At 70.0% G+C, this 50,754-nt stretch carries 41 protein-coding genes; 22 read left to right on the forward strand and 19 right to left on the reverse strand.

Features of this window, described 5'->3' with window-relative positions; all coding sequences use genetic code 11:
• The coding region (locus tag ACFU6I_RS27845; RefSeq protein WP_384371629.1) for a hypothetical protein at window positions 1-368 on the reverse strand (368 nt) is incomplete at its 3' end.
• A gap of 375 nt (window positions 369-743) precedes the next feature.
• Between ACFU6I_RS27845 and ACFU6I_RS27850 the strand changes: the two genes are divergently transcribed.
• Complete coding sequence (locus ACFU6I_RS27850) at window positions 744-1,703, forward strand: helix-turn-helix transcriptional regulator (RefSeq protein ID WP_384371631.1); 960 nt, start codon at window positions 744-746, stop codon at window positions 1,701-1,703.
• Here the strand turns inward: ACFU6I_RS27850 and ACFU6I_RS27855 are convergent.
• Entirely contained in the window at window positions 1,669-2,151 is a 483-nt protein-coding gene (locus tag ACFU6I_RS27855; RefSeq protein WP_384371633.1) for a hypothetical protein, read from the reverse strand. The two genes, ACFU6I_RS27850 and ACFU6I_RS27855, sit on opposite strands and share 35 nt — an antisense overlap.
• A 197-nt stretch (window positions 2,152-2,348) precedes the next feature.
• Window positions 2,349-2,618 (reverse strand): hypothetical protein, encoded by a 270-nt coding sequence (locus ACFU6I_RS27860; protein WP_384371635.1) that lies wholly within the window; start codon window positions 2,616-2,618, stop codon window positions 2,349-2,351.
• A 120-nt stretch (window positions 2,619-2,738) separates the two neighbouring features.
• Here ACFU6I_RS27860 and ACFU6I_RS27865 point away from each other — a divergent pair, with 120 nt between their 5' ends.
• On the forward strand, window positions 2,739-3,098 hold the full coding sequence (locus ACFU6I_RS27865; RefSeq protein ID WP_030926242.1) for an arsenate reductase family protein: 360 nt from the start codon (window positions 2,739-2,741) through the stop codon (window positions 3,096-3,098).
• Window positions 3,099-3,110: 12 nt separating this feature from the next.
• On the opposite strand, the gene ACFU6I_RS27870 is transcribed toward ACFU6I_RS27865, so the two are convergent.
• Window positions 3,111-3,995: an alpha/beta fold hydrolase gene (locus ACFU6I_RS27870; protein ID WP_384371637.1), complete on the reverse strand. Its 885-nt coding sequence runs from the start codon at window positions 3,993-3,995 to the stop codon at window positions 3,111-3,113.
• A gap of 71 nt (window positions 3,996-4,066) precedes the next feature.
• On the opposite strand from ACFU6I_RS27870, the gene ACFU6I_RS27875 reads away from it, so the two are divergent.
• Window positions 4,067-4,516 carry a MarR family transcriptional regulator gene (locus ACFU6I_RS27875; RefSeq protein WP_384371639.1) on the forward strand — a complete coding sequence of 150 codons (450 nt, stop codon included), beginning with the start codon at window positions 4,067-4,069 and terminating at the stop codon, window positions 4,514-4,516.
• A gap of 392 nt (window positions 4,517-4,908) precedes the next feature.
• The gene (locus ACFU6I_RS27880) at window positions 4,909-5,559 is read left to right on the forward strand and encodes a hypothetical protein (RefSeq protein WP_384371641.1); all 651 of its coding nucleotides are present in this window, start codon (window positions 4,909-4,911) and stop codon (window positions 5,557-5,559) included.
• 46 nt (window positions 5,560-5,605) lie between these two features.
• Here ACFU6I_RS27880 and ACFU6I_RS27885 read toward each other — a convergent pair whose 3' ends face one another.
• A complete protein-coding gene (locus tag ACFU6I_RS27885) occupies window positions 5,606-6,532 on the reverse strand; it encodes a Gfo/Idh/MocA family protein (protein WP_384371643.1) in 927 nt (308 codons plus the stop codon).
• A gap of 235 nt (window positions 6,533-6,767) precedes the next feature.
• Here ACFU6I_RS27885 and ACFU6I_RS27890 point away from each other — a divergent pair, with 235 nt between their 5' ends.
• The 7 genes from ACFU6I_RS27890 to ACFU6I_RS27920 all read left to right on the forward strand — a co-directional run bounded on the left by ACFU6I_RS27890 (window position 6,768) and on the right by ACFU6I_RS27920 (window position 14,711).
• Complete coding sequence (locus ACFU6I_RS27890; RefSeq protein WP_384371645.1) at window positions 6,768-8,258, forward strand: hypothetical protein; 1,491 nt, start codon at window positions 6,768-6,770, stop codon at window positions 8,256-8,258.
• Window positions 8,255-9,442, forward strand: a complete 1,188-nt coding sequence (locus tag ACFU6I_RS27895; protein WP_384371647.1) for a hypothetical protein — start codon at window positions 8,255-8,257, stop codon at window positions 9,440-9,442. Before ACFU6I_RS27890 ends, ACFU6I_RS27895 begins: the two co-directional genes overlap by 4 nt.
• Window positions 9,443-9,551: 109 nt before the next feature.
• Window positions 9,552-10,586, forward strand: a complete 1,035-nt coding sequence (gene glnII, locus ACFU6I_RS27900) for a glutamine synthetase (protein ID WP_384371649.1) — start codon at window positions 9,552-9,554, stop codon at window positions 10,584-10,586.
• Between the two features lie 99 nt (window positions 10,587-10,685).
• Entirely contained in the window at window positions 10,686-11,597 is a 912-nt protein-coding gene (locus tag ACFU6I_RS27905) for a DUF6891 domain-containing protein (protein WP_384371650.1), read from the forward strand.
• A gap of 332 nt (window positions 11,598-11,929) precedes the next feature.
• Window positions 11,930-12,544 carry a winged helix-turn-helix domain-containing protein gene (locus ACFU6I_RS27910; RefSeq protein ID WP_384371652.1) on the forward strand — a complete coding sequence of 205 codons (615 nt, stop codon included), beginning with the start codon at window positions 11,930-11,932 and terminating at the stop codon, window positions 12,542-12,544.
• A 266-nt stretch (window positions 12,545-12,810) separates the two neighbouring features.
• A complete protein-coding gene (locus ACFU6I_RS27915) occupies window positions 12,811-14,079 on the forward strand; it encodes a sensor domain-containing protein (protein WP_384371654.1) in 1,269 nt (422 codons plus the stop codon).
• On the forward strand, window positions 14,064-14,711 hold the full coding sequence (locus ACFU6I_RS27920; RefSeq protein ID WP_384371656.1) for a LuxR C-terminal-related transcriptional regulator: 648 nt from the start codon (window positions 14,064-14,066) through the stop codon (window positions 14,709-14,711). The genes ACFU6I_RS27915 and ACFU6I_RS27920 overlap by 16 nt, the downstream gene beginning before the upstream one ends.
• 22 nt (window positions 14,712-14,733) lie before the next feature.
• On the opposite strand, the gene ACFU6I_RS27925 is transcribed toward ACFU6I_RS27920, so the two are convergent.
• Together ACFU6I_RS27925 and ACFU6I_RS27930 are read right to left on the reverse strand one after the other, a co-directional pair.
• Window positions 14,734-16,422 (reverse strand): alpha-L-fucosidase, encoded by a 1,689-nt coding sequence (locus ACFU6I_RS27925; RefSeq protein ID WP_384371658.1) that lies wholly within the window; start codon window positions 16,420-16,422, stop codon window positions 14,734-14,736.
• 134 nt (window positions 16,423-16,556) lie between these two features.
• Window positions 16,557-17,060, reverse strand: a complete 504-nt coding sequence (locus ACFU6I_RS27930; protein WP_384371660.1) for a MarR family winged helix-turn-helix transcriptional regulator — start codon at window positions 17,058-17,060, stop codon at window positions 16,557-16,559.
• Window positions 17,061-17,130: 70 nt separating this feature from the next.
• Between ACFU6I_RS27930 and ACFU6I_RS27935 the strand changes: the two genes are divergently transcribed.
• A complete protein-coding gene (locus ACFU6I_RS27935) occupies window positions 17,131-17,694 on the forward strand; it encodes a carboxymuconolactone decarboxylase family protein (RefSeq protein WP_384371662.1) in 564 nt (187 codons plus the stop codon).
• Window positions 17,695-17,801: 107 nt separating this feature from the next.
• On the forward strand, window positions 17,802-19,277 hold the full coding sequence (locus ACFU6I_RS27940) for a DUF1996 domain-containing protein (RefSeq protein WP_384371664.1): 1,476 nt from the start codon (window positions 17,802-17,804) through the stop codon (window positions 19,275-19,277).
• 41 nt (window positions 19,278-19,318) lie between these two features.
• Here the strand turns inward: ACFU6I_RS27940 and ACFU6I_RS27945 are convergent, their stop codons facing one another.
• Window positions 19,319-19,804: a hypothetical protein gene (locus ACFU6I_RS27945; protein ID WP_384371666.1), complete on the reverse strand. Its 486-nt coding sequence runs from the start codon at window positions 19,802-19,804 to the stop codon at window positions 19,319-19,321.
• Between the two features lie 108 nt (window positions 19,805-19,912).
• Between ACFU6I_RS27945 and ACFU6I_RS27950 the strand changes: the two genes are divergently transcribed.
• The 6 genes from ACFU6I_RS27950 to ACFU6I_RS27975 all read left to right on the forward strand — a co-directional run bounded on the left by ACFU6I_RS27950 (window position 19,913) and on the right by ACFU6I_RS27975 (window position 28,083).
• Entirely contained in the window at window positions 19,913-21,868 is a 1,956-nt protein-coding gene (locus ACFU6I_RS27950; protein WP_384371668.1) for a hypothetical protein, read from the forward strand.
• Between the two features lie 386 nt (window positions 21,869-22,254).
• On the forward strand, window positions 22,255-22,611 hold the full coding sequence (locus tag ACFU6I_RS27955; protein ID WP_384371670.1) for a hypothetical protein: 357 nt from the start codon (window positions 22,255-22,257) through the stop codon (window positions 22,609-22,611).
• A gap of 293 nt (window positions 22,612-22,904) precedes the next feature.
• The gene (locus ACFU6I_RS27960) at window positions 22,905-23,810 is read left to right on the forward strand and encodes a metal-dependent hydrolase (protein WP_384371672.1); all 906 of its coding nucleotides are present in this window, start codon (window positions 22,905-22,907) and stop codon (window positions 23,808-23,810) included.
• Between the two features lie 8 nt (window positions 23,811-23,818).
• Window positions 23,819-24,898: a PDR/VanB family oxidoreductase gene (locus ACFU6I_RS27965; RefSeq protein WP_384371698.1), complete on the forward strand. Its 1,080-nt coding sequence runs from the start codon at window positions 23,819-23,821 to the stop codon at window positions 24,896-24,898.
• Between the two features lie 329 nt (window positions 24,899-25,227).
• Window positions 25,228-27,168 carry a beta-N-acetylglucosaminidase domain-containing protein gene (locus tag ACFU6I_RS27970; RefSeq protein WP_384371700.1) on the forward strand — a complete coding sequence of 647 codons (1,941 nt, stop codon included), beginning with the start codon at window positions 25,228-25,230 and terminating at the stop codon, window positions 27,166-27,168.
• A 192-nt stretch (window positions 27,169-27,360) separates the two neighbouring features.
• Window positions 27,361-28,083, forward strand: a complete 723-nt coding sequence (locus ACFU6I_RS27975; RefSeq protein WP_384371674.1) for a TetR/AcrR family transcriptional regulator — start codon at window positions 27,361-27,363, stop codon at window positions 28,081-28,083.
• Between the two features lie 49 nt (window positions 28,084-28,132).
• On the opposite strand, the gene ACFU6I_RS27980 is transcribed toward ACFU6I_RS27975, so the two are convergent.
• The 8 genes from ACFU6I_RS27980 to ACFU6I_RS28015 form a co-directional block, all read right to left on the reverse strand.
• Window positions 28,133-28,483, reverse strand: coding sequence for a 5-carboxymethyl-2-hydroxymuconate Delta-isomerase (locus ACFU6I_RS27980; protein WP_384371702.1), 351 nt, complete (start codon window positions 28,481-28,483; stop codon window positions 28,133-28,135).
• A gap of 371 nt (window positions 28,484-28,854) precedes the next feature.
• The gene (gene pulA / locus ACFU6I_RS27985) at window positions 28,855-34,197 is read right to left on the reverse strand and encodes a pullulanase-type alpha-1,6-glucosidase (RefSeq protein ID WP_384371676.1); all 5,343 of its coding nucleotides are present in this window, start codon (window positions 34,195-34,197) and stop codon (window positions 28,855-28,857) included.
• A gap of 429 nt (window positions 34,198-34,626) precedes the next feature.
• The gene (locus tag ACFU6I_RS27990; protein WP_384371678.1) at window positions 34,627-36,333 is read right to left on the reverse strand and encodes a carbohydrate-binding module family 20 domain-containing protein; all 1,707 of its coding nucleotides are present in this window, start codon (window positions 36,331-36,333) and stop codon (window positions 34,627-34,629) included.
• Between the two features lie 472 nt (window positions 36,334-36,805).
• On the reverse strand, window positions 36,806-37,918 hold the full coding sequence (locus ACFU6I_RS27995; RefSeq protein WP_384371680.1) for a LacI family DNA-binding transcriptional regulator: 1,113 nt from the start codon (window positions 37,916-37,918) through the stop codon (window positions 36,806-36,808).
• A gap of 125 nt (window positions 37,919-38,043) precedes the next feature.
• Window positions 38,044-39,720 (reverse strand): glycoside hydrolase family 13 protein, encoded by a 1,677-nt coding sequence (locus ACFU6I_RS28000; RefSeq protein ID WP_384371682.1) that lies wholly within the window; start codon window positions 39,718-39,720, stop codon window positions 38,044-38,046.
• A gap of 106 nt (window positions 39,721-39,826) precedes the next feature.
• A complete protein-coding gene (locus ACFU6I_RS28005; RefSeq protein WP_384033446.1) occupies window positions 39,827-40,711 on the reverse strand; it encodes a sugar ABC transporter permease in 885 nt (294 codons plus the stop codon).
• On the reverse strand, window positions 40,708-41,724 hold the full coding sequence (locus ACFU6I_RS28010; RefSeq protein ID WP_345512840.1) for a sugar ABC transporter permease: 1,017 nt from the start codon (window positions 41,722-41,724) through the stop codon (window positions 40,708-40,710). Before ACFU6I_RS28010 ends, ACFU6I_RS28005 begins: the two co-directional genes overlap by 4 nt.
• Window positions 41,725-41,745: 21 nt before the next feature.
• Complete coding sequence (locus tag ACFU6I_RS28015; protein WP_384371684.1) at window positions 41,746-43,020, reverse strand: extracellular solute-binding protein; 1,275 nt, start codon at window positions 43,018-43,020, stop codon at window positions 41,746-41,748.
• A gap of 407 nt (window positions 43,021-43,427) precedes the next feature.
• Here ACFU6I_RS28015 and ACFU6I_RS28020 point away from each other — a divergent pair, with 407 nt between their 5' ends.
• Together ACFU6I_RS28020 and ACFU6I_RS28025 are read left to right on the forward strand one after the other, a co-directional pair.
• Complete coding sequence (locus ACFU6I_RS28020) at window positions 43,428-44,495, forward strand: LacI family DNA-binding transcriptional regulator (RefSeq protein WP_384371686.1); 1,068 nt, start codon at window positions 43,428-43,430, stop codon at window positions 44,493-44,495.
• Between the two features lie 74 nt (window positions 44,496-44,569).
• A complete protein-coding gene (locus ACFU6I_RS28025; RefSeq protein WP_384371688.1) occupies window positions 44,570-45,664 on the forward strand; it encodes a phosphatase PAP2 family protein in 1,095 nt (364 codons plus the stop codon).
• Here ACFU6I_RS28025 and ACFU6I_RS28030 read toward each other — a convergent pair.
• Entirely contained in the window at window positions 45,615-48,605 is a 2,991-nt protein-coding gene (locus tag ACFU6I_RS28030) for a bifunctional [glutamine synthetase] adenylyltransferase/[glutamine synthetase]-adenylyl-L-tyrosine phosphorylase (RefSeq protein ID WP_384371690.1), read from the reverse strand. The genes ACFU6I_RS28025 and ACFU6I_RS28030 overlap by 50 nt on opposite strands.
• 135 nt (window positions 48,606-48,740) lie before the next feature.
• Here ACFU6I_RS28030 and ACFU6I_RS28035 point away from each other — a divergent pair, with 135 nt between their 5' ends.
• Entirely contained in the window at window positions 48,741-49,256 is a 516-nt protein-coding gene (locus ACFU6I_RS28035) for a pyridoxamine 5'-phosphate oxidase family protein (protein WP_384371692.1), read from the forward strand.
• Window positions 49,257-49,368: 112 nt separating this feature from the next.
• Here ACFU6I_RS28035 and ACFU6I_RS28040 read toward each other — a convergent pair whose 3' ends face one another.
• Both ACFU6I_RS28040 and ACFU6I_RS28045 read right to left on the reverse strand, forming a co-directional pair.
• Window positions 49,369-50,181 (reverse strand): putative protein N(5)-glutamine methyltransferase, encoded by an 813-nt coding sequence (locus ACFU6I_RS28040; protein ID WP_384371694.1) that lies wholly within the window; start codon window positions 50,179-50,181, stop codon window positions 49,369-49,371.
• Between the two features lie 216 nt (window positions 50,182-50,397).
• Window positions 50,398-50,613 (reverse strand): hypothetical protein, encoded by a 216-nt coding sequence (locus ACFU6I_RS28045; protein ID WP_384371696.1) that lies wholly within the window; start codon window positions 50,611-50,613, stop codon window positions 50,398-50,400.
• Window positions 50,614-50,754 lie beyond the last annotated feature (141 nt).

Here is a 50,754-nt window from a genome sequence, read left to right on the forward strand (position 1 = left end):
CCCGTGCCGCCGGTCGCGCCCGTGCCGCCGGTCGCGCCCGTGCCGCCCGTCGCGCCCGTGCCGCCCGTCGCGCCCGTGCCGCCCGTCGCGCCCGTGCCGCCCGTCGCGCCCGTCGGCTGCTGCCCTGGAGGCAGGTTCACGTTCACAAGCAAATTCTGTAGTTGTTGTTGCAGTTGCTGTTGCCGCTGTTGCTGCTGCTGCTGTTGCTGTTGCTGTTGCTGCGGCCGGAACGCAGGACTACACACCGACGTGAACCCGATGGCGTAGCCCGCCCTGAACGCCGTTTGCTGGTTCAGGGGAATCAGCGGCAGATGGCTGGCGACCCTGCTCAGGCACAACGCGCGGCCATCGACTTGGCCGTTCGCCACGCCGAGGTTGAACCCGGGGTCGCCAGGCCCTACCGAGGGTGCTTTCGAGGGGCTCGCAGCGGCGGGCTGGGGTGGGGCGCCGAACGCTTCCCCGGCGAAACCCGTAGGCAACGCCAGCGAGGCGATAAATACTGGTCCGAGCCCGAAAAGGTACCGCTTCCCACGCATGGCTTTCTCCCTTCGACTGCTGGAACGAAAGGCAGGCGTTCGTTGCAGGAACGGTGTCCCTTCTCAGCACCCCGCCGCACGGCCGAACGCCCACTCCCGCAGCAGCATCACACGTGGCCGAGCACGCATCCAGAAACCGACTATCCTAGGAGTGGGGGTCCCAGGTAATCACCATCCGCAAATATCGCCCAGCAGAGAGAACGACGGATGAATTACGACCAACGGCGAGCGGAGCTCGCGGACTTCCTCAGAACACGGCGGCGAGCACTTCAGCCGGAAGAGGTCGGGCTTCCACCACGGGCATCGCGACGAACCCCCGGGCTGCGGCGGGAAGACGTCGCCGACCTCGCAGGAATCAGCGCCTGCTGGTACTCACGCCTTGAACAGGCCCGGAACATCAGAGTGTCCGGCCACGTCCTCGACTCGCTGGCCGAAGCCCTACGCCTCAACACCGAAGAACGTGAATACCTGCTGGCCCTGGCACACGGGGACGCCCCTTCCAGCGCGAGTGTTTCCCCGGACGGTGTGCCTCCAGCCCTCCAGCGCATCCTGGACAGCCAGCAACCGCATCCGGCCATCGCCCTCGGTCCCCGTTTCAACATTCTTGCCTGGAACCAGGCCAGAACCGATGTCTACGGGGATCTGACCAAAATCCCTCCTGAGCATCGTCACATCCTGTGGCTTTTCTTCGGCGGCTACCTGCGGGACCTGATTCAGAACTGGGAGCCGAGCGCTCGCTCCGTCCTGGCAGAGTTCCGCGCAGCCACCGGAGTCTACGTCCAAGAACCATGGTTCACCGCGCTGGTCCGCGAACTGAGCCAGAACAGCGCGGAATTCCGCAAATGGTGGCAGCAGCACGAAATCGAAAGGCACCACGTCACCACCCGGGAGGTGAAGCATCCTTTTGTCGGCCGCATGCTGCTGGAGGAGAGTGCCCTCGTTGTCGATGACCGCTCAGGCCGGCGGATCATTCTCGAGATCCCGCAACCGGGAACCGGCACCGAGAACAAGCTGACGGCACTTTCCTGGCGCTCCCACCGGGTACAGGCTCCGCCGTGCCATGTGCTTCAACGGCCGGCCTCGGGGAACGGCGGAACAACCACTGCCGAACGTGAGGACAGTCGTGGTGCGATCAGTGCCGCAGAGCCGCCCCCACGTCGACCTTGACCTCACCCGACAGCTTGCGGTTGCTGCGGGCGATGGCGTCCTTGGAGGACTTCGGCCCGACGTCGTCGATCGTCACCACCACCATGTCGAGCAGGTTGCCGTTCGCGTCACGGAAGGAGACCTGCACGGCGTAGGACTTCGGCGAGTCGGTGCCGTTCGTCACGGTGATCTTCGAGGTGGCGCGGCCGTCGTGATCGGTGCTCACCGCGCCGAGCTTGACGTCGTGCTTGGCGTTCACGCCGTTCTTGAAGCCTCTTAGTTTCTCGCCCGCGGCAGCCGTCGCCGAAGCCACCACGTCGGAACCCCTGGATGCCGCCGACGCTGCGGCGGAGGCCGCCTCGGACGCCTTGGTGGAGGCGCCGCCGCCGTCCGAACAGGCACCGGCGGTCGACATCACGGCCGTCGTCAGCAGCACGGCCCACAGGCCTCGCGCGGCTTTCCTCGTCATCGTGCCTCCCAGCACTCGCCCGTCGCCCCAGTCAACGGGTTCGCAGACCGCACCGCATGCCCCGTACGCCGGACGGGTGAAGGGCCGGGTGGAAGCGGAGGCCCCACGGCCGTCTGCGGCGGGCTCTGAACCGGGTGGTCGGGTGTGTGCCCATGCGCCTGTGCCCCCGGCCTCCGGGGGCACAGGCTTCCGGTCCTTCAGCGGCCGTAGCGGATCAGGGCGCGGACCATGCGGCAGGTGGTGTCGGACGGCGGGTGGATGCCGATGCGCTCGGCAGTCGTGCGTATCGTGTCGTTGTCAGCGTTCGACGGGTGGTAGACGCCCGTGTCGAGCAGGGCGATCGCCAGGCGCATGGCCTTCAGGCGGCGGTTGTGGGAGACGTACCACTCGCGGGGTCGGCCCGCGGGGAGCGGCTTCTTCTGCAGGGGCTTGTGGAGCGGCTTGGTCGTGACTGCGGCAACGGCCATGGGCATCCTCCTGGCACGGTCGTGGAACCCTCACGAACTACCTCCATTTTACGACCCACCACTGACAATCGCCCCTGGCCAGAGGGGCTTTCGCGAGGTACGTCGAGTACCGTTGGCCCCATGGAGATCTGGATCAATCCCGCATGTTCCAAGTGCCGAAGTGCGGTGCAGTTGCTCGACGCCGAGGGCGCCGAATACACCGTCCGCCGCTATCTGGAGGATGTGCCGTCGCCGGACGAGATCCGGGCCGTACTCGACCGGCTCGGGCTGGAGCCGTGGGACATCACGCGGACGCAGGAAGCGGACGCGAAGGAGCTCGGGCTCAAGGAGTGGCCGCGCGAGGCCGGTTCACGGGAGCGGTGGATCACGGCACTCGCCGAACATCCGAAGCTGATCCAGCGGCCGATCATCACGGCGGAGGACGGGACGGCCGTCGTGGCGCGTACGGAGGAAGCCGTGCGGGACGCTCTGGGGCGTTGAGCCCTGCCGGAATCACTCAGTCAGCAGGAAGCTCTCGATCCTGCGGTTGAGTTCGGCGGCGTCCGGGGCGTGCAGCGGCAGCGTGTGGTGCGTGGCGCCCGGGATCGTCGCCGTCCGAGCGTGCGGGAGCAGCCGGGTCGCGGTGGTGGCGACCCGTGCGGCGTTGTGGGCTCGGCTGTTCTCGGCCGTAAGGATCAGGGTCGGCACGTTCAGCGTGCTCAGGGCCTCGGGAGCGGGGCGCGGGCCGTTGACCGGGCGGGCGGTCGGGAAGTCTGCGGCCGTCTCGCGCAGGTGCAGCCATGCCGGGTCGAGCGTGGCGCCGGCGGTCTCCCAGTTCATGAAGGTGCGCGTGCGCTTCGCGCTGGGGCGGAGCAGCATCGGCAGTGCATGCAGCAGATAACCGGGGCGGAAACCGGCGAAGCACTGGGTCGGGTCCACGAGGATCAGCCTTCGGACGCGGTCGGGTGCGTGCAGGGTGTGGTGGAGTGCGATCCAGGCGCCGTAGGAATGGCCGCAGAGTGCTGTCGATGCGGTGTTCAGGGCGTCCAGCACGGCGTCCAACCAGGCCGTCAGGTCCGGCACCGTACGGATCGGGCGCTCCCCCGCCGCACTGCGGCCCGGATCGCCGATGAGGTCGACGGCGTGGACCCGATGGGTGCGCCCCAGGTGGGCGGCCTGGGCGAACCAGACGGTGGAGGTGGAGCCGCCCCCCGCCAGGAGCACCAGGGGCGGGGCGCCCTCGGGGCCGTAACTGTTGATACGGGTGGTGCCGTACGGGGTGGGGACGTCGGAGTGGGTCGTTCCGACGGGCCACTTGGCCGCCAGGACCTCGTCGTACGCCGAGAGGAACGACTCGGAGACGGCCGTTGCGGTTGATCCGGATGGCGTGGTTGCCATGGAGTGCCTCCCGAGGGTGAGCGCCCTTGGATATTATCTCGTTGAGCGAGATAATAGGGGAAGGAGATCTCATGGGCGAGCAGAGTTCCGAGATGGAGATCGTTCATCTGCTGCGCAAGGTGACCGTCGAATTCGGCCTGCGTCAGGCCGAGTTCGCGAGTCGCAACGACATGCACCCCACCGACGTGCGCGCCCTGATCTGCCTGCTCGACGCCGAGCGGGCGGGCACCGACGCGACCGCCGGGTGGCTCGGTGCGCAGCTCGGACTCAACTCCGCAGGCACCACCGCCGTCATCGACCGGCTGGAAAGGCTCGGCCACCTCACCCGCACCCGCGACCCGCGCGACCGTCGACGGGTGCTGCTGGCGGTGGACCCACGGGCGGTGGAGCTGGGGTGGGAGTTCTTCGGCCGGCTGATCGAAACCACGGTGACAGTGCTGCGCGACTTCGACGAGAGTGAGACAGAAGCCGTGCGGCGTTTCCTGTCCGCCGCGCACCAGGCGGTCACCGCCATTCGCTGACCGGCAGGCGATCGAGGGGGCCCGTTCGCGATCCGGTTCCGTGGCGGCATCGTCACCGGCGCCGCCCGCAACCCCGCCGCCACCGCTGACGTCCCGCTGCGGCTGTTCCGCTCCTCCTACACCCGGAAGGGCAGCGCGGCGATCGACCGGTCCCGGCGCGCCGGGATCCTGGCCAGTGCTGTCGGTGAGCAACTGTGTTGGGAAGCAGTCGACTTGGAACTGCGGGCCGAGGCAGAGGCCCGGACGGAGCTTCGGACCCGGTTGATGTGGACGTGGCAGAAGTCTGCGGTACGACGGCTGAAACGAACGCGCCTGTTACTCGTACGTAGGGACACACGCACCGCATCCGGCCCGAGCGCACCAGGTGTTCCGGCCGGGGACAGGAGCCTTACGTGTCACGCAAGAAGACCCTCAGCCGCAAGAAGAAGCTCGCCCTGCTGATCGGGGCCGCCGCGCTCGCCGGTGGGACGGCGGCCGTACTGACCGGGACCAGCCAGGCGGCGCAGTCGCCGCCGGCGGACCGGGCCTCGTCGGTCGTCTGCACCGGACTCGCCACTGCTCTCGGCAACAACGAGAAGTTCATCGCCGGCCAGCGGACCGACCCGGATGCCCAGTCGGCTGCGCGGATCGCCAACCGGGAAGCCGTGATCGCGCAGATCCGACGCCAGCAGGCCGCCTCGGGGTGCGGTGGGGAGGCATCGGCGGGGGCGGCCGTGGACCCAGCCGCGTCCGCACCGGCGTCGGCGCCCGGGGCCGCGGCCCCGGCGTCCCCCGGCGGAGTGGGCCGGACCACCGGTGACGTCGTCTGTGCCGGGTCCACCGTGACACTGTCCGGCGAGGGTGGCGCCCCCGCCGCGTCCAGCAATCAGTTCCCCGTCGGCACCGAGCTCAGGGTGACCAATCTCGACAACGGCAAGTCCACCACGGTGACGGTCACTTCGCCCTCCGGCAGCTGCGCGTTGCTGAACAACGCCGCCTTCGAGCAGGTCCGCGAGCCGGGCAAGTTCCTGATCCGCCGTGCCCGCATCGAGCGCGTGGGCTGACCCGCCCGGGCGGTGCCCGCACGGTGCGGACGGTCTCTCCCGCCGTTCAGGACCGTGCGGGCACCGGCCCCGCCTTGGCCCCCGCCTCGGCCAGCAGCTCGGTCAGCCGCAGCCCGAACCGTACGTCGCAGGGGTGCGGAACCCCTGTACGTACCGCTTCGAGCAGCGCATCCACCGCCACCTGGAACGACCCCACCGCATCCCCCCACCCAGGCAGCGTGGCGACCCCCGCCTCCCCCCGGAGCTCGATCTCCGTACCCACGGCTCCCGGCGGCGCGGCCAGCGCGAGCGTCACCGTGCTGGATGCGCCGGAGTCATGACGGAGGATCAGATGTGTGGTGTCGGCGGGCCCTCGGGCCGCGGTCAGTTCCGTCACATCGCCGAGCACCGGCAGCAGCACCGACAGCGCATGCGGACCGACGTCCCACAGACCGCCCTTGTCACGGCGCCACGGAGACGCCGCGTACTCGCTGTCCGCACCGGGGGCGTACAGCGCGCCGATCCACTGGGCACGGGCGGTGAACCACCCGTCCCGGGCGGCCTGTTCGGCGATCCAGTCGGACGTCTCCTTCGCGAACCGCAGTGTGCAGAACACGACCGACGCGACCCGCGCCCGGTCGGCGGCCTCGGCGACCTCCCGGGCCCCGGCCACGGTCGTCGCGATCGGCTTGTCCATCAACAGGTGACACCCGGCGGCCGCGGCGCGCGCCGCCAGCGGGGCCTGGACGTCCGGCGGCAGGGCGAACGCGACGGCGTCACTCACGGCGAGAAGTTCGTCGACGCCCGCGTCACCGGAGTACGCCGTGGCGCCATGGGCGACCGCGAGCGCCTCCGCCGCCTCGGGGCGGCGCCCCCACACGCCGCTGAGCACGACGTCGGGATGGGTGGCGAGGGCGGGTGCCTGGGTGTTCCGGGCCCAGGGGCCCGTACCGAGAAGGCCGATACGCAGGGGAGCGGCGGGTGGTGTCGTCATGGAGGCCAGTCTGCCCGGTCCGCTCACGACCTGATCCACTCTCCGTCGTGCACCAGGTCGTTATCAGGTGGCGGTGTGCGACGGCCCGCGGTTACGTTGGCGGAGCCGGCCGCGGGACTCCGGCTGCGACTTCCGGGACGTGCCTCTGAAGCAGTGATTTCGCTGATCGCGCCCCCATTCCCCGGCCGGCTTCCACATATCCGCATGCGGCGGCGGAACGTCACGGGGGAAGAGGATGACCGACACGGACACGTACGCCGACCTCATCGCCGCCGAGGACGTGCTCCTCTTCGTCCATGCGGCGATCACCGCGACCGGACAGCGTGAGTTCCACTCGGAGGCGTACCAGCAGCAGCTCTCACTGGACTTCCTGCACGAGTACGTGAGGGTCAACTACCGCAAGGTGTACGCCGCTTCGCTCGCCCTCGACATCAATGACCACAACGCCGCGCGCATCGTGCAGGGGTTGCTGGAGACCGCCGCCGAGGCGACCGTGGAGGAGCGGCGCACCGAGGGCCGGCTGATCGCGGCCCGGCTGGCCCGGCTTCCTCCGCAGCGCGTCTACCGGCTGTTCCGGGCGCTGCGGAGCGCCGAGGTCAACAACCGGCGCACCCGCGCGATCATGCGCGACTGGCTGGCTTCCCGGCCGGACCTGGCACACGATGCGGTGAAGTACCGCAACGGTCTGAGGACCGCCGCCCGCCATGTCCATCTGCCCCTCGGCGACCCGGACTCCGAGGCGCCGCACGAGCTCGGCGACTTCCTGTTCCGGCCCGGCCGACTGCCGCGCTACCGGCACCGGCTGCTCGACGCCTGGCGTCGCGCCCACTACGAGCAGGGCGCTGTCGACGAACTGCCGTTCACCGTCGCCGAGGGGTTCGCGGCCAAGCACGGCATGAAGCGTGAGGCGTTCCTGGAACGGATGGTGCCACGGATGACGCGGCTGGAGCGGCTGCGCACCCAGGGGCAGCGGAGCACGGACGGCGGGACGGAGCTGCCCGCCGGGGTGGACCTGACCGTGATGCCGCTGACCCGGCTCGCCCTGTACGTCCTGTCCCTGGGCTTCGGGACACGGCACGCCCACCGTCAACACCTGACGCGGGCGCTGCGCACCGCCGCCCGTCGCGCCGCCGGTTCCCATGCCGGGAGCTGGGGCCGGGTCGCCGCAGTGCTGGACGACAGCTATTCGTCGTCCGGGTCCGGGGAGAAGCGGCGTCGTCCGCTGGCCGTGGCACTGGCCTGCCACTTCCTGCTGGAGGCGCTGGCCGCGCCCGGTGCGTACACCCCGTTGTGGACCTCGGGCTCCACCGATCCGCTTCTCGTGCGGCCGTGGGGTCCGACCCCGCTGGGCACCCGGATCCTCGACGCCCTCGAGCACAGGCCCGACCGGCTGGTCATCGTCTCGGACGGCTGGGACAACGCGCCGCCCGGGCTGGCCGGTGAGGTGCTGCGGGTGTGGCGGACCCGGTTGGATCCGGACCGGCACACGACTGTGGTCCACGTGAACCCTGTATACGAAGCGGACGGTTTCGACGTGCGACGGCTCGCGCCGAGCGTGCCGACGGCCGGTATCCGCGACGCCGAGGATCTGCCCGCGCTGGTGGAGATCGCGCGGTTCGCGGAGGGGCGCACGGGAGCGGCGGCCCTGCACGCCTATCTGGACCGGCAGGTCGCACGTTTCGTGGCCGGCCACGGAGCGAGGGGACAAGGGGGCCGAGGAGAGTGAACAGGCTGGAACTGGCCGGGCTCACGGTCCGGCCCGCCCAGGTGTGGGGCGGCATCCGGCTGGTGCCGCTGGTGCGTGAGGAGCCCGTCGCGGGGCTGCGGCTGCATCAGGAGATCTACCGGGGCTTCGGCAGCAGCGTCGTCGACACCGGCCCGCGGACGCACTACACGTCATACATCCCGCACGGTCTCGTCGCCGACTGGTCGGGGCTGCGTACCGAGCCGGACGGCGCCGGTACGGGCCGGCAGAGTGCCGCGTACGGTACCCAGCTCGGCAGCGGTGACCCGGGCGCCGGTGCCCGCCCGCCCGTCACCGCGCCGCTGCCGCGCCACCGGCACCGCCATCACCGCATGGCCAAGCGGCAGCCCGGCAACCGGCTGCGCTTCCTGCCGCTGCACCTCGCACTGGAGGGCTATCTCTCGCTGCACTTCGGCGGCCCGGCCATCGCCTGGGAGGAGTGGTCGCGGCAGGCACTGCGCGACGGCCTCTCGCCGCGCGCCGAGGACGCGTACATGGGGTGGTCGGTGCGCGGTCTCGGCGACGCGCTGCGTGTCTTCGAGATCCATCCCCGCCAGTGCGGGGTGATGGTGTACGCGGCCGATGCGCTCGCCGCCGCCTTCGTGCTGCCGCACCCGGACGACTACCGCCTTCTGCACGCCTCGCTCGTCGAGGATCTGTACGGGGAGCTCATCCATCAGTACGCGCTGTACGGCGGTCCGGTCCCGGAGTTCGGAGCGCGGATCGCCGACGGTGCACGGGTGCGGACGCTCGCCGATCTCCGGGCGGCGGCACGGGCGCAGGAGCGGGAGTGGCGGGAGGCGCACGACGCGCTGTTCGCGCGCGAGCTGCTGGACACGTCGTACGCCTTCGACCGGATCCACCGGATGGGGCCGTTCACGCTGTGGCGGTTCCTGCCGCCGTTCACCCGGAACCGGGGCGGCCGGCACATCGGCGAGACGATCACCGACCACAAGGGGCAGGTCACGTATCTGAAGACGTTCCGGCTCTCCGACGCACAGGTGCGGCGCGGCCATCTGCTGCACACGCTCTCCGACGCCGACTGGCGGCTCGCGCCCGCGGCCGCGGCGCTGGGCAGCACCGAGGAGGAGCTGGTGCGCCGGATCCGGGCCGCCGGTTTCGAGGGGCTCCTCAAGGCCCACGTACAACGCGGGAAACCTCGGTAACACGGGGTTCACATATGGGCAACGGACGGGAAATCGCGTCTTGCGAAGCTGCGCTGCAGAGACCGGACCGCAGACCGCAGCACCGCAGCACCCCCAAAGGATGGCTTCCGTGACGTTCAAGGCTGAGTACATCTGGATCGACGGCACCGAGCCGACCGCCAAGCTTCGTTCGAAGACGAAGATCATGGCAGGCGAGTCCTCGGGAGACGTCGCGGAGCTGCCCATCTGGGGCTTCGACGGATCCAGCACCAACCAGGCCGAGGGTCACGCCTCCGACCGTGTGCTGAAGCCGGTCTTCTCCTGCCCGGACCCCATCCGCGGCGGCAACGACGTCCTCGTCCTGTGCGAGGTCTTCAACATCGACATGACGCCGCACGAGTCCAACACGCGCGCCGCCCTGCGTCCGGTCGCCGAGCAGTTCGCCGCCCAGGAGCCGATCTTCGGCATCGAGCAGGAGTACACCTTCTTCGACGGCCACCGCCCGCTCGGCTTCCCCGTGGGCGGCTTCCCGGCCGCGCAGGGCGGCTACTACTGCGGTGTCGGCTCCGACGAGATCTTCGGCCGCGAGATCGTCGAGAAGCACCTCGACAACTGCCTGCAGGCGGGTCTGGGCATCTCCGGTATCAACGCCGAAGTCATGCCGGGCCAGTGGGAGTTCCAGGTGGGCCCGCTCTCCCCGCTGGAGGTCTCCGACCAGCTGTGGATCGCGCGCTGGCTCCTCTACCGCACCGCCGAGGACTTCGACGTCTCCGCGACCCTGGACCCGAAGCCGGTCAAGGGCGACTGGAACGGCGCGGGTGCGCACACCAACTTCTCCACCAAGGCGATGCGCGAGGGTTACGACGCGATCATCACCGCGTGCGAGTCGCTGGGTGAGGGCTCGAAGCCGATGGACCACGTCAAGAACTACGGCGCGGGCATCGACGACCGCCTCACCGGCCTGCACGAGACCGCCCCGTGGAACGAGTACAGCTACGGCGTCTCCAACCGCGGCGCCTCGGTCCGTATCCCGTGGCAGGTCGAGCAGGACCAGAAGGGCTACATCGAGGACCGCCGCCCGAACGCCAACGTCGACCCGTACGTCGTCACGCGGCTGATCGTCGACACCTGCTGCGCGGCGCTGGAGAAGGCCGACCAGGTCTGACCCGGCACCGACCCGGTCCGAAGGGGCGCCCACCGGAGACGGGGGGCGCCCCTTCGGCGTGCCCGGTCCGCTGTCAGTGGCGTGTGCCAGGGTTGGCCCATGCTCGACATCAAGGCGGAGACCGAGAACCGGCAGACGCACACCCGCATTTCGGCGCAGGCGCTGAGCGATCTGGTGCACCGGATCGGCGGGGAGGGCGACCACTTCCTGGTGGTCCAGCGGGTTCCGGACCGACCGGGCTGCTATGTGCAGACCTGGCACGAACACGGCGGGGACTACCAGTTGGAGTACCGCGACGGTGTTCCCGAGCGGCACTTCCGGGTGGCGGCCGACTCCCCGGAGCGAGTCGCCGAGGTGATGACGCGCTGGGCGCGCCGGGAGCCGGAGTGGGATGCGGGGATCGTCTGGGAGAGCGCGGGCATGCCCGCCGACGAGCCCGTGCCCGCGATACCCGCGGAGATCGAGGAACAGCTGACGGAGCGGGTCCGGCTGGCACTGCACTGCGGCTACGGCACGGTGAAAAGCCTGACCGAACTCGCCGAGGACCACCTCGTCGAGGACGGCGTCCATCCGGTGACGACGGCCCAGGCGCGCCGGCTGGTGGAGCGGCTGTGGCTGGAGCGGGTCGACCAGCAGGAGCAGTGGACCGATGTGACGGACACGGACCGGCTGGAGCAGGCCTTCGCCCGGCTGGACGGGAGCGGCATCACGGCGCGGGAGCACTTCACCTGCTGCCGCTCCTGCGGGCTGAGCGAGATCCATGCGGACGGCGAGAAGGACGCCCGGGGCTTCGTCTTCTTCCATACGCAGATCACGGAGGCAGCGGCCGGCGGGCACGGGCTCTCGCTGTACTACGGCGGGTTCGACGGGTCGGAGGCGACCACCGTCGCCATCGGGCGGGAGGTCGCGGCGGCGCTCGGTGCGGCGGGGCTGACGGTGAAGTGGGACGGATCGCCCGACCAGGCGATCGAGGTGACCGACCTCGACTGGCGCAAGCGGCTCGTCGGCTGAGGCGGTGGAAGGAGCGCCCGGCGGGGTGAGGGCCGGGTGACGACGTGGTGAGGAACGTAACGCAAAGGGTCCGTATCGACGGGTGAGAGAGGCCTGCTGCGCCACCGCGTTGTCTGGTCTAATGGGGGCATGGTCGGCTTCCCGTACACCTCATCAGGTCGCAGTGACCTTGAGCCGTTCTGGCCCTCCCGTCAGCATCATGACTTCGACCGGGTGTGTTGCCGCGCGAGGAACGCGCAGGCCCTCTAACGCCGCTCACCCCGGCCTTCGGTCCGCGCGCACGACGCAAGTCCGTCCCTCGACGACTCCTTCGCGCGAAAGAGCTGACCCTCATGGCGAACACTCGTACCTTCTCCGCCGCCGCTGCCACCGCAGCGTCCACGGCGACCGCTGCGGCCAACCCCTCCGCCGGCTCCGTCCCTCCCAACCGTCACAGGCTGCGCGCCGTCGCCCCCGACGAGGTCGTCCAGCTGGCCGACGTGGCCGACTTCCTGCCGCCGGGCGCCACCTGGCTTCCGGCACCCCAGCACACCGTTCCGGCGCTGCCGGGCCGTCCGCCGATGATCGGCTACCTGGTCCTCGTACCGGCTGACCAGCAGCCCGCCGTCGCAGCCGCGGCCGCCGCGGCGCAGCGCATCGTGCCGGAGCCGCTGGTGACACCGGGGGCGGGGCCGGTGCGCATCGACAGTGTGCAGCGCACCGCGACGGTGGACGGGCGCACGCTCGACCTCACATTCCTCGAGTTCGAACTGCTCGCCCATCTGGTGGCGCATCCGCACCGGGTGCACACCCGAGACCAGTTGGTGACGACCGTCTGGGGCTACGGACACGTGGGTGACGGGCGCACCGTCGACGTCCACGTCGCCCGGCTGCGACGCAAGCTGGGCGCCGAGCACCGGCGGTCGATCCAGACGGTGCGACGCGTCGGCTACAAGTACACCCCCTGACGGACACGCACGCGAGGGGCCCTGCCCGACCGGTACGCACCCGGTCGGGCGGGGCCCCTTTCCGTGCGGGCGCGGTGGCATACGGGCGTCACCGCGCGCACCGACTTCCGGGACCCACTCCCGGAGCCGCAGGGCGAGGTCGCGAGGGTGGTGCTGGGTACACCTCTCCCGGGTGGTGAAACGGCTGACGCCGCGGACGCCCGTCGGGTGAGACTGTCCTCGGACCGGCGCTGCCGCGAAGGCCCGACAAGGGGAGAAGGACCATCATGAACGCGATTCGGAGCCGAGTTCGGCCCGCGCTGCTGGCCGCCGGGCGCGGGCTCGTCCTGTCGATCGTCGGCCCGGCCGGGTCGATCAGCCTCTTCGTGCTGACGGTGCTCTCGATCGCCTTCATTCCACTTGGCCTGGGACTCCTCACCACCCCGCGGGTGCTGGCCGCGGTCCGCAGGCACGCCAATCAGCGCCGACTGCTGGCGGCGACCTGGGCGGACGTCCGCATCCCGGTCCCCTACCGGCCCGTCCCGAAGAATCTGCGCGGCGGGCTCACGGGCCGGGTGGAGCGCACCATGCTGATGCTGAAGGACCCGGCGACGCGGCGGGACATCCAGTGGCTCCTGGTCGACATGACGGCCGGCTCCGTGGTGGCAGTCGTGGCCGCCGGGCTGATGTTCTATCCGGTGGAGGGGGTCGTCCTGGCGGCGGGCCTGTGGCGGGTCTTCACCGACGACACCTACTGGTACGGATTCGTGCCGGTCGACAGCCAGGCGACGGCGCTGGCCGCGGCGGCGCTCGGTGGGGTGCTCTTCCTCATCGGTCTCGGAGCGAGCGAACCGCTGCTCCGGCTGCACTTCGTGATCGCCCGTTCGGTGCTGGCGCCCACCCATGAGCAGGAGTTGGCCCGGCGGATCGACCGGCTCACCGAGACCCGGCACGAGGCCGTGGACACCGCCGCCTCGGAACTGCGCCGTATCGAGCGTGATCTGCACGACGGCGCGCAGGCCCGGCTGGTCGCCATGGGCATGAACCTCGGCACGATCGAGGCACTGATCGAGAAGGACCAGGCGCAGGCCAAGAAGCTTCTCGCAATGGCCCGCGAGTCCTCCGCGGAAGCCCTTGCCGAGCTGCGCGATCTCGTCCGGGGCATCCACCCGCCGGTCCTCGCGGAGCGTGGGCTCGGGGACGCGGTGAGGGCGTTGGCGCTGCGGCTGCCCATCGAGGCGGAGGTCGACGTGGAGCTGCCCGGTCGCGCGGACGCGCCGGTGGAGTCGGCCGCGTACTTCGCGGTCAGCGAGACCCTGACGAACGCCGCCAAGCACTCGGGGGCGGACCGTCTCCGGGTGGACATCCATCACGCCGACTCGATGCTCCGGATTTCCGTCACGGACAACGGCAGAGGCGGCGCGATCATCGGATCGGGCTCGGGGCTGAGCGGAATCGAACGCCGACTCGGTACATTCGACGGCATCATGGCCGTCAGCAGCCCAGCGGGCGGCCCCACCATGGTGACCATGGAGATCCCTTGCGAGTTGTCCTAGCCGAAGACCTCTTCCTGCTGCGCGACGGTCTGGTCCGGATGCTGGAGGCGTACGACTTCGAGATCGCGGCGGCCGTCGAGACAGGTCCCGAACTGAGCCGTGCCCTCGCCGAGTTGGATCCGGATGTCGCCGTGGTCGACGTCCGGCTTCCGCCGTCCCACACGGACGAGGGACTGCAGTGCGCACTCGCGGCCCGCAGGGCCCGGCCGGGACTGCCGGTGCTCGTCCTCTCCCAGCATGTGGAGCAGCTGTACGCCCGTGAACTGCTGGCGGACGGCAACGGGGGCATCGGATACCTGCTCAAGGACCGGGTCTTCGACGCGGACCAGTTCATCGACGCGGTACGCAGGGTCGCGGCGGGCGGCACCGCGATGGACCCGCAGGTGATCTCACAGCTGCTGTCCCGGCGCGCACAGGACAAGCCGATGGGCGGTCTGACCCCGCGCGAGCTGGAGGTCATGGCGCTGATGGCGCAGGGCCGTTCGAACGCGGCGATCGCCTCGCAGATGGTGATCACGGAGCGGGCGGTGGCCAAGCACACCTCGAACATCTTCGGGAAGCTCGGCCTGCCGCCGTCCGACGACGACAACCGCCGCGTTCTGGCCGTTCTGGCCTACCTGGACCGGGGGTGACCCCGCACCCTTGGCCGGCGGCTCATCCGGCCGAACTCAGGTGCAGCGTGGTCGCCCCCAGGTGCGGTGCGGCCCGGGACTCCAGCACCTTGACCCGTACCGCCGTCGCGGTGACGGGCGAGGCGAGCGGCAGGATGCGCCGGTTGCCGATGGTGGTGCCCTCGGCGATCCGCTGCCAGCTGCCGTCGATCCGGGCCTCCACGGCGAACTTCTCGACGCGCTGACCCTGCCGGATGTCCTCACGGACGGCGACCCGGTCGAACGTCTTCGGTCCCGGCCCCTGTGTGCGCCGCACGTCGGTGCCGTAGGTGCTGCGTACGGCCTTGCCGAAGGCGGTCAGTGAAGCGACGTCCGCGTCGGCGATCCTGCCGTCCCGGCCGGGCGGCACGTTCAGCAGGAGCGAGGCGTTGCGGCCGACACTCTTCTCGTACAGGTTCATCAACTGCGTCGCTGTCTTGGGCTGTTGCCCCTGGTGGTAGAACCAGCCGGGCCGGATCGAGACGTCGGCCTCGGCCGGGTACCACTGCAGGTACCTGGTCGTCGGGGCGAGGAGCTTGGTGCGGGAACCGATGTCGGCGTCGGTCGAGTCGTTGGGCAGGCTGCCGAGTCCGGTCCACGGGTCGGTGGCGTGCGGGGTGACGCTCCACTCGGTCTCGCGGGCGATTCCGCTCTCGTTGCCGACCCAGCGCACACCCTGCGGGCCCTGGAAGACGACGGTGTTCGGCGACAGCGCCTTGACCATGTCGAACCACTGCTTGACGTTGTACTTCTGGGTGATGCCGGAGCCGGACCAGGGGTTGGCGCCGTCCAGCCAGAGTTCCTCGATCGGCCCGTACTGGGTGAAGAGCTCGTAGAGCTGGTTGAGGTAGTACGCGTCGTAGTCGTCGGCCATCACCGTGAAGGTGGGCAGCTTGCCGCGCTCGACGGCGGAGGCACGGTCGTCGCCGGGAACGAGGGTGGGGATGGTGCGCTCGGTGACAGCGCTTCCGTTGCCGAACCGGCCCTCGCCGGCGGGTGCGCGGTCCCCGTCCTCCAGAGCCATCCGCTCGGGCAGGCTCAGCGCCTTGCCCTCCGCCTGCTTCTTACGGATCGATTCGACCCACTGGGCATGCCAGGCGTGCGGGAGTTCGGCGCCGTCGGAGGGCGAGAGGTAGAGCCCGACCTTCAGCCCTGCCCTGCGCGCGGCCTTGACGTAGGCGCCGACGACATCGGGGCTGCCGGGGCTGAGTTCCACGGAGTGATCGGTGTAGCGGGAGGGGTACAGGACGAACCCGTCGTGATGCTTGGCAGTGAGCATGACCTGCTCGACTCCGGCCGCCTTGTAGGCGCGCATCCACTGGTCGGCGTCGATGCTCTCCGGGGCGAAGAGCTTCTCGTCCTCGGTGCCGGAGCCCCATTCGCGGTCGGTGAAGGTGTTCATGCCGAAGTGTGTGAAGGCGGTGACCTCCCGCTGCTGCCAGGCGAGCTGGCCCGGGGTGGGGACGATGTTCGCAGCCTTCTCGATGATCCGCTCGGGGGTGTCGCAGGACTCGACGGCCATCTGCGAGGCAGGCTTCACGGGCGCCGCGCATGGGGCGCCCGGAGCGCCCCGGGGCGCGCCCGCCCCGGGGCCGGACTGCTGCACGGCCTGCTGAGCGGTGGCCTGCACGGGTATGAGCGCGGCCGCTGCCGCCAGTGCGAGCGCACTGAGCACACGGGTGCGTCGTGCCATGGTTCCCTCCCTTTCCCGACCTCATTGGTCGGATCTCTCGGGTACCGACGTGCGCATGCTGCCGCACAAAGGGGCCCACGGAAAGAGTGCCTACAACATACGTCCCATCTCTCCCCTGTCGACCTGGCAGCAACTCAGCCGTTGAACCATGCCGCCGCGTCGAGCCGGAACCCGCCGGCGGGCGCCATCGCGCGAAGGTCGGACTCCAGGGCGCGCAGCCGCTCGGCCCCGAGCGCCCGGGACCACTCGGCGTGCAGCCGGTCGAACCCCTCGGCGGACCGGACCAGTACGTCGACACCGCGCGGGGTGACCCGGACCAGCTTGCGGCGCCCGTCCTGCGGATCGTCGACGCGTTCGACGTAACCGAGGCCCTCCAGCCTGTCGACGGTCTTCCCGGCGGCCTGCTTGGAGACGCCGAGCCGTCGGCCGATCTCACTTGCGGTCGCGCCGTCGCGGCCGACGGCCTGGAGCGCGAAGCCGTACGCGGGCCGCACGTCCGGGTGACCGCTCTCGGCCAGCTCCCGATGCAGCTCATCGATGATCGCCCGGAACCCGGCGAACAGGAGCAGGGGCAGTTCGAAGCCCGCACCATCCCCGGCGGTCGCCGACTCATCGGCCCGCCCTGCCGGCTCAGCCATTGCGCAACTCGACAACTTGGTTTACGTTTTCGTCAATCACGTTGTCGAGTTTATCGCGAGAGGTCACGCCATGCCCGCATCCGCCTTCCCCGACCACACCCTCGAATCCGCCCCCGTCGCCGCCCGTCGCACCATGAAGGCGGTAGCGGACAAGCAGGGATACCTGCCCGCCGCCGTCGGCCGGCTGGCCACGTCGCCGCAGCTGCTCGACGGCTTTCTGAAGATCAGCGCGATCTTCGAGTCGACCACCCTGGACCCGCTCTCCCGCGAGGTCCTGATCATGACGATCGCCACCCGCAACGGGTGCCACATCTGCGTGGCGATGCACACCGCGAAGCTCACCGCCCTCGGTGCGGACGCCGACCTCGTCGCCGCGCTGCGCGAGGAGAAGCCACTTCCGCTCCCGGACGAACGACTCGAATCGGTACGGCAGTTCACCCTGGCCGTCATCGCCACGGCGGGCGCGGTCGACGATGACACGCTGCAGGCCTTCCTCGCGCACGGCTACACCCACCGGAACGCGCTGGAAGTGGTCCTGGGCATCGGCGCCTACACGATGTCGACGCTTGCCAACCGGCTGACCGACGCACCCGTCGACCCTCACCTCGCCGCGTTCGCTCCCGCCCCCATGTGACCCGCTTTGCGAATGGAGCTTTCTACGAACTTCCCCTTTCGCTGAACGGCCCCCGAACCACACCCGTATGGAACGTCACGCTTCTCCCTCGAGGCATGAGGAGTTCCATGGGACGCACATCACGCAAACGTTCGACGCTGGCCAACCGGGCCATTATCGCCTCGGCCGCATTGATTCTGGGCGGGGGTGGTTTGGTCGCGGTCAATGTCTACGCTTCGGCGGGGGAAGGAGCGTCGGGATCACCCCCCGACCGGTCATGGAATACGGGCACCCAGATGTCCACCATCGACTGCCCCGACGTGGGTAACGCACTTCCCGACGTACCCGATGAGGCGCGCGGAGAGGTCGACCGCGAACTGGCCGCCATGGATACCCAGATCACTGAGGCTTACCAGCAATTCGCCGATCGTAAGGACGAGATGTCCCGCGATCCGAACCTCGTCGAGAATGCCGTGCTCGGTCCGCTGAAGGACAAGCGGACGGCCGGCATCGACCGCATCTCGACGGCCATCGGGCGCAACGCGGACCGCCCGGAGAGGCTGGACGGGCTGGCCCCGTGCAGTCTGCGCGCCGACGACGACAACGCCTCCGGCGCTGACGGCGGCAACGGACAGGTCGGCGACCGGGCCGACAGCCAGGGCGCCGACCAGGGCCGGGACGGGGGCCAGGGAGGCGACAACGGTCAGGGCCGGCAGGGCAACGGTCCCGAGGCTCCCGACTTCGTCGACATCCAGTCCGTACAGCCCAATGTCGACAAGCCCCGCCCACGTCGCGGCGCCTCGCGCGGTACGTTCACCACCGACTGCGGACGTAACGAGAACGGAAAATTCAACCCCGACAACGTCATCGTCGCGCCCGGAGTGAGCAACGGCGCCCACCACATGCACGATTACGTCGGAAACCAGGCCAACGACGCCTTCGCCGACGATGACGACCTGGCCAACGGTGATACCACGTGCCGGAATCAGGGTGACAGGTCCACCTACTACTGGCCCGTGCTGCGGTTGCAGAACGGGACGGCTGAGAACGACGCGGACGCCGACGGCGGCGGAAAGGACCAGAACGTCGGAGAGATCCGGACCCCGTCCCAGGTCACACTGAAATTCGTCGGCAATCCCACCGGCAAGGTCACCGCGATGCCGCGATTCCTGCGGATCATCACCGGCGACGCGAAGGCGTTCACCAACGGCGACGCCAACGCCAACGCATCGTGGAGCTGCACCGGATTCGAGAACCGTCAGCTCAAGGACAAATACCCGATCTGCCCGGACGGCAGCCAGGTGGTCCGCTCGTTCGCCTTCCAGAGCTGCTGGGACGGACAGAACACCGACTCCGCGAACCACCGCACCCATGTCGCCTTCGCCCAGGCCGACGGACGGTGCCCGAACGGCTTCAAGGCCATTCCCCAGCTGGTCCAGCGCATTGTGTACGACGTGCCGCCGGGCCCCGGTTTCGCCGTCGACTCCTTCCCGGAGCAGCTGCACAAGCCGGTCACCGACCACGGTGACTTCATCAACGTCTTCGACGACAACCTGATGAAGAAGGTGGTGAGCTGCGTCAACGGCGGGCGCAGGTGCCGCTGATCCACTCCTTCGGCAGCGCCCCTCCCCTCTTGCCTGCGCGGTCAGCTCGCGTGGTGACCGGAGTGCTCTCCCTCGCTCCCCCCACTGCCCGCACTCCCCGAGTGGTGGTGCGGCGAGGCGCTCTCCACCGTCCCCCCGAGCCGGCCGCGCAGTGCCGAGACCACGTTCGCCTCGCCGACGGCGACCCACTTACGGCCGACCAGATACGAGCCGCCGTAGTCGTTGGCCTCGTTGATCCACTCACGCTGCCCGCGGTCGGTCGCGAAGGTGGCGAGCACATAACGCCCGTCTTCCGTCGTACAGTTGGCCTGACGCAGTTCCTCCGCGTCGGTCTGGATGTTCGGCTTGCAGTGCGCCTTCGTGGCCAGCTGCTCCAGGCTGCCGGTCGCCGTCGGCGGGACGTGCGGCTTGTCGTCGCCGCCACCGCCCCCGCCGCACGCCGCCAGGAGAGCCAGTCCCGCAAGGACGACCGCCGCGGTCCTGCCCCCGGAGCGACGCTCTCGTCGCATCTCCAGCTGCGTCACCATCCGACCATCGTGCCCCTTCGCACTCCGTCGCGCGGCCGAACGGCCCGATCCGATTCAACCGTTCGCGGGCCGGGGTGACCATCGCACGATTCGCTCGTTCAGCTGAATGTGCGCCCACTGTCAGAAGAACCGTCCGCCACCGCCCCGGTCGATGTGGAGCAGGCCGAGGCGGCGCTCGTCGAGCACTATCCGCGACTGGTCCGGCTCGGCTACCTCGTCCTGCCGTCCTCCCTCGGCCGCAACCGCCGAGTCCTGACGGCGCACGCCCTCGCCCAGCGGTCCCTGCCGCTGGGGCGCCGGACGGCGTTCACGGCCGACGACCGCGCCCCTCTCCCCCGCCGCCCCGCCGACGGGACGGCGATCGACCCGGGATATGCGCACGTCCGGCAGCGGGTGGTGAGAACCGCCCTCGAGGCGGGCCGCCCGCTGCGTCGCCCGGCCTGGCCGCGCCGGTCGCAGCTCCCGCCGCTCCTCCCTCTGGTGTGGGGTCTGCGTCTGTTCCCGCACTCCGGAGGTGCGGACGAACTCGCCCTGGACCAGGCGCTGTCGGCGCTCTCCGGGCCGGCGCGCGCGGCACACGTCCTGCGCGGCCTGGAGGGCCTCGCGGATGGGGAGGTACGTCGCGTGCTCGCCGCCGCAGGAGTGGCTGACCCGCACGCGGCCCTGACGGAGGCGGACGCGGTGGCCGCGCCCTACGCGCTGCTGGACTCCACGGAGTTCGACCCCTGTTCCCTGCAGGCCCGCCCGCCTGATCTGCTGCGCCGCCGCCGACACGCGAAAGCGGCGCTCGCGGCGGTCGCCGCTCTCCTGGTGTGCGGGGCGCTGCTGGGTCTTCCGGGCAACGGCTGGGGCCGGGACCTGACGTCCGCGCCGCTGTACTCCCGTAACCCGGCGGCCGAACAGGCGCTGGAACCCGCAGCGTTGGTAAGGGTGCCACCCTGGTACTGGCGGCGCTCGCCCCGGATCGACTTCACCGCCTGGCCCACCCGCGGCGACCGTACCGACGACACCCGGCTGCTGCGGCGCGCACTCGCCGTCTGGGCGCGTCCGGGCCCCGCCGTCCGGTCGTCCACGACGCCCGGGACGCCGGTCGGGCCGCCGATGGGGCCCCCGCAGTTGCTGTACGCGGGCGAGGTGGGCGCGGCCGCGGTGGTGTTGTTCTACGACGGGCTGCGCATCGTGCGGTACGCGGAGGCTCGCAACGCCGATCCGGCACAGGGCGCGGCGCTCGACTTCGCCCGTGTCGACAGTGCGGACGCGTCCTCCGCCGACGCTCTGGTCGTCAGCCGTGGCGGCGGCACGGTCCGCTATCTGACGGCTCCCTGGGTGCGGCAGGCGTCCGTACGGGATCTGCTCGCCCCCGACCGGGCCGCCCGGCCGCTGCGCCGCGACCGGAACGGCGTGACCGGTGTGCCGGCAAGTCCGCAGACGACCGGGGACTGCAGGTCCTGGTCCGCCGTCGAAATGCAGGACGCCACGGCGACACGTCTGCTGACGGACCTCGGCGAACTCGCCCCGGCCCGGCTGACCTCCGGGCCGCCGTCGGCGCCGCACGACGTGTCCGGGCGGGCGGAGCGGGAGAGTTGGGCACGGACCGCCTGCCTGCTGACCGCGGTGCGCTCACGCGGCGTGCGCTCGGTGAACTCCTGGCCGTACGCGCGACAGTGGCTGCCCGAGGGCGATGGCTTCGCGCAGTGGCTGTGCACCCGGGCGGAGACCTGGCGCGGCTCGGGAAGCAGGGTCCTCGCCCAGTTCCAGGCCCCGTCGGCGCAGTCCACCGCCGGTGGTGCGGTGCCGCCCGGGGCGGTGGCGGCGCGCGCGGAGGACTCGCCGGCCTGCGGGAAGCGGGATCCGCGGGTTCTGGCGGGCGTGCTGTGGAAGTCGCACGCCGGCCGGTGGTACGTACTGGCGGCGGGCAGCACGGATTTCGCCTCGCTGACCACATCGGGCGGGGTGGAGGGCCGGGCGCAGGGGCATCTGCTCGCGGTACGGGCACGGGCGGGCGATCGGGCGCGGCTGAACGGGCTATTGGCGGACGGGAGGCGGGTGGGCGCTCTGCGCTGACCATGCCGCCGTGCCCGTATCCCGTGGTGCACGCCGTGATCCTCCGCCCGGCCGGTTCATCGTGCCCGGCGACGGACCCTCCGGCGTGCCCGCGGAATCAGGGCGCGCAGTCGCCGCCGGACGTGCGCGCCCCCGATACCTCGGTGGGGAACCTGCAGGTGGGAGGGGGTACCGAGGGGCGGACGGCAACGGTCACGGGAGGGGACGGGGGGAACGGATGGGGGGTGCACGAATTGCCTACAGGACTCGGTTCCACGATCGACGGCATTGCAGCAGATCGGGTGTCTTGGAGCGCGTGGCGCGGTCGTCGACGGTCCTCGGGGGGCGACGGTTGCGGTGTCCAATCCGAGCAGGCGCATCCGCGTCTGCTGCGACAGGAGATTTCTATGCATGTTTCCCGCTTCGCTGCCGCAGTCTGTGTGGCCGCCGTCGTCGTGCTGGGCGGCGGCGGCGCAGCTCAGGCCGCTGCCTCCGGCGCCGCCGGCGGTTCCCACTCCCTGCAGGCCAGTGACGGTCGGCACGGGGACGGTGACCGCCGGGACGACTGGCGCTGGGGCCACGATCGCCGGGACGACTGGCGCTGGGGCCACGACCGCCGCGACCACGGACGCTGGGGCCACCACCGCAAGCACGGGCGCTGGGGCCACGACTACCGTGACCGCGGGCCCTGGAGCCGCGAGTACCGTGACCGCGGGCGCTGGGGCCACGACCAGGACCGGTACGGGGATTACCGTTCCCGCTGATCCGATCCGGACCGCAGTATGAACCGGGCCCGTGGCGCCCTCCGTCGAGGAGGACCGCCACGGGCCCGACACGTGCGCCCCGGCTGGGCGGGGCCCGGGAGCCGACGGACGGCAGCCGCCGGGCGACGCTCTCGTCGTGGATCGAGTGCGACCTGACCGAAGCAGGCGCTCGATCGCCGTCGGAAGCTCACCGAACACGACGGACAGCGCCCTCCGTCACCCACCGATCAGCGGCTGCAGGAATTCGCTGCACGCCCCTGTTCCCTCCGCGTACCCGTCAGTACATTGACAACATGTCTAACACGCAGCCAGCGGCGGTCGCATCGGAGCGAACCGAGCTGAAGGCCCGCCAGGTCTCGTTCGCCTGGGAGAGGACTCCTCTCCACTGGGTGCCGGGCGACCCCTTCAGCACGCACACGATGAATGTGCTCCATCTGCTGCTCCCGGCCGGGGAGCGCTGGTTCATCCACGTGTACCGGCAGGTGCTGCCGTACATCCATGACGAACAGCTGCGGCAGGACGTGATCGGGTTCATCGGCCAGGAAGCCGTGCACTCCCAGGCCCACGACGACGTCCTCCCCCATCTGAAGAAGCTCGGGCTCGACCCGACCCCGTACACCGCACAGGTCGACTGGTTCTTCGAGAAGCTGCTCGGCGACCGGACGCTGCCGCCGGGCCGCGCCCGCACGTGGTGGCTGATGGAGCGGGTGGCGATCATCGCGGCGATCGAGCACTACACGGCGTTCCTCGGCGACTGGATCCTGAACTCCGAGGCCCTGGACCGCAAGGGCGCCGACCCCACCATGCTGGACCTGCTGCGCTGGCACGGCGCCGAGGAGGTGGAACACCGCTCGGTGGCCTTCGAGGTCTTCATGCATGTCGACGGCGGCTACCGGCGCCGGGTTCGCACCTGGGGGATGGCCTTCTCCGCCCTGCTCTTCCTCTGGCAGCGCGGTGTCCGCTTCTTCATGGAGAACGACCCCAGCCTGCTCGACGGCAAGGCGTCGTTCAAGGCGTTCTACGACAGCGGCAAGCGCGGCACCCTGCCCTCCACTCCCGCCCTGCTCCGCTCCATCCCGCGCTACCTGAGTCACTCCTACCACCCCTCCCAGGAGGGCAGTACGGCGCAGGCCATCGACTATCTCGCCCACTCGCCCGCGGCACTGGCCGCCGAGGCCCGTATGACGGGAACCCACTGACCATGGCCCTGCCCCGCCCCCGCCTGCGGACCGTCCTCCTCGTCACCGGTGCCGCGCTGCTCGCCAGGCGCGCCCTGCAGCGCCGCATCGAGAGGTCCCCGCTGTGGCCTCTGCCGGCCCTGGAGGAGCCGGTCTCGGGACGGTCCGGCCGCCGCTCCACCACCACCCGCCGACTGCTGATCACCGAACGCACCGTGCCGGCGGACGGCGTGGTCCAACTCCGCCTGGAGGGAACGGACCTGCCCGCCTGGCAGCCCGGCGCCCACCTGGACCTCGTACTCCCGTCGGGTCTGGTACGCCAGTACTCGCTCTGCGGCGACCCGGCCGACCCCGGCACGTACACGGTCGCGACCCGCCTGGTCGAGGACGGTCGCGGAGGTTCGCGCGAGGTCCATACCCGGCTCCGCGAGGGCGAGGAGATCGAGATCCGCGGCCCTCGCAACCGCTTCCCGCTCGTCGCCGAAGCCCCCTCGTACGTCTTCGTCGCGGGCGGCATCGGCATCACCCCGATCCTTCCGATGCTGCGGGCGGTTGCCGCCTCCGGCGCCGACTGGCGACTGCTGTACGGAGGCCGTACGCGCGCCTCGATGCCGTTCCTGGACGAGATCGAGAAGCTCGGCGCGGAAGGCCGCCGCGTCACGCTCGCACCGGAGGACGAGTCGGGACACCCGGACGCGGCGGCGGCCCTCACCGGCCTCGCGCCCGGCACCGCGGTCTACTGCTGCGGCCCGGAACCCCTGATGGACGCGGTCACCGCCGCTCTTCCGGTCGACTGCACCCTGCACCTGGAACGCTTCACGGCAGCGGCCTCATCACCGGCCGGCTCCGGCGCCTTCGAGGTGGAGCTGCACCGCACCGGGCGTACGGTCCAGGTCGCGGCGGGCCAGTCGGTCCTGGCCGCGGTCCGCGAAGAACTCCCTCATGTCTCGTACTCCTGCGAACAGGGCTTCTGCGGAACGTGCCAACAGCGCGTGCTGGAGGGCGAGATCGACCACCGCGACGAGCTCCTGACGGACGCGGAGCGCGACGACTCCATGCTGATCTGTGTGTCGCGGTGCCGGGGGGAGCGGCTGGTGCTGGACCTGTAGGGGGAGTTCGGGGCGTGGCCCGCCCGCCCGCACGCCGCGGGTCGATCCTGCGCCCGCCTCGCACCCGACCACGACCACACCGACCCGTTGCTGTCGCGCGTGAGCACCGTGATCACAGAGCTCTCCCCTCCCTTGTACTCACATGGGGCTCCATGGTTGGCTCCAGCGAAACGTAATGGCTCAAGTGGTCTAATCCAATAGGTCGGACCTCTTGACAGTGAACTGAGTTTCGCCAGTAGCCTTTTGGGGTCGTTGTGGTCTAGACCACCTTGGAGAGCTCCATGGGAAGACGCAGGATCGCTGTCAGCATGTTCGCAATAGCAAGCACTATGGTGCTCGGGGTGCTGCCACACGGCGCCAGCGCCCAGGCGGCCGGGGTCGCGGACGCGCCGGGCGCCGCCTCGCCCGGCGCCCGCCCCCTGCCGCCGGTCTCCCCGACCCCGCAGTCCATCTCTCGCTCCGGCAAGGACGCGACCGTCACCGGCCGGGTGTTCGTGGTCGTCGACGACCGCACGGACGCGGCCGCCCGTGACCGCCTGATCCGTGAGCTGAAGAGGCACGGCGCCGCGCGCGTTGACATCGTTTCCCCCGGCAATGTCCCGCAAGCGGGCGCGGGTTTGCTCACCGTGATGCTGGGACCCGCGGAACGCCCGGACATCGCGAACGCGTTGGGCGACACCGCCGTGCCCGACCACGCCGAGGGCTACGCCCTGCGGGTGTCGGGGCAGCCCTCACATCCGCAGATCGCCCTCGGGGGCGCGGACGCGACGGGCCAGTTCTACGCGGTCCAGACCCTGCGTCAACTCTTCCAACGCCAGGACGACGACTGGACGGTGGCGGGCGCACAGGCCGGCGACTTCCCTTCGATGCCTCTGCGCGGCACGATCGAGGGCTTCTACGGCAAGCCCTGGACCCATGCCGAACGGCTCGACCAGATGGACTTCTACGGCGACGTCAAGGCCAACACCTATATCTACGCGCCGAAGGACGACCCCTACCACCGCGACAAGTGGCGCGACCCCTATCCCACCGACAAACTCGCCGAACTGGGCGAGCTGGTGAACCGGGCCACCGCGAACCACGTCCGCTTCACGTTCGCCGTCTCGCCCGGCGGCTCGATCTGCTACTCCGACCTCGACGACCGCAAGGCCCTCAAGGCCAAGCTCCAGGCCCTCTACGACCTGGGCACCCGGTCCTTCTCCATCCCTCTGGACGACATCAGCTACACCAGGTGGAACTGCGCGGCCGACCAGGCGGCGTACGGCCAACCGGGACGCACCGCAGCCGCGAAGGCGCAGGTGGATCTGCTCAACGACCTCCAGCGGAACTTCATCGCCACCCACGAGGACGCCCGCCCCCTCCAGATGGTGCCGACCGAGTACGGCGACCTGACCGACACCAGCTACAAGCAGACGATGCGGGCCACCCTCGACCCCGCGGTCGTGGTCATGTGGACCGGCACCGACGTCGTACCTCCGACGATCACCAACGACCAGGCCGACGGCGCCTCCAAGCTCTTCGGCCGCAAGGTCTTCGTCTGGGACAACTATCCGGTCAACGACTACGGGAACACCAGCGGCCGACTGCTGCTCGCCCCCTACGACAAGCGCGAGGCGGGCCTGTCCGGCCACCTCTCCGGCATCGTCGCCAACCCGATGAACCAGCCGTACGCCAGCAAGGTCGCCGTCTTCGGCGCCGCGGACTTCACCTGGAACGACATCGCGTACGACGCGCGGACCAGCTGGTCGCACGCCATGGCCTACCTCGCGGGCGGCGACCCGCAGGCCACCGACGCCCTGCTCGTCTTCGGTGATCTGGAGCACATGGCGCCGACCTTCGGTGCCACCCCGTGGCAGCGGCAGGCCCCCGAACTCGCCCGCCGCATCGCCGTTTTCTGGGCGGACTGGAACGCCGGGCGGAGGACGGAGGCATTGACGGACCTGCGTGCCTACGCCGAGCGCATCGAGCAGGCGCCCGCCGTCATCCGCGGCGGAGCAGTCGAGCAGGGCTTCACGGCCGACGCCGCCTCCTGGCTGGACGCCACCGCACTGTGGGGCAAGGCGATGGTGACCATGGTGGACGCACTGGGAACCCAGGACGCCGGCCAGGCCCAGAAGCTGCTCGAGGAGTCGAACAGCCTCCAGACCCAGGCGCGTGCCGTACGGGTGGTACCGGCCCGCAACACCTGGGGAAGCGTGCGGCCCAAGGTGGGCGACGGGGTCCTCGACACCTTCCTCGCGGCGGCCGCGGCCGAGGTGGGGAAGGAGTAGCGGGAGCCGATGACGCTCCGGTGTGCGGGGCCCTGCGGGTGGTGACGAACCACCTGCGGGGCCCCGCGCCCGCGTGCTGCCCGGTCCACGGCGTCGGCCGGCCGATGCAGCGGCACGGCCTGAGGTGGGCCTGCGGGATCGGTCCGGTGCACCACCGAGCCCCGTCCAGGCGGCGGTCGGTACGCTGGTGCCATGACGACCGGGGTACGGCGCAGGATGGGCGTCGATGAGCGCAGGCAGCAGTTGATCGGTGTCGCGCTGGAGTTGTTCAGCCACCGCGCCCCCGACGACGTCTCCATCGATGAGATAGCTGCCGCCGCCGGGATCTCCCGGCCGCTCGTCTACCACTACTTCCCGGGGAAGCAGAGCCTGTACGAGGCGGCACTGCGGCGGGCGGCCGACGAGTTGGCGGGCAGGTTCCTGGAGCCGCGTGAAGGGCCCCTGGGGGCACGGCTGTTGCGCGTCATGGGGCGGTTCTTCGACTTCGTGGACGAGCACGGGCCCGGGTTCTCCGCCCTGATGCGGGGCGGGCCCGCAGCCGGGTCGTCGACGGCGAACGCGATGATCGACGGGGTGCGGCAGGCGGCGTACGAGCAGATCCTCGCCCACCTGGGGGTGGAGGAGCCCCCGGCACGGCTGGAGTTGGTCGTACGGTCGTGGGTGTCGCTGGCCGAGTCGACGGCGTTGATCTGGCTGGACGGGCGGCGGATCCCGCGCGCGGAGCTGGAGATGCAACTGGTGCACGACTTCGCGGCGCTGGCCGCGGTGAGTGCGGCATACGACACGGAGATGGCGGGCATCGTGCTTCGGGTCCTCGCGGAGGAGCCGGTCGACGGGCCGTTCGGAGATCTGCTGGCGCGGCTCTCCGCCTTCTCGCCCGCCGTACCGGCTGTGCCGTCGCAGCGGTTGACGTGACGACCCGATCCACTCTCTGTCGTGCACCAGGTCGTACGTGCCGGCGCGGTCAGCGCTTGCGGTAGGAGGGGTCCAGGTCGCGGGTCTCGGCCGAGGTGTGGACCGTGAGGTCGTCGGCGGGCTTGATGTGCGCGGCCAACAGCTCCAGTACGGACTCGGTGAGCTTCGCCTTGATCTCCTCGGTGCGGCCGGGCAGCAGACCGATCGAGACATGCAGGATCGCGTCGCCGGTGGCGGCGTCGCCCACCACGGACTCGTCCACGCGGCGGAAGCGGGTCTTGCAGGCGGCGACCTTCGTGGTGACCGTCTCGGCGACCAGCGGGTGCAGGGCGAGCGCGAAGCCGCGGCGGTCGAAGGTGTCGTCGAGTTCGGCGGAGTAGTCGACGGTGATCTGCGGCATCTGGGGCTCCCGGGTGCGGTACGGACCGTTCTCAGAGCTCACCTTTACACGTTGATCGCCATGACCGCACAAGGGAGGTCGCTGCTCACCCTGCAGCTCGTCGTCTCCTCGGGAATGTTTCCCACCATGGTCACCGTCGCTGTCGCTGTCCGGCACTCGGCACGATGCAATCCTTGCTCCGCCGGTGGAACGCCGGGCGCCCCGCTCCTTGCGCCGTCGGCCGTGACGAACTGGGCCGGTCCCCTTTCCCGCACGGCGTACGCGCGTGGGAAAGGGGACCGGAACCGGCCGAGGTGGCGGGAGGGACGCGCCCGGGAGCGCGCGATGCGGCTCACTCCCCGGCGGCTGCCCTCAACGCAGTCCGCTACGGGTCACCGCAGGGAGAACACGGCCACCGTGCGTCCCGGGACGGTGAAGCTTCCCGAACTCCTCTCGTAGGTGGCCTTCTTGACCGTAGGATCCGCCCCCGCGGCCTGGACGGGGTGCAGGGCGTAGTCCTTCCCTGCCAGATCTGCGACCTGCTGGTGCTCGGTGCCGGGGGTCGCGTTGAGGACGATCACCAGCTTCCCGAGGCGCATGGTGATGACCCCGGGCGTCTCGTCCTTCCCGGAGAGCGGGAACGACAGGGCGGACTGCACCTGCTCGGTGGTGGAGAGGTCGAACTCCTTCTCCGTCGTGCGGATGCTGAGCAGGTCCTGGAACGCGGCGGACGTGCCGTCGATCTGTGCGCAGCCGGGGCTGAGCGCGGTGGCGGTGAGCAGCGGCTTGGCGTAGGACCACTTGGCCCTGTTGTCGGCCGCGAGCGGCAGTCCGCGGCCGAAGCCGTTGCCGTCCCGGCAGTCCCAGTGCAGTGCGTTGAACCAGTCGCCGCTGTCGTACGAGTTGCGGTCCAGCGACTTGGAGCGCAGCAGGTCCGTGCCCGCCTGGGAGAGCGACGGGCCCTGGGACAGAGTGGCGGTCGCCATCGCCAGGACCTGCATCCTGGCCCGGTCGGCGGCCGAGGTGCCCGCCGGGAGCTTGAAGGCGAGGGCGTCGTACAGCGTCTCGTTGTCGTGGGCGTCGGCGTAGGCGAGGGCGTCGCCGGGGACCGCTGCGTATCCGGCGGGGGCCCCGTTGTAGTCGACGCCGGATCCCTTGACCGTACGGCCCGAGGAGTCGGTGAAGGTGTAGTCGGCGAGGTTGCCGGTCAGGCCGACCTTGATCAGATCCTGGTAGTGGAGCAGCCGGGCCCTCTGTTCGGCCGGGGTGCCGTTGGCGGTCGAGGTGTTGGGGTCGGTGTAGAGGCCGCTGGCGAAGCCCTGGACACCCGGGTCCTCGTCGAACGGGCTGCCGCCGCGGACGGCGTCCCGGGCCCGGTCGGAGAAGGTGGCGATGCCGGTGCCGGCCATGTTCTTCTGGGTGGCCTGGACGAAGCGGGCGTCGTCGGCGATCTCACCGAAGTTCCAGCCCTCCCCGTACAGGATGATCTTCTTCCCGTCGACGCCGTCCTCGGCCACGGTCAGCGCGTCGAGCGCCTTGCGGACCGCAAGGATGTTGGCCTTGGGATGGTGGCCCATCAGGTCGAAGCGGAAGCCGTCGACCTTGTACTCCTTGGCCCACGTGACGATCGAGTCGACGACGAGCTTGCCCATCATGGTGTTCTCGGGCGCGGTGTTGGCGCAGCAGGTGGACGTGGCGACGGTACCGTCGTCCATGAGCCGCTGGTAGTAGCCGGGCACGATCCGGTCGAGGACGGACTTGTCGTCCTGGCCGGAGGCGACGGTGTGGTTGTAGACGACGTCCATGACGGTCCGCAGTCCGGCGCCGTTCAGCCCCTGGACCATCCGACGGAACTCGACGGTGCGCCCGGTGCCGTTCGGATCGGAGGCGTACGAGCCCTCCGGGACGGTGTAGTGCAACGGGTCGTAGCCCCAGTTGAACCCGTCGTTCGCGGCGGCCTTCGCCACGCAGGCCTGCTGCTCCTCGGAGTCGGGGGCGTACACGGACAGGTCGCAGGCGGGCTTCTGCTGGGCCGACTTCCTCTCGGGGATGGTGCCGATGTCGAAGGCGGGCAGCAGATGGACGTAGCTCGTGCCGGAGTCGGCGAGCTCCTTGAGGTGCTTCATCCCGTCGGAGCGGGTGTCGGTGAAGGCGAGGTATTCGCCGGGGTGCCGGGACGTCGGGTCCGCGATCGAGAAGTCGCGGATCTGCAGCTCCTGGATCTGGGCGTCGCGAAGCGGGACGGCGGCGGGCTTCCTCAGCCCGGCCCAGCCCTTCGGTGCGAGCCCCGGGGCGCCGAGGTCGACGACGAGACTGCGGGCGGAATCGGTGGTCAGAGCGGTGGAGTACGGGTCGGTGACCTTGTTGGTGACGATCTTCTGGACGGTGGGCGCCCACACCTTCACCACGAAGCGGTACGGCTTGCCGGTCCACTTCGCGGTGCCGGTGACCGACCAGACGCCGGTGCGGTCGTCGCGCCGCATCGGGACGGTCCTGCCGTCGAGCTCCAGGGCGACGGTCTGCGCGGTGGGGGCCCAGACGGAGAGCGTGGGCCGGCCGTGGTCGAAGACCGGGCCGAGCGCGGCGGTGCTCGCGTTCTTGCCGTACAGGTCGTCGAGCACACCCGCGCTCTGTACGCCGGTGGCGGCGAGCAGGGCACCGTTGGCGGCGCGCTGGGTGGCGATCAGCTGGCCGCGCAGCGCCTCACGGACCCGGTCCCGGTCACGCGGGTCGACGGTGAAGGCCGGGTAGTCCTTGAGGTGGGGATACTTCGCCTTCTGCGCGTCGGTCAGCGCGGACGGGCTGAGTCGCAGCCACTGCCCCTCGTCGGTGAGGGCGCCGTCGACGACGGAGATCCCGCCGTCCTTCGCGTAGACGAGCTGCTCGCTGGTGGCGTCGGTGGCCTTCACCTTCCAGACGACGGTCCCGGAGTCGATCCACTGTGCCTCGGCCTTGGTGAGGTCGGGGGCGGGCATACCGCCGGTCTGCGGCAGCAGGTAGCCGGGCTGTCCGGCGACCGACCACACCTCGTGGTCGTACGTGGCGAGGTCGAGGGACTGGTCGCTGGGGAGGTCCTTCTCGTCGCCCTTGTGGAGGATGTAGCTGAGCGAGGTGGCCCCGTCGGTGAGCGGGACCTCGAAGGTGACGCCGTAGGCGTCCTTCTTCACCGGCTGGAGCGGCTTCGCCCAGTCGGTGGGGTTCTTCGCGCCGGTCCAGGTGTGCAGTCCCCAGCCGTCGTAGTTGCCGTCGGCGCGGTGGTAGTGCAGGACGGCCTTCGTCCTGTCCTGCGCCGGGTAGGCGCCCTCGGGGGCCGTGTCCGACTGGCCGTCCTCGCCCTGCTCGATCCAGACCTGCCCGGTCTTCGCGAGCTCGACGGTGCGCTGCGGACCGTCGGCCGTGCCGTCCTTCTCGACCGTGTACGGGACGGAGGAGGTGCCCTCGTCGAGCTTGATCCAGGCGAAGGCGCCGTAGGCGTCGCGCCCGGTGAACCCGGCGGACCTGTCGCCGGACTCGATCGTCCAGCCGTCGTAGTCGCCGTCCGCACGCTTGTAGTGGACGACGGCGTGGTCGCGCTCGACGGCGACGGGCTTCTCGGCCGCGGGGGCCCGGCCCGCGGTCGTCGAGGCGAGGGCGCTCGCGGTGCGTCCGGCCCGGTCGACCACAACGGCCTTGTAGCGCAGCGGCGTTCCCGCCGCCACGGTGTCGTCCAGGTGCTGAGTGATCCTGTACGGGGCGTGGTCGGCGGATCCGAGGGTGACCCACCTGCCATTGCCGGTCTGGGCGGCGAAGACGACCCGGTTCAGCGATCCGCCGTCGGTGTCCGCGGAGATGTCGACGGTGCCGGTGGCTCCGGCGGCGGGCGCCTTCAGCGTGATCGAGGGCTTGGCGGCCGGGGCGCCCAGGGGCTTCTCGGCGCGCAGCACGACGCTGGAGAGGGCGGGCACGGTGACGGTGATCTTCTTGTCGGCACCGCTGCGGACCGTACCGGAACCTCCGTACAGCGTACGAAAGTTCATGGCGGCCGACTCGGTGGACAGCTCGACGGTCTTCGCCTCGGTGCCGTTGTTGATGGCGACGAGGTACTCGTTGGCGCGCTTGGGGTCCGTACGGGAGAACGCGTAGACGGAGCCTTCCGCGTACCGCTCGGTCTGGACTCCGTCACGCAGGGCCGGGTTCTCCTTGGTCAGCTCGGAGAGTGCGGCGATGCTCCGGTACAGCGGGTGGCCGGTGTCGTACGCGTCGGAGGCGTGCGTACGGTCGGTGCCCAGTTCGTCGTCGTCGAGGTAGTCGGCGGTCTTCGAGGCGAACATGGTCTGGCGGGCGTCCTTGTCGCCGCCCGCGCCGGTGAAGCCCTGCTCGTCGCCGTAGTAGACGACGGGGTTGCCGCGGCTGAGGAACATCAGCTCGTTGGCGAGGCGGGCCCGGTCGAGCAGCTCGGCTTCGTCGGCCTTCAGGTTGTCCTGCTTCAGGAACGCGCCGATGCGGCCCATGTCGTGGTTGCCGAGGAAGGTCACCTGCTCGTAGGCATTGGCCTTGTCGGTGGTGTAGCGGTAGTCGTCGCCGAAGACGGTGGCGAGCTTCGAGGCCGGAGCGCCCTGCGAGGCGTACTGCCGGGCCGCTTCCTGGAACGGGAAGTCGAGCGTCGCGTCGAGCCGTCCGCGGGTGACGTACGGGGAGGTGATGGCGGTGTCGGCGGAGTAGACCTCGCCGAACATGAAGAAGTCGTCACGTCCGTGCTGGGCGGCGTAGGCGTCGAGGGCGGTCGCCCACCGGGTCCAGAAGTCCAGGTCGACGTGTTTGACCGTGTCGATCCGGAACCCGTCGATGTCGAAGTCACGGACCCACTTCTCGTAGATCTTCTCCATGCCGGAGACGACCTCGGGCCGCTCGGTCCACAGGTCGTCGAGCCCTGAGAAGTCGCCGTACGTGGTGGACTCGCCTGCATACGTCGAGTCGCCGCGGTTGTGGTACATCGTCGGGTCGTTGAGCCATGACGGGATCTTCGTGCCGGTGTTCTTCGGGGTGTACGGGAACGAGTCGGCGTCGACCTTTGCCAGGCCCTTGCTGTCGTCGAAGGGGCGGCCGTCCCTGTCGAGGTACGGGTAGGCGCCCTTCGGCTTGTAGCCGTACTTCTTCTCGGCGTAGTCGACGGTGTCCGCGGTGTGGTTGGTGATGACGTCGAAGAAGACCTTCATGCCCTTGGCGTGGGCCCTGTCGATCAGCTTCGACAGGTCGGCGTTGGTGCCGAAGTGCGGGTCGACCTGGGTGAAGTCGGTGATCCAGTAGCCGTGGTAGCCGGCCGATGCATCCTTTCCGGCGCCCTGGACCGGGCGGTTCTTGAAGATCGGGGCGAGCCAGATGGCGGTGGTGCCGAGGTCCTTGATGTAGTCGAGCCGGTCGGTCAGGCCCTTGAGGTCACCGCCCTGGTAGAAGCCCTTGTCCGTGGGGTCGTAGCCGGTCTCCAGGCGCGAACCGGTGAGTCCGCCGAGGTCGTTGGAGGTGTCTCCATTGGCGAACCGGTCGGGCATGACGAAGTAGAACTGCTCGCGGGTCAGGTCGTGCCGGGCGGGCTCGGCGGCGAGCCGGGCGTCCGACGGCGGGTCCGGGGGTCTCGGCGTGGCGGAGGTGGCTGCCGCCGGGACGACCGGGAGGAGCGCCGCGCACAGTGCGGCTACGGCTCCCCGTCGGAGGAGGGTACGGGACACGGGGCAGGGTCTCCTTGGTTGCGAGGTCATGGGGTTCTCGGGGTTCTCGGGGTTGACGGACTTGTTCGGGCGGGCCGGGGGGGGGGGGGGTCCACCAGGGCGTCTCCTCGGACGCCGCAGACTCCCCGACACCGCGGGGAAGCCGTGCACTTACTGCGCCGTCCTGCGGGGATCGCCCTGGTGCACCCCCGCCCCGGGGCGCCGTCCGAGGGCCTCCGACACCGGACGCCCACAGGGCGCCGTAGGCCTCCGTGCTGGGCGACCACGTCCTTGCCGGCCGGTGCGCCGGGAGGGGACGTATCGGGGCGATCCCCGCAGGGTGACGCAGTAATAGGACGTTTTCGCCGCGGTGTCGGGGAGTCTGCGGCACCCGAGGAGACGCCCCGATGCGACACCGGCCCCGGGTTCAGCCCCCGGACCGGGACGACTTGGTCAGCCGCCCCGGCCCGGGTGCCGGGTTCAGCTCCGCCAGACGTCACTCGTCAGCGACACCTTGCCGGTCGACGGAACCGTCGCCGTGCGGTTGGCGCCGCTCTCCCAGGTGACGGCGCCGCCGGCGTCCTTGCGGATGTACTTGTACTCGAACGAGGTCCCGGCGGGCATGCTCACATCGAGCTTCCAGACCGGGTAGGTCGCCGGGTCCAGCTTGAGCGCGCTGTCGGTGTTCCAGTTGCCGAGCGCGGACCGGTTGCCGACGACGTAGATGTTCTGACCGAGCTGGGTGGTGGCGTTGACGCCGAAGGAGGCTCCGGAGGTGCTGGTGCCCGGGTCCGTCGTACCGCCGCCCGTGCAGGTACGGGCGTTCACCTGGAGCGCGAGGGCCGTGTTGGCGCCGAGTGTCGCGGTGAACTGGCCGGAGCCGTTGACGGTGACACCGTTGCCGGACTGGATGTCGCAGTAGTCACCGGCGGGCAGCGACGTCTGGAAGGTACGGGTCAGCGACGAGCTCTCGTGGTTGATGGCGACGTATGCCTTGGCGCCACGGCCGAACGCGATCCGGTCGCCGCCGTTGTCCCACCAGTTGGTGACGGCCTCACCGCGCGCGGTGTTGCGGAAGCCCACCATGGAGGAGATCTGCGGCCAGGCGTGCTGGCACTTCCAGCCGCCGCTGTAGCAGGCGTTGACCGTGCCGCCGTTGGGCGGCCCCGCGTCCTTGTCGGACCACTCGTAGCCGGAGTGGATGTCGGGCGAACCGTACGGCCAGGCCAGCATGAAGACGTTGGCGAGGGTGTAGTTGGCACCGTCCTTGTAGTTCAGCGTGTCGCCGCCGCGCTCGGTGTCGTGGTTGTCGACGAAGACCGCGGTCTTCGAGGACGCCATGAAGCCCCAGCCCTCGCCGAAGTTCTTCAGGTAGGCGAGGTTCTCGTTGTTGAAGAGCTGCTTGAGGCTGCGGGCGTAGCGGAACTCCTGGACGTCGCCGGTGCCGGCGTACTCGTCGGGCGAGACCGCTTCGCCCGCCCCGTAGATCGCCTCCTGCTTCCAGTAGGCACCGGAATCGGTCAGCCGCGACTTGATGTTGGCGAGGTCGTTCGCGGGGATGTGCTTGGCGGCGTCGATGCGGAAGCCGTCGACTCCGAGGGAGAGAAGGTCGTTGAGGTATCCGGCGATCTTGCCGCGGACGTAGTCCTCACCGGTGTCGAGGTCGGCGAGCCCGACGAGTTCGCAGTTCTGGACGTTGGCACGGTCCTGGTAGTTGCTGATCTGCGCGGTGCAGTCGTCCATGTCGTACGAGGAGTACAGGCCGGGGTAGTTGTACTTCGTGTACGAGGAACCGCCGGTGCCGGTGCCGGATCCTGCCGCCATGTGGTTGATGACGGAGTCGGCGACGACTTTGACGCCCGCGCTGTGACAGGTGCTGACCATGCGGGCGAAGGCGGTGCGGTCGCCGAGGCGTCCTGCGATCTTGTAGCTGACGGGCTGGTACGAGGTCCACCACTGGCTGCCCTGGATGTGCTCCTGGGGCGGCGAGACCTGCACGTAGCCATAGCCGGCGGGACCGAGGGAGTCCGTGCACGCCTTCGCGACGGAGTCGAACTTCCACTCGAAGAGGACTGCGGTGACGTCCTTGTCGCCCGGCGTGGACGCCTGGGCGGTCGTGGAGGGAGCCACGAGAGCGGCGGCGCCTGCTATCAGGGCGAGCGCTGCAGACAGGTGTCTGCGTGCCATGTCTTTCCTCCTGCTGTGGGGGAAATGCGGGTGACGGTGCAGCCTCACGTGGCAACGCGCCCTGCCCTCAAGGCTCCTGAAGGTTCTTGCTGCAAGAATGCAAACCTTGCCGCGGGGAGACCGTACGAGCCCGTCAGGTTCCGGTCAACCCTTTGGACACCACCCGCTCACATCGGCGAAATACTGCAGTTTTCTTTCTGCAAGGTCTTACGCAAAACATTGCAGCGCTGTTACGTTTCTTCCGACTCCGGTCCGGTCGGTCGGGGGTCCCGGTAATCCGGGCCCCACGCGCCCGGCCGGCCGGGCCGGTCACGGACAAGAGGGGCACCCGGAGTCGCTCACTCCCCGCCGGCCCATTCAGGGCCGACTCCCGGTGCCTCTCCTGTACGTCGCCCCGTCCTCGTACCCAGAGACGCAGAGGTCCTGGATCCCCCCTCCGGATCCAGGACCTCTGCGCATGCCGCACACGCCGTCAGGCGGTGCGGACCGCCGCGGTGGACCCCCGCACCACCAGCTCCGGCTGGAACACGTACTCCGTGCGCTGCACGGGGCTTCCGCCGATCTCCTCAAGCAGCGCCCCGACCGCGGCCGCCGCCATCGCCTGCACGGGCTGCCGCACCGTCGTCAGCGGCGGATCCGTGAACGCGATCAGCTGGGAATCGTCGAAGCCGACCACGGACACGTCGCGCGGCACGTCGAGCCCACGGTCCCGTGCGGCGCGCACCACGCCCAGCGCCATCAGGTCGCTGCCGCAGACGATGCCCGTGCACCCCTGGTCGAGCAGCGCCCCGGCCGCGACCTGGCCGCCCTCGACACTGAACAGCGTCGAGCAGACGAGGAGTTCGGCCTCGGCGCGGTCCAGTCCCAGCAGGTTCACCGCGGCGTCGAGGAAACCGTCCCGTTTGCGGCGGGACGGCACATAGCGCTGCGGTCCGATGGCCAGGCCGACCCTGCGGTGGCCGAGTTCGGCGAGATGACCGACGGCCATCCGGACGGCGGCGGTGTCGTCGGGCGAGACGAAGGGCGCGCTGATCCGTTCGTTGTACCCGTTGATCAGGACGAACGGGACGCCACGGTCGGTGAGCGCGGCGTACCGGGCGGGGTCGGCCGACAGGTCGGCGTGCAGCCCTGAGAGGAAGACGATGCCGCCGACGCCGCGTTCGACGAGCTGCTCGACGAGCTCGTCCTCGGTGGCGCCGCCGGGCAGCTGGGTGCAGAGCACCGGGGTGTAGCCGTGCCCGGCCAGAACCTGTTCGACGGACTGCGCGAACGCCGGGAAGATCGGGTTGGTGAGCTCGGGGGTCACCAGTCCGATCAGCCCGGCGCTGCGCTGCCGCAGCCGCACGGGACGCTCGTAGCCGAGGATGTCGAGCGCCGCGAGCACCCGCTGACGCGTGGTGTCCGCGACGCCCGGTTTGCCGTTGAGCACCCGGCTGACCGTCGCCTCGCTGACCGCGGCCTGACCGGCGATGTCCGAGAGCCTCGGCGCACCGCCGGTCCCAGGGCCTCTCTTCCGGATCTTGCCGGGCTCGCGGTGGCCGACACGCACATCTGCGGCGTTGTCGTCGGTCGCCGACTCCCCCATGGCCCGAAAGGCATGGGAGGGGCCCCCTTCGCGTGGGCTCGTTTCTGCGCCCTGCAGCTGCACGCGCCGGTCCCCGCTCCCTGATCCGGCCTGATCCGGAAGAGAGGCCCTGGGCGGAGGGACGGTCACACCGTCCACCACACCGTGGTGTCCGCGGGCAGCTCCATCTCCGCGCCGTCGGTGACGACGGGGCTGCTGGAGAGCAGCACCTGGCCGCGGACCGGAATGCGGACCGGCCGGCCGGTCGTGTTGACGGTGCAGACGAAGCCGGGGCGGGCGAAGGCCAGCAACCCTTCGGGGGCGTCCAGCCACTCCACGGCGGTCCCGGCGCCGAGCCCCCGGTGCACCCGGCGGGCGGCGAGCGCGGCCCGGTACATCTCCAGGGTGGAACCCGCCACGCCGGTCTGCGCCTCGACGCTCAGCTCGGCCCAGCTGTCGGGCTGGGGCAGCCAGCTGCCGCCGGCACCGAAGCCGTACGAGCTGCCGCCGCGGGTCCACGGGATCGGCACCCGGCAGCCGTCGCGGAAGCCGTCCTGTCCGTCGGCGCGGAAGAACGACGGGTCCTGGCGGGCCTCGTCGGGCAGGTCGGTGACGTCGGGCAGGCCGAGTTCCTCACCCTGGTAGACGTACGCGGATCCGGGCAGCGCCAGCATCAGGAGGCTGGCGGCGCGGGCCCGGCGCAGGCCCGTCCCGCGGTCCCCGGCGGTGCGGATCTGGGTGCCGAGGCCGGGCGGGTTGGCGAACCGGGTGGCATGCCGCGTGACGTCGTGGTTGGAGAGCACCCAGGTGGTGGGGGCGCCGACCGGGCGCATCGCGTCGAGCGAGCCGTCGATGACCTTGCGCAGCTCCGCGGCGTCCCAGGCGGTGGAGAGGTACTGGAAGTTGAACGCCTGGTGCATCTCGTCGTGGCGCACGTAGTTGGCGGTGCGCTCGACGGTCGGGGTCCATGCCTCGGCGACGGCGATACGGTCGCCGGGGTACTCGTCGAGGATGGTGCGCCAGGAGCGGTAGATCTCGTGCACCCCGTCCTGGTCGAAGAACGGCATGACATCGTTTCCGAGCAGCTTGAGCTGGTCGTGGGTGCCGAGGTCGGGCAGCCCCTCGGCCTTGACGAGCCCGTGGGCGACGTCGACGCGGAAGCCGTCGACGCCCATGTCGAGCCAGAACCGCAGGATGGAGCGGAACTCGTCGGCGACGGCCGGGTGTTCCCAGTTGAAGTCGGGCTGCTCCGGGGCGAACAGGTGGAGGTACCAGTCGCCGGGGGTGCCGTCCGGGTCGGTGGTCCGGGTCCAGGCGGGTCCGCCGAAGATGGACTCCCAGTCGTTGGGCGGCAGATCACCGTCCGCGCCCTTGCCGGGGCGGAAGTGGTAGCGCTCGCGCAGCGCGGAGCCGGGGCCCTCGGCGAGGGCGCGCTTGAACCACTCGTGCTGGTCGGAGGAGTGATTGGGCACCAGGTCCACGATGATCCGCAGGCCCAGGTCGTGGGCGTCCCGGATCAGCCCGTCGGCATCCAGCAGCGTGCCGAACATCGGATCGATGGCGCGGTAGTCGGAGACGTCGTACCCCGCATCCGCCTGCGGCGACGCGTAGAACGGGCTGAGCCAGACCGCATCGACGCCGAGGTCCTTGAGGTACGGGAGTCTGCCGCGTACGCCTGCGAGATCGCCCATGCCGTCGCCGTTGCCGTCGGCGAAGCTCCGCGGATAGACCTGGTAGATCACCGCGTCCTGCCACCAGCCGGTGCGGTGGCCCGGAGCGTCGTCGGACGTGCCGGTGGAGGGGGCAGCGAGGTGCTGGGTCATGTCGTCCCTGGGGTGTCTGGGTGGGGAGCGGCGCCGGGACCGGGTCGGGGATCCGGCGCCGCCGTGACTTGGTGCGTGCGGTCGTACGGTCGTGCTGCTGCGTACGTCAGCCCTTGACGGCTCCGGCGGACATGCCGGTCACCAGGTGGCGCTGGGCGAAGAGGAAGACCAGGGCCGCGGGTATCGCGATGAGCACGGACGCGGCGGTCATCGGACCCCACTGGGCTCCGTACTGGTTGACGAACTTCTGCAGTCCGCCGGCGAGCGTGAGGTTCTCGTCGCCGACCATGAAGGCGGAGGCGTATGCCACCTCGCCCCAGGCGGTGATGAAGGAGTAGAACGCGGTGACGGCGAGGCCGGGCTTGGCGAGCGGCAGGATCAGCCGCCAGAACGTGCCGAACGGGGTGAGGCCGTCGACCTGCCCCGACTCGTCGATCTCGCGCGGGATGGTGTCGAAGAAGCCCTTCATCATCCAGGCGCAGAACGGCACCGCGATGGTGAGGTACGTGATGACGAGACCGGCGGGCTGGTTGAGCAGTCCCAGGCCCGACATGATGTTGTAGATCGGCACGATGAGGACGGCGACCGGGAACATCTGGGTGACCAGCAGCGTCCACATCAGCCCGCGCTTGCCCGGGAACCGGAAGCGGCTGACGGCGTAGCCGGTGGTGGCGGAGACGAAGACGCCGAGGACGGTGGTGAGCCCGGCGATGACCAGGGAGTTGCCGAACCAGGTCAGGAACTCGGTGTCCTTGATCAGACCCGTGTAGTTCTCGAAGGTCGTGTCCTTGAAGAAGTCCGTCGTCGTCGCGTACGCGGCGGGCTTCAGCGAGGTCAGCAGGACCCACAGCACCGGGAACACGGCGATCACGGACGCCACGATCAGCGTGAGGTGCAGTCCGACGGAGGCGAGCGGCGAGCGCTCGCCGCGGAGCCGGACCTTGACCTTGCGCGCCGAGTGGTGCGCGGTGGGCGCGGGGGCGGTGGTCACCAGTTATCTCCCTGCGTGCGGAGGACTCGCCGGTAGACCGCGGCGAAGAGCATCAGGAGGACGAGGATCAGCACGCCCCATGTGGAGGACTGCGCGAAGTCGCGGGGACTGATCTCGAAGGAGAACTTGTACGCCTGGGTGACCAGGATCTGGGTGGCCTCGCCGGGTCCTCCGCGGGTCAGCAGGAAGATGACCGGGAACATGTTGAAGGTCCAGATGGTCGACAGCAGGATCACCGTGGTGGAGACCGGCCGCAGACCCGGCAGCGTGATGTGGCGGAACCGCTGCCAGGCGGTGGCGCCGTCCATCTCGGCGGCCTCGTACTGCTCGCTGGGGATGGACTGCAGACCGCCGAGCAGGGCGACCATCATGAACGGCACGCCGAGCCAGACGTTGACGGCGATGACGGCGAACTTCGCCCAGGTCGGGTCGTTCAGCCACGGGACGCCGTCGATACCGGCACCGGAGAGGATCTTGTTGAGCAGCCCGCGGTCCTCGTTGTAGAGGAAGCGCCAGGCGAACACGGAGACGAATCCGGGAATGGCCCAGGGCAGGATCAGCGCCATCCGGTACGCGGAGCGGCCGGCGATCCGGCGGTTGAGGATATTGGCGAGGGCCATGCCGAGGACGAACGTGATGCTCACGCAGGAGACCGTCCACACCAGGGTCCACCCGAGCGTGCCGAGGAACTGGTTGCCCGTGAGTGCGTCGGCGTAGTTGTCCAGGCCGACGAACTTGTACGTCGCGGGCATGTGGTTGACACCGATGGACCGTGCGACGTTGCGCTCGTTGGCGTCGGTCAGCGACAGGTAGACGCCGCGGACGAGCGGGTAGCCGATGATCACGCCGATCACGACGACGACCGGGGCGACCATGGTCCAGGCGTACCAATGGGTCGACAGCGCCCGACGGAGCCTGCTCGGTGGTGGAGGGTTACCAGTACCGCGGCTCCGGCCGCGGACGACGTCGTCGTCCGCGGCCTTCGCCACCGACTGGCTGGTGTGGACAGCCATCAGTCGGCCTGCCTTCCTGAGTTACTTCCAGCCCTTGAGGAGCTTGCGGTAGGAGTCGCCGGTGGCCTTGGCGCCCTTCTCCGGCGTGGTCTGGCCGGTCAGGACCTTGGTGTACTCGGTGACGAGCGGGGCGAAGAGGCTGCCGGTCTCCGGGATCCAGGGGCGCTCGACGGCGGTCTCGACGACCGGCTTGAAGAAGCCGACGATCTCGTTGTCGACGACCTCTTCCTTCGCGTAGGCGGAGGTACGGGTCGGCAGGAGGTTCAGCTCCTTGGTGACCTGGGCCTGGGTGTCCGCGGACGTCATGTAGTCGACGAAGGCGTAGGAGGCGTCGAGGTTCTTGGAGCCCGCGTAGACGGCCAGGTTGTGACCGCCCTGCGGGGCACCCTGCGCGACGGAACCGGCCGGGACCGGGGCGACGCCCAGGTTGGCCTTGTCCTTGAACTCCTTGCCGGCGTAGGTGTCGGCGACGGCCCACGGGCCGTTGATCATCATCGCGACCTTGCCGTCCTTGAAGGACGACTGCATGTTCTCCCAGCCGTCCGTCGCGTCGGTCTTGGCCGCACCGGAGTCGACGAGGTCCTTGACGACCTTCATCGCCTTGACGCCGGCGGCGTTGTCGACGGTGACGGACTTGGTGGACGCGTCGACGAGGTCGCCGCCCTCGCCGTACAGGAAGGACAGGAACCAGTACGCGTCGTCGCCGCGCAGGTACATGCCGGTCTTGCCGGTCTTGTCCTTGATCTTCTTGGAGACGGTCTTCAGCTCGTCCACGGTGGTGGGAACCTCGACGCCGGCATCCTTGAAGATCTTCTTGTTGTAGAAGATGCCCATGGAGTCGATGACCTGCGGCACCGCGTACGTCTTGCCGTTGTACTCGGTGGACGCCGCGGCCTGCTTCAGGAAGTCGTCCGCCTTCTGCAGGGCGGGGGTGCCGTCCAGCGGGGCGAGGTAGCCGAGGTCCGCGAACTCAGGGGTCCAGGCAACCTCGGAGCGGATCACGTCGGGGGCGCCGGAGCCGGACTGGGCAGCGTTCTTGAACTTGTTCTGCGCCTCGCCGAAGGGCACGTTGACGTACTTGACGTCCACCTTCGGGTGCTTCTTCTCGAAGTCCTCGGCGATCTTCTTGAAGACCTTGTCCTCGCTGCCCACGGTGGAGGTGTCCCACCACGTCACAGTCCCGGAGAGCTCGCCCGAGCTCTTGCTGGTGCCGTCGGACTTGTCGTCACCGCCGCAGGCGGTCGCCGCGAGCGCCAGGGCCGCGACCAGGGCGGTGGCCGTTATGCCACGTCGCATCTGTGAACTCCTTCAACTGCCGTACCGCTCCGTCGCGGCGCCGGGTCGACGTGAACGTAACAAGGATGAAAGAACGTCGAAAGGTCTTGCGGAAGATTTCTGCAAGCTTCGACGATCGTTACATTCGCGTGTCCTCAAGGTTGCCGTCAAGCCTCTTGACGAGAACGGCCCAGCCCTGGCAGGAGAGGGCACGGGTGGCCGATTCCGCAGTGCGACGATCTGATCGCGGGCATCGCGATGCCTTCGCAAGTCCTTGCAAGATGTTGCGGCAGCCCTGTCCGCGACGACGCTCCGGGTCGCGGCCGCTCACCGGCACACGCGGTTGCCGCGCCTGGCCGTACGGGTCCGGTCGCCCGATTCCTGCGCATGGTGGGCAATCCGACATACGCCCGGTACAGTCCACTTCCATGACCGCACGGCTTGCCGATATCGCAACTCAGGCGGGGGTCAGCGAAGCTACGGTCAGCCGTGTACTGAACGGCAAACCCGGTGTTGCTGCAGCCACCCGCGAATCCGTACTCGCCGCGCTCGACGTCCTCGGCTACGAACGGCCGGTACGGCTGCGCAGGCGCAGCGCGGGGCTGGTCGGGCTGATCACGCCCGAGTTGGAGAACCCCATCTTCCCGGCGCTCGCCCAGGTGATCGGCCAGGCGCTGACCCGGCAGGGCTACACCCCGGTGCTGGCCACGCAGACGCCCGGCGGTTCCACCGAGGACGAGCTCACCGAGATGCTCGTCGACCGTGGCGTCTCCGGCATCATCTTCGTCTCGGGCCTGCACGCCGACACCTCGGCCGATATGCAGCGGTACGAGCAACTGCGCGCCCAGGGCGTCCCTTTCGTCCTGGTCAACGGATTCTCGCCGAAAGTCCAGGCACCCTTCATCTCGCCCGACGACCGGGCGGCGATGCGGCTCGCGGTGACACATCTGGTGTCGCTCGGCCATCAGCGGATCGGTCTTGCGGTCGGACCCAAGCGTTTCGTTCCCGTACTCCGGAAGATCGAGGGCTTCCGCGCCACCGTGCAGGAGCAGTTGAACCTCACCTCGGACGAGGTGGAGGTGCTGATCCAGCACTCGCTGTTCACGCTGGAGGGTGGCCAGGCCGCCGCCTCCGCGCTGATAGAGCGCGGGTGCACGGCGGTGGTGTGCGCGAGCGACATGATGGCGCTCGGAGCGATCCGGGCCGCGCGCAGGCTGTCAATGGAGGTGCCGCGCGACCTGTCGGTGGTCGGCTACGACGATTCGCCGCTCATAGCGTTCACCGATCCGCCGCTGACGACGATCCGGCAGCCGGTCACGGCGATGGGTCAGGCCGCGGTCCGCACCCTGCTCGAGGAGATCGGTGGCACGCCGGCTCCGCACAGCGAGTTCGTCTTCATGCCGGAACTGGTCGTACGGGGTTCAACTGCCGCGGGTCCCGGCCCGGATCCGGCTTCCGCTTCCGGAATGACCCCAGGGTCGCACGCCCGCCCGTAGGGTGCACCATGTGCAGCCGGAACCCGACCGGAGGATGATCGGGCAGAGAGACGTATCTGGCAGAATCGACGCCTATGGGTGAATCGAGTGTGAAGTCACAGGAAGGCCGCACGGCGGCCCCCGCGTCACCCATCGTGGACGAGGCGGCCCTCCAGGCGGGGCGGAACGACAGGCTCGCGAGACTGCGCTCGCTGCGGTCTCCCGGTAGGCCGCGCATCTGGTTCGAAGTCACGCTGATCGCGGTCAGTTACTGGCTCTACTCGCTGGTGCGCAACGCGGTCCCCGAGCAGAAGGCCGCGGCCCTGGCGAATGCCGACCGGCTCTGGTCGGTGGAGAAGTTCCTGGGCATCGCCGTCGAACAGACGGTCAACCACGCGATGAATTCCGTGACATGGCTGATCGTCTCGATGAACTACTACTACGCGACACTGCACTTCATCGTCACCATCGGTGTGCTGGTGTGGCTGTTCCGCTTCCATCCCGGCCGTTACGCGGCAGCCCGTCTGGCGCTGTTCGCAACGACGGGTGTCGCACTGCTCGGTTACTACCTGTTTCCCCTCGCGCCGCCACGTCTGATGAACGGCGGACACTTCATCGACACCGTGCTGGTGCACCACACCTGGGGTTCGATGGCCTCGGGCAACTTCAAGAACATGTCGAACCAGTACGCGGCGATGCCGTCGATGCACATCGGCTGGTCGCTGTGGTGCGGGCTGATCGTCTTCGCACTGGCGTCCGCGCCCTGGGCGAGGATCCTGGGCCTGTTGTACCCGGCGGTCACCCTGGTCGTGATCGTGTCGACGGCCAACCATTTCTGGCTCGACGCGGTGGGCGGGATGGCTTGCCTGACATTCGGTTTCGCGGTGTCGTACGCCTGGTACGGTGCGCTGCCGCACCACCTCCCGAAGCGGGTGCAGGCGCCGCGGTGGCGGGCACGCCCGGCAGGGCTGAGCGCGGGGGGCGCCGATCCGGGCGGGCCGCCCGGCCACGGAGGCACCGGTGCGCCGGTGAACGCCTCCGGTCTCCCTCGCAGGACGGGCCCGAATGTGCCGGCCGGACCGGCCGAACGAGCCGGACGGGCTCGTTCGGCATGTGAGGACGTCTTTCCGCCCCGCCCCCTCACGCCCCGTAGAACCGCTCCTCCACCACCGCGCGCGCCCGCCGCGTGATCCGCCGGTAGTCGTCCAGCATGTCCCCCACGTGCCCCGGCTCGTACCCCAGGTACCGCCCCACCGCCGTCAGTTCCCGCGGCCCCGAGGGGAACGTGTCCGCCGGACGTCCGCGCACCAGCATCACCGCGTTGCGGACCCGGGTCGCCAGTACCCATGCCTCGTCCAGCGTCTGTGCGTCCTCACCGGAGATCAGTTCCGCCGCGCACGCAGCGGCCAGCGCCTCGCGCGTGCGGGTGGTGCGCAGCCCCGGTTCCACCCAGCCGTGCTGCATCTGCAACAGCTGGACCGTCCACTCGACGTCGCTCAGCCCGCCCCTGCCCAGCTTCGTGTGGAGCGTCGGGTCGGCGCCGCGCGGCATCCGTTCGGACTCCATCCGGGCCTTGAGGCGGCGGATCTCGCGGACCGCGTCCTCCCCCAGCCCCTCCATCGGGTAGCGCAGGGGATCGATCAGTTCGATGAAGGCGCGGCCGAGCTCCGCGTCACCCGCCATGGGTTCGGCGCGCAGCAGGGCCTGGCTCTCCCAGACCAGTGACCAGCGCCGGTAGTAAGCGTCGTACGACTTCAATGTGCGCACCAGCGGTCCGCTCTTGCCCTCCGGCCGCAGATCCGCGTCGATGATCAGCGGCGGGTCGGCGGTGGGCAGCTGCAGCAGTCTGCGCATCTCGGCGACGACGGTGTTGGCGGCCCGGGCCGCCTCCTGCTCGTCGACGCCCTCGCGCGGTCTGTGCACGAACAGGACGTCGGCATCGGATCCGTAACCGAGTTCATGACCGCCGAAGCGGCCCATGCCGATGACGGCGAACCTGGTGGGGAGGGTGTCGCCCCACTGTTCGCGTACGACGGCGCGCAGCGCGCCCGCGATGGTGACCGCGTTCAGGTCCGTGACCGCGTTGCCGACCCGGTCGACGAGTGTGCCGTGGTCGGGTTCCGCGGGGTTCTCCTCCGTGCCGTACGAGCCGATGAGGTCCGCCGCCGTGGTGCGGAACAGTTCGCGCCGCCGCACACCGCGGACCACCGCGACCGCGGACTCGGCGTCCTCGGCCCGCCCCACCGCTGCCAGCACCTCCTGCTCCAGGTGATTGCGGCTGCGCGGCTTCAGCCCCTGCGGGTCGCCGAGGATCGCCACCGCCTCGGGCGCCCGCAGCAGCAGGTCGGGGGCGAGCCGGCCGGCCGACAGGACGCGGGCGAGGTTCTCCGCCGCCGCGCCCTCGTCGCGCAGCAGCCGCAGATACCAGGGGGTCTTGCCGAGCGCGTCGGACACCTTGCGGAAACCGAGGAGCCCGGCGTCCGGGTCGGCGGAGTCCGCGAACCAGCCGAGCAGCACCGGCAGCAGGGTCCGCTGGATCGCTGCCTTGCGGGACACCCCGGAGGACAGCGCCTCCAGATGCCGGAGCGCGGCGGTCGGATCGGCGTATCCGAGCGCTTCGAGCCGGGCTTCGGCAGCCTTCGCGCTGAGCCGGATCTCGCCCGGTGCGAGCTGGGCGACGGCGTCCAGCAGCGGCCTGTAGAACAGTTTCTCGTGCAGCCGCCGCACCACGGACGCGTGCCGCTTCCACGCCTGGTTGATCTCGGCGATGGGGTCCGTACGCATCCCGAGGGAGCGCCCGAGCCGCCGCAGGTCCGATTCGTCCTCGGGCACGAGGTGGGTGCGGCGCAGCCGGTAGAGCTGGATGCGGTGCTCCATGGCGCGCAGGAAGCGGTACGCGTCGTCGAACTGCGCGGCGTCCACCCGGCCGACGTAGCCGCCCTCGGCGAGCGCCCGCAGGGCGTCCAGGGTCGAGCCGCTGTGCAGGGACGCGTCGCTGCGGCCGTGTACGAGCTGCAGCAGCTGTACGGCGAACTCGACGTCCCGCAGCCCGCCGGGCCCGAGCTTGATCTCGCGGTCGACACGGTCCGCGGGGATGTTGTCGACGACGCGGCGGCGCATCTTCTGTACGTCGCCGACGAAGTTCTCCCGGTCCGCTGCCTGCCAGACCATCGGCGAGACGGCTTCGACGTACTCCGCGCCCAGTTCGGGGTCTCCGGCCACCGGCCGGGCCTTGAGCAGCGCCTGGAACTCCCAGGTCTTGGCCCAACGCTGGTAGTACGCGAGATGTGAGGAGAGCGTCCGTACCAGCGGTCCGTTGCGGCCCTCGGGACGGAGGTTGGCGTCGACCGGCCAGATGGTGCCCTCGACGGTCGTCTCGGAGCAGATCCGCATCATGTGCGCGGCCAACCGGGTGGCGGCCTGGATGGCCCTGCTCTCCTCCGAGCTGTCGACCGGTTCCGCCACGAAGATGACGTCGACGTCGGAGACGTAGTTCAGTTCGTGCCCGCCGCACTTGCCCATCGCGATGACCGCCAGCCGGCACAGGGCGGCGTCCGCGGGTGCGGCCGTCCGGGCGATGGCGAGCGCGGCCCGCAGGGTCGCGGTCGCCAGGTCGGCGAGTTCGGCGGCGGTCTCGGCGACGTCCGTCGTACCGCACACGTCCCGGGCCGCTATGGCCAGCAGGCATCGGCGGTAGGCGATGCGCAGCGTGTCCGGGTCCTGGGCGTCCCCGAGCTCGTGCTCGAATTCGGCGACCCCGGGGTGCAGGTCCGCCGCCTCGTACATGACGAGCGCCTGCCAGTGTCGGGGGTGCCGGGCCAGATGGTCGCCGAGCGCCTCGGACGCCCCGAGCACCCCGAGCAGCCGGTCGCGCAGCGGCTTGGCGGAGACGAGCGTGTCCAGCAGCATCTGCCGCTCGGCGGGGTCCTCCGCCTCCACCAGTCGGACGAGTCCGCGCAGCGCCAGATCGGGGTCGGCGGTCGCCCCGAGAGCGTCGAGCAGCACCGGATCGGTGCGCACGGACGCCAGGGCGGGCAGGTCGAGCAGCCGCTCGGCGGCGGCGGCGTCGGTGAAACCGTGCCGCAGCAGTCGGGTGAACGTACTGCTTCTACGCCCCGGCACCGTCGTCATTCCGTGCTCTCCTGCTCGCCGCCCGTTCCCGTCCCAGCATTCCGAGCCTAGCCCGGCGCCGATGAATTCGTAGCGGGTGCACGGTCTGTACTTCGCAGGCACGATCGCTTGCAGGACCTGTATCAGGAGGGCGCCATGTCCGTACCCGAACCCGTCGCCGAGCTGCAACAGGAGTACAGCGACAAGGGAGCCACTGCCCGCCCGTGGTCGGAAGCCGTGGGTGTGCTGACGCGGGCAGGGGTGTTCTGGCTGTCCACGGTCCGCCCGGACGGTCGCCCGCACGTCACTCCGCTGATCGGGCTGTGGACGGACGGCGCGCTGCACTTCTGCACGGGGCCGACGGAGCGCAAGGCCCGGAACCTGGCGGAGAACCCGGAGGTCGTGCTGACGACCGGCACCAACACGCTGTCCCGGGGCTTCGACGTGGTGGTCGAGGGCCGGGCGGTCCCGGTGACGGACGAGACCCGGCTGACCCGGCTGGCGAAGCTCTGGGAGGACAAGTACGGCGCGGACTGGCACTTCGAGGTCCACGCGGGCGCGTTCGCGAACGGGGCGGGCGGCCGTGCCGACGTGTTCGGGGTGACCCCGCGCAAGGCATTCGGCTTCGGCAAGGGCGAGCCGTACAGCCAGACGCGCTGGCTCTTCGGCTGACAGGCGTCCCACGCCGCGTTCCGGTCCCGTACCACTGCCCGGCCCGGTGAAGCCTGCCGTCGCCGGCGCGCACGGCGGCTGAGCGGGAGCCGCTCAGCCGCCCCGGGGCGGACTACCTGCCGTCCCCGGTGCCGGGTCTGGTACCGATGACGACGGTCGCGTACAGCTCGTCGGAGGTGACCACCCGCGCAGTCAGCCCGCTCCGGGCGACGGCCTCCTCGGCGCTCGCCGCCTGCCGTTCGCTCGTCTCGACCAGCAGATGGCCGCCCGGCGCCAGCCACTGCGGCGCTTCGGCGGTCACCCTGCGCAGCACATCGAGCCCGTCGCCCCCACCGTCGAGCGCCACCCTCGGTTCATGGACCCGGGCCTCCACGGGCAGGAGTTCGACGTCCTCGCTGGGTACGTACGGCACGTTGGCGAGCAGAATCCCGACGCGGCCGCGCAGCGAGGCGGGCAGGGGTTCGAAGAGGTCGCCCTCGTACACCTCCCCCGTACCGGCGACATTGCGGCGCGCGCACCGCACCGCGGCGGGTTCGACATCGCTGGAGTGCAGCTCGACCCGGTCCAGGGCCGCGGCGAGCGCGGCGCCCAGCGCGCCCGAACCGCAGCACAGATCGACGACGACGGCGGGCCCGTCCGCGGAACGGACAAGACCGACGGCCTGGTCGACGAGGAATTCGGTACGGCGCCGAGGGACGAAGACGCCGGGGTCCACGGCGATCCGCAGGCCGCGGAACTCGGCCCAGCCGAGGACGTGTTCGAGGGGGAGTCCGGATGCCCGCCGGTCGACCATGGCGGCGATTTCGGCCGCGTTCGCGGCCGTGGAGAGGATCAACTCCGCCTCGTCCTCGGCGAATACGCAACCGGCGGCGCGAAGTCTCGTGACGATGACGGAGTAAGGGAGCGGTGTTGAGGAGACCGACATGGAGCGGAGCCTTTCGGGATGCCGATGGGTGCTCCGCGGTCCGCCCGGACCTAGACCGGTCCGGTCACGCAGTCGCGACAGGTGAGCACCCAGCCTGATACAGCGGTAATGGGTCTCACCTCCTCGGTATGTCCCCGTGCTGGGGTCCGCAACACTACCCGAATCGAGCCGGCGTGTCGGCCACTGCCCGGGACGGCCGGTGGCGATGGCGGCGAGTCAGGAGCGGCGTCCTCCACCGCCGTCGAAGAGCCGGTTGTGGACGGCCACCGAGGTGTTGTTGGCACGGGTGTGCCGGATCGCCTCGCGATGCTGCCGCTCGATCTGCTGGCCCTCGAAGTTCTCGGTCCTGCGCCTCGACTTCAGCTGCAGTTTGACGACAAGCACGACGATCAGCGCCAGCAGCCCGCCGAGCAGCGCCAACACGCTTGCCATGAAACCCTCGTGTCCGGACCGTGTACTGTCCGCCGATTGTCCTCCGTGGGACACGTCGCGTCCAGACTCCCGGACCGGCCCCGCCCGCTCCCGCGGCAGGGGTCCGTACGCGAGTGCGCCCCCTGCCTGACCGGCAGGGGG

Origin of the sequence: Streptomyces sp. NPDC057486, assembly GCF_042802415.1 — a bacterium.
GTDB classification, from domain to species: domain Bacteria; phylum Actinomycetota; class Actinomycetes; order Streptomycetales; family Streptomycetaceae; genus Streptomyces; species Streptomyces yanii.

Coding starts and splice junctions, on each gene's coding strand:
- ACFU6I_RS27945 (WP_384371666.1), bottom strand. CDS start 19,804: ATGGTGACGCAGCTGGAGATGCGACGAGAGCGTCGCTCCGGGGGCAGG.
- ACFU6I_RS28030 (WP_384371690.1), bottom strand. CDS start 48,605: ATGACGACGGTGCCGGGGCGTAGAAGCAGTACGTTCACCCGACTGCTG.
- ACFU6I_RS27940 (WP_384371664.1), top strand. CDS start 17,802: ATGGGACGCACATCACGCAAACGTTCGACGCTGGCCAACCGGGCCATT.
- ACFU6I_RS27870 (WP_384371637.1), bottom strand. CDS start 3,995: ATGGCAACCACGCCATCCGGATCAACCGCAACGGCCGTCTCCGAGTCG.
- ACFU6I_RS27990 (WP_384371678.1), bottom strand. CDS start 36,333: ATGGCACGCAGACACCTGTCTGCAGCGCTCGCCCTGATAGCAGGCGCC.
- ACFU6I_RS27955 (WP_384371670.1), top strand. CDS start 22,255: ATGCATGTTTCCCGCTTCGCTGCCGCAGTCTGTGTGGCCGCCGTCGTC.
- ACFU6I_RS27995 (WP_384371680.1), bottom strand. CDS start 37,918: ATGGGGGAGTCGGCGACCGACGACAACGCCGCAGATGTGCGTGTCGGC.
- ACFU6I_RS27960 (WP_384371672.1), top strand. CDS start 22,905: ATGTCTAACACGCAGCCAGCGGCGGTCGCATCGGAGCGAACCGAGCTG.
- ACFU6I_RS28035 (WP_384371692.1), top strand. CDS start 48,741: ATGTCCGTACCCGAACCCGTCGCCGAGCTGCAACAGGAGTACAGCGAC.
- ACFU6I_RS27875 (WP_384371639.1), top strand. CDS start 4,067: ATGGGCGAGCAGAGTTCCGAGATGGAGATCGTTCATCTGCTGCGCAAG.
- ACFU6I_RS28025 (WP_384371688.1), top strand. CDS start 44,570: ATGGGTGAATCGAGTGTGAAGTCACAGGAAGGCCGCACGGCGGCCCCC.
- pulA (WP_384371676.1), bottom strand. CDS start 34,197: ATGACCTCGCAACCAAGGAGACCCTGCCCCGTGTCCCGTACCCTCCTC.
- ACFU6I_RS28000 (WP_384371682.1), bottom strand. CDS start 39,720: ATGACCCAGCACCTCGCTGCCCCCTCCACCGGCACGTCCGACGACGCT.
- ACFU6I_RS27850 (WP_384371631.1), top strand. CDS start 744: ATGAATTACGACCAACGGCGAGCGGAGCTCGCGGACTTCCTCAGAACA.
- ACFU6I_RS27885 (WP_384371643.1), bottom strand. CDS start 6,532: ATGACGACACCACCCGCCGCTCCCCTGCGTATCGGCCTTCTCGGTACG.
- ACFU6I_RS27925 (WP_384371658.1), bottom strand. CDS start 16,422: ATGGCACGACGCACCCGTGTGCTCAGTGCGCTCGCACTGGCGGCAGCG.
- ACFU6I_RS27905 (WP_384371650.1), top strand. CDS start 10,686: ATGCTCGACATCAAGGCGGAGACCGAGAACCGGCAGACGCACACCCGC.
- ACFU6I_RS28020 (WP_384371686.1), top strand. CDS start 43,428: ATGACCGCACGGCTTGCCGATATCGCAACTCAGGCGGGGGTCAGCGAA.
- ACFU6I_RS27910 (WP_384371652.1), top strand. CDS start 11,930: ATGGCGAACACTCGTACCTTCTCCGCCGCCGCTGCCACCGCAGCGTCC.
- ACFU6I_RS27860 (WP_384371635.1), bottom strand. CDS start 2,618: ATGGCCGTTGCCGCAGTCACGACCAAGCCGCTCCACAAGCCCCTGCAG.
- ACFU6I_RS27975 (WP_384371674.1), top strand. CDS start 27,361: ATGACGACCGGGGTACGGCGCAGGATGGGCGTCGATGAGCGCAGGCAG.
- ACFU6I_RS28040 (WP_384371694.1), bottom strand. CDS start 50,181: ATGTCGGTCTCCTCAACACCGCTCCCTTACTCCGTCATCGTCACGAGA.
- ACFU6I_RS27970 (WP_384371700.1), top strand. CDS start 25,228: ATGGTGCTCGGGGTGCTGCCACACGGCGCCAGCGCCCAGGCGGCCGGG.
- ACFU6I_RS27915 (WP_384371654.1), top strand. CDS start 12,811: ATGAACGCGATTCGGAGCCGAGTTCGGCCCGCGCTGCTGGCCGCCGGG.
- ACFU6I_RS27980 (WP_384371702.1), bottom strand. CDS start 28,483: ATGCCGCAGATCACCGTCGACTACTCCGCCGAACTCGACGACACCTTC.
- ACFU6I_RS28015 (WP_384371684.1), bottom strand. CDS start 43,020: ATGCGACGTGGCATAACGGCCACCGCCCTGGTCGCGGCCCTGGCGCTC.
- ACFU6I_RS28045 (WP_384371696.1), bottom strand. CDS start 50,613: ATGGCAAGCGTGTTGGCGCTGCTCGGCGGGCTGCTGGCGCTGATCGTC.
- ACFU6I_RS27935 (WP_384371662.1), top strand. CDS start 17,131: ATGCCCGCATCCGCCTTCCCCGACCACACCCTCGAATCCGCCCCCGTC.
- ACFU6I_RS28010 (WP_345512840.1), bottom strand. CDS start 41,724: ATGGCTGTCCACACCAGCCAGTCGGTGGCGAAGGCCGCGGACGACGAC.
- ACFU6I_RS27855 (WP_384371633.1), bottom strand. CDS start 2,151: ATGACGAGGAAAGCCGCGCGAGGCCTGTGGGCCGTGCTGCTGACGACG.
- ACFU6I_RS27890 (WP_384371645.1), top strand. CDS start 6,768: ATGACCGACACGGACACGTACGCCGACCTCATCGCCGCCGAGGACGTG.
- ACFU6I_RS27930 (WP_384371660.1), bottom strand. CDS start 17,060: ATGGCTGAGCCGGCAGGGCGGGCCGATGAGTCGGCGACCGCCGGGGAT.
- ACFU6I_RS27865 (WP_030926242.1), top strand. CDS start 2,739: ATGGAGATCTGGATCAATCCCGCATGTTCCAAGTGCCGAAGTGCGGTG.